The sequence below is a fragment of the Dermatophilus sp. B7861-1 genome (genome assembly GCF_058996045.1).
In genome coordinates this window covers 1,845,057-1,902,532 of the sequence record NZ_CM180082.1, presented here as the reverse complement: position 1 = coordinate 1,902,532, position 57,476 = coordinate 1,845,057, and the positions used below count along the sequence as shown (strand labels likewise).

Annotated in this window: 52 protein-coding genes and 1 riboswitch (1 of these 53 only partly in view); of the genes, 37 read left to right on the top strand and 15 right to left on the bottom strand. The window is 57.4% G+C overall.

Annotated elements, in window-relative coordinates:
* The first annotated feature begins 59 nt into the window (after positions 1-59).
* Both frr and AC2T9U_RS08390 read left to right on the top strand, forming a co-directional pair.
* Positions 60-617, top strand: a complete 558-nt coding sequence (gene frr, locus AC2T9U_RS08395) for a ribosome recycling factor (protein WP_115032416.1) — start codon at positions 60-62, stop codon at positions 615-617.
* 4 nt (positions 618-621) lie between these two features.
* On the top strand, positions 622-1,476 hold the full coding sequence (locus AC2T9U_RS08390; RefSeq protein ID WP_208303093.1) for a phosphatidate cytidylyltransferase: 855 nt from the start codon (positions 622-624) through the stop codon (positions 1,474-1,476).
* 21 nt (positions 1,477-1,497) lie between these two features.
* Here AC2T9U_RS08390 and AC2T9U_RS08385 read toward each other — a convergent pair whose 3' ends face one another.
* Positions 1,498-2,391, bottom strand: coding sequence for a hypothetical protein (locus AC2T9U_RS08385; protein ID WP_493695798.1), 894 nt, complete (start codon positions 2,389-2,391; stop codon positions 1,498-1,500).
* 198 nt (positions 2,392-2,589) lie between these two features.
* Between AC2T9U_RS08385 and rlmN the strand changes: the two genes are divergently transcribed.
* Positions 2,590-3,885, top strand: a complete 1,296-nt coding sequence (rlmN, locus tag AC2T9U_RS08380) for a 23S rRNA (adenine(2503)-C(2))-methyltransferase RlmN (protein ID WP_493695797.1) — start codon at positions 2,590-2,592, stop codon at positions 3,883-3,885.
* A 19-nt stretch (positions 3,886-3,904) separates the two neighbouring features.
* Here rlmN and AC2T9U_RS08375 read toward each other — a convergent pair whose 3' ends face one another.
* Positions 3,905-4,660: a FadR/GntR family transcriptional regulator gene (locus AC2T9U_RS08375; RefSeq protein WP_115032418.1), complete on the bottom strand. Its 756-nt coding sequence runs from the start codon at positions 4,658-4,660 to the stop codon at positions 3,905-3,907.
* 217 nt (positions 4,661-4,877) lie between these two features.
* Here AC2T9U_RS08375 and AC2T9U_RS08370 point away from each other — a divergent pair, with 217 nt between their 5' ends.
* The 4 genes from AC2T9U_RS08370 (at position 4,878) to AC2T9U_RS08355 (ending at position 9,825) form a co-directional block, all read left to right on the top strand.
* A complete protein-coding gene (locus tag AC2T9U_RS08370) occupies positions 4,878-6,542 on the top strand; it encodes an L-lactate permease (RefSeq protein ID WP_208303097.1) in 1,665 nt (554 codons plus the stop codon).
* A gap of 63 nt (positions 6,543-6,605) precedes the next feature.
* Positions 6,606-7,439, top strand: coding sequence for a (Fe-S)-binding protein (locus AC2T9U_RS08365; RefSeq protein ID WP_115029593.1), 834 nt, complete (start codon positions 6,606-6,608; stop codon positions 7,437-7,439).
* Positions 7,436-9,103, top strand: coding sequence for a lactate utilization protein B (locus AC2T9U_RS08360; protein ID WP_051277466.1), 1,668 nt, complete (start codon positions 7,436-7,438; stop codon positions 9,101-9,103). Before AC2T9U_RS08365 ends, AC2T9U_RS08360 begins: the two co-directional genes overlap by 4 nt.
* Positions 9,103-9,825, top strand: coding sequence for a LutC/YkgG family protein (locus AC2T9U_RS08355; RefSeq protein WP_243888638.1), 723 nt, complete (start codon positions 9,103-9,105; stop codon positions 9,823-9,825). Before AC2T9U_RS08360 ends, AC2T9U_RS08355 begins: the two co-directional genes overlap by 1 nt.
* A 180-nt stretch (positions 9,826-10,005) precedes the next feature.
* Here AC2T9U_RS08355 and AC2T9U_RS08350 read toward each other — a convergent pair whose 3' ends face one another.
* A complete protein-coding gene (locus AC2T9U_RS08350; RefSeq protein ID WP_181815993.1) occupies positions 10,006-10,173 on the bottom strand; it encodes a hypothetical protein in 168 nt (55 codons plus the stop codon).
* A 117-nt stretch (positions 10,174-10,290) separates the two neighbouring features.
* Here AC2T9U_RS08350 and dxr point away from each other — a divergent pair, with 117 nt between their 5' ends.
* Positions 10,291-11,484, top strand: coding sequence for a 1-deoxy-D-xylulose-5-phosphate reductoisomerase (gene dxr / locus AC2T9U_RS08345; protein WP_493695796.1), 1,194 nt, complete (start codon positions 10,291-10,293; stop codon positions 11,482-11,484).
* Between the two features lie 95 nt (positions 11,485-11,579).
* Complete coding sequence (locus tag AC2T9U_RS08340) at positions 11,580-13,007, top strand: M50 family metallopeptidase (RefSeq protein WP_493695795.1); 1,428 nt, start codon at positions 11,580-11,582, stop codon at positions 13,005-13,007.
* On the opposite strand, the gene AC2T9U_RS08335 is transcribed toward AC2T9U_RS08340, so the two are convergent.
* Entirely contained in the window at positions 12,949-13,695 is a 747-nt protein-coding gene (locus AC2T9U_RS08335) for a TetR/AcrR family transcriptional regulator (RefSeq protein ID WP_493695794.1), read from the bottom strand. The two genes, AC2T9U_RS08340 and AC2T9U_RS08335, sit on opposite strands and share 59 nt — an antisense overlap.
* 192 nt (positions 13,696-13,887) lie before the next feature.
* On the opposite strand from AC2T9U_RS08335, the gene AC2T9U_RS08330 reads away from it, so the two are divergent.
* The 6 genes from AC2T9U_RS08330 (at position 13,888) to AC2T9U_RS08305 (ending at position 21,942) form a co-directional block, all read left to right on the top strand.
* On the top strand, positions 13,888-15,960 hold the full coding sequence (locus tag AC2T9U_RS08330; RefSeq protein ID WP_493695793.1) for an MDR family MFS transporter: 2,073 nt from the start codon (positions 13,888-13,890) through the stop codon (positions 15,958-15,960).
* A 155-nt stretch (positions 15,961-16,115) separates the two neighbouring features.
* Positions 16,116-17,285 (top strand): flavodoxin-dependent (E)-4-hydroxy-3-methylbut-2-enyl-diphosphate synthase, encoded by a 1,170-nt coding sequence (gene ispG / locus AC2T9U_RS08325; protein ID WP_115032423.1) that lies wholly within the window; start codon positions 16,116-16,118, stop codon positions 17,283-17,285.
* A 120-nt stretch (positions 17,286-17,405) separates the two neighbouring features.
* Positions 17,406-18,155 (top strand): TSUP family transporter, encoded by a 750-nt coding sequence (locus AC2T9U_RS08320; protein ID WP_493696947.1) that lies wholly within the window; start codon positions 17,406-17,408, stop codon positions 18,153-18,155.
* A gap of 51 nt (positions 18,156-18,206) precedes the next feature.
* Positions 18,207-19,055, top strand: a complete 849-nt coding sequence (locus tag AC2T9U_RS08315; protein ID WP_493695792.1) for a GNAT family N-acetyltransferase — start codon at positions 18,207-18,209, stop codon at positions 19,053-19,055.
* Positions 19,056-19,200: 145 nt separating this feature from the next.
* The gene (locus tag AC2T9U_RS08310) at positions 19,201-20,988 is read left to right on the top strand and encodes a proline--tRNA ligase (protein ID WP_493695791.1); all 1,788 of its coding nucleotides are present in this window, start codon (positions 19,201-19,203) and stop codon (positions 20,986-20,988) included.
* 84 nt (positions 20,989-21,072) lie between these two features.
* Positions 21,073-21,942 (top strand): RNase H family protein, encoded by an 870-nt coding sequence (locus AC2T9U_RS08305; RefSeq protein ID WP_493695790.1) that lies wholly within the window; start codon positions 21,073-21,075, stop codon positions 21,940-21,942.
* Between the two features lie 80 nt (positions 21,943-22,022).
* Here the strand turns inward: AC2T9U_RS08305 and AC2T9U_RS08300 are convergent, their stop codons facing one another.
* The gene (locus AC2T9U_RS08300) at positions 22,023-22,868 is read right to left on the bottom strand and encodes a VOC family protein (protein ID WP_493695789.1); all 846 of its coding nucleotides are present in this window, start codon (positions 22,866-22,868) and stop codon (positions 22,023-22,025) included.
* 131 nt (positions 22,869-22,999) lie between these two features.
* On the opposite strand from AC2T9U_RS08300, the gene AC2T9U_RS08295 reads away from it, so the two are divergent.
* A complete protein-coding gene (locus AC2T9U_RS08295; RefSeq protein ID WP_493695788.1) occupies positions 23,000-23,599 on the top strand; it encodes a 1-acyl-sn-glycerol-3-phosphate acyltransferase in 600 nt (199 codons plus the stop codon).
* Between the two features lie 5 nt (positions 23,600-23,604).
* Here AC2T9U_RS08295 and argR read toward each other — a convergent pair whose 3' ends face one another.
* From argR to AC2T9U_RS08250, 9 genes are all read right to left on the bottom strand, one after another.
* Entirely contained in the window at positions 23,605-24,195 is a 591-nt protein-coding gene (gene argR, locus AC2T9U_RS08290; RefSeq protein ID WP_493695787.1) for an arginine repressor, read from the bottom strand.
* Positions 24,196-24,230: 35 nt separating this feature from the next.
* Positions 24,231-25,157: a carbamate kinase gene (arcC, locus tag AC2T9U_RS08285; RefSeq protein WP_115029609.1), complete on the bottom strand. Its 927-nt coding sequence runs from the start codon at positions 25,155-25,157 to the stop codon at positions 24,231-24,233.
* Positions 25,157-26,173, bottom strand: coding sequence for an ornithine carbamoyltransferase (gene argF, locus AC2T9U_RS08280; protein WP_493695786.1), 1,017 nt, complete (start codon positions 26,171-26,173; stop codon positions 25,157-25,159). The genes arcC and argF overlap by 1 nt, the downstream gene beginning before the upstream one ends.
* A 49-nt stretch (positions 26,174-26,222) precedes the next feature.
* On the bottom strand, positions 26,223-27,467 hold the full coding sequence (locus tag AC2T9U_RS08275) for an arginine deiminase (RefSeq protein ID WP_493695785.1): 1,245 nt from the start codon (positions 27,465-27,467) through the stop codon (positions 26,223-26,225).
* Positions 27,468-27,516: 49 nt separating this feature from the next.
* Complete coding sequence (gene arcD, locus AC2T9U_RS08270) at positions 27,517-28,968, bottom strand: arginine-ornithine antiporter (protein WP_220181580.1); 1,452 nt, start codon at positions 28,966-28,968, stop codon at positions 27,517-27,519.
* Between the two features lie 194 nt (positions 28,969-29,162).
* Complete coding sequence (locus tag AC2T9U_RS08265) at positions 29,163-29,498, bottom strand: arginine repressor (protein ID WP_493695784.1); 336 nt, start codon at positions 29,496-29,498, stop codon at positions 29,163-29,165.
* A 386-nt stretch (positions 29,499-29,884) separates the two neighbouring features.
* Positions 29,885-31,666, bottom strand: a complete 1,782-nt coding sequence (locus AC2T9U_RS08260; RefSeq protein ID WP_493695783.1) for a thioredoxin domain-containing protein — start codon at positions 31,664-31,666, stop codon at positions 29,885-29,887.
* Positions 31,667-31,787: 121 nt separating this feature from the next.
* Positions 31,788-32,285, bottom strand: coding sequence for a thiol peroxidase (gene tpx / locus AC2T9U_RS08255; RefSeq protein ID WP_208303110.1), 498 nt, complete (start codon positions 32,283-32,285; stop codon positions 31,788-31,790).
* Between the two features lie 181 nt (positions 32,286-32,466).
* Positions 32,467-33,429 carry a hypothetical protein gene (locus AC2T9U_RS08250; protein WP_493695782.1) on the bottom strand — a complete coding sequence of 321 codons (963 nt, stop codon included), beginning with the start codon at positions 33,427-33,429 and terminating at the stop codon, positions 32,467-32,469.
* 197 nt (positions 33,430-33,626) lie between these two features.
* Here AC2T9U_RS08250 and rimP point away from each other — a divergent pair, with 197 nt between their 5' ends.
* The 18 genes from rimP to rpmA all read left to right on the top strand — a co-directional run bounded on the left by rimP (position 33,627) and on the right by rpmA (position 53,860).
* The gene (gene rimP / locus AC2T9U_RS08245; protein WP_493695781.1) at positions 33,627-34,220 is read left to right on the top strand and encodes a ribosome maturation factor RimP; all 594 of its coding nucleotides are present in this window, start codon (positions 33,627-33,629) and stop codon (positions 34,218-34,220) included.
* Complete coding sequence (gene nusA / locus AC2T9U_RS08240) at positions 34,220-35,245, top strand: transcription termination factor NusA (protein ID WP_493695780.1); 1,026 nt, start codon at positions 34,220-34,222, stop codon at positions 35,243-35,245. The genes rimP and nusA overlap by 1 nt, the downstream gene beginning before the upstream one ends.
* A 189-nt stretch (positions 35,246-35,434) precedes the next feature.
* The gene (locus AC2T9U_RS08235) at positions 35,435-35,794 is read left to right on the top strand and encodes a YlxR family protein (protein ID WP_115032427.1); all 360 of its coding nucleotides are present in this window, start codon (positions 35,435-35,437) and stop codon (positions 35,792-35,794) included.
* Between the two features lie 165 nt (positions 35,795-35,959).
* Positions 35,960-38,932 carry a translation initiation factor IF-2 gene (gene infB, locus AC2T9U_RS08230; RefSeq protein WP_493695779.1) on the top strand — a complete coding sequence of 991 codons (2,973 nt, stop codon included), beginning with the start codon at positions 35,960-35,962 and terminating at the stop codon, positions 38,930-38,932.
* Positions 38,933-39,194: 262 nt separating this feature from the next.
* A complete protein-coding gene (gene rbfA, locus AC2T9U_RS08225; protein ID WP_115029620.1) occupies positions 39,195-39,629 on the top strand; it encodes a 30S ribosome-binding factor RbfA in 435 nt (144 codons plus the stop codon).
* A gap of 3 nt (positions 39,630-39,632) precedes the next feature.
* Positions 39,633-40,706, top strand: a complete 1,074-nt coding sequence (gene truB, locus AC2T9U_RS08220) for a tRNA pseudouridine(55) synthase TruB (RefSeq protein ID WP_208303115.1) — start codon at positions 39,633-39,635, stop codon at positions 40,704-40,706.
* A 50-nt stretch (positions 40,707-40,756) separates the two neighbouring features.
* Complete coding sequence (locus AC2T9U_RS08215; protein WP_493695778.1) at positions 40,757-41,281, top strand: ASCH domain-containing protein; 525 nt, start codon at positions 40,757-40,759, stop codon at positions 41,279-41,281.
* Between the two features lie 47 nt (positions 41,282-41,328).
* Positions 41,329-42,009, top strand: coding sequence for an FMN-binding negative transcriptional regulator (locus AC2T9U_RS08210; RefSeq protein ID WP_493695777.1), 681 nt, complete (start codon positions 41,329-41,331; stop codon positions 42,007-42,009).
* A gap of 24 nt (positions 42,010-42,033) precedes the next feature.
* On the top strand, positions 42,034-43,017 hold the full coding sequence (locus AC2T9U_RS08205; protein WP_115029624.1) for a bifunctional riboflavin kinase/FAD synthetase: 984 nt from the start codon (positions 42,034-42,036) through the stop codon (positions 43,015-43,017).
* Complete coding sequence (locus AC2T9U_RS08200; protein ID WP_115029625.1) at positions 43,014-43,796, top strand: nucleoside phosphorylase; 783 nt, start codon at positions 43,014-43,016, stop codon at positions 43,794-43,796. Before AC2T9U_RS08205 ends, AC2T9U_RS08200 begins: the two co-directional genes overlap by 4 nt.
* A gap of 78 nt (positions 43,797-43,874) precedes the next feature.
* Positions 43,875-45,902: a TIGR03960 family B12-binding radical SAM protein gene (locus tag AC2T9U_RS08195; RefSeq protein ID WP_493695776.1), complete on the top strand. Its 2,028-nt coding sequence runs from the start codon at positions 43,875-43,877 to the stop codon at positions 45,900-45,902.
* 148 nt (positions 45,903-46,050) lie between these two features.
* Positions 46,051-46,155, top strand: a riboswitch (TPP riboswitch).
* Between the two features lie 66 nt (positions 46,156-46,221).
* The gene (locus AC2T9U_RS08190) at positions 46,222-46,887 is read left to right on the top strand and encodes an ECF transporter S component (RefSeq protein ID WP_493695775.1); all 666 of its coding nucleotides are present in this window, start codon (positions 46,222-46,224) and stop codon (positions 46,885-46,887) included.
* 2 nt (positions 46,888-46,889) lie between these two features.
* A complete protein-coding gene (locus AC2T9U_RS08185) occupies positions 46,890-48,392 on the top strand; it encodes an ABC transporter ATP-binding protein (RefSeq protein WP_493695774.1) in 1,503 nt (500 codons plus the stop codon).
* Positions 48,393-48,505: 113 nt separating this feature from the next.
* Positions 48,506-49,150, top strand: a complete 645-nt coding sequence (locus AC2T9U_RS08180) for an energy-coupling factor transporter transmembrane component T family protein (RefSeq protein ID WP_493695773.1) — start codon at positions 48,506-48,508, stop codon at positions 49,148-49,150.
* Between the two features lie 217 nt (positions 49,151-49,367).
* Positions 49,368-50,081, top strand: coding sequence for a TIGR03936 family radical SAM-associated protein (locus AC2T9U_RS08175; RefSeq protein ID WP_258553299.1), 714 nt, complete (start codon positions 49,368-49,370; stop codon positions 50,079-50,081).
* 151 nt (positions 50,082-50,232) lie between these two features.
* A complete protein-coding gene (locus AC2T9U_RS08170; protein WP_493695772.1) occupies positions 50,233-53,130 on the top strand; it encodes an Rne/Rng family ribonuclease in 2,898 nt (965 codons plus the stop codon).
* A gap of 129 nt (positions 53,131-53,259) precedes the next feature.
* Positions 53,260-53,568, top strand: a complete 309-nt coding sequence (gene rplU, locus AC2T9U_RS08165) for a 50S ribosomal protein L21 (RefSeq protein WP_028326940.1) — start codon at positions 53,260-53,262, stop codon at positions 53,566-53,568.
* Positions 53,569-53,596: 28 nt separating this feature from the next.
* The gene (rpmA, locus tag AC2T9U_RS08160) at positions 53,597-53,860 is read left to right on the top strand and encodes a 50S ribosomal protein L27 (protein WP_028326939.1); all 264 of its coding nucleotides are present in this window, start codon (positions 53,597-53,599) and stop codon (positions 53,858-53,860) included.
* A gap of 92 nt (positions 53,861-53,952) precedes the next feature.
* On the opposite strand, the gene AC2T9U_RS08155 is transcribed toward rpmA, so the two are convergent.
* Positions 53,953-54,855, bottom strand: a complete 903-nt coding sequence (locus tag AC2T9U_RS08155) for a S41 family peptidase (protein WP_493695771.1) — start codon at positions 54,853-54,855, stop codon at positions 53,953-53,955.
* Positions 54,856-55,191: 336 nt separating this feature from the next.
* Between AC2T9U_RS08155 and obgE the strand changes: the two genes are divergently transcribed.
* From obgE to AC2T9U_RS08140, 3 genes are all read left to right on the top strand, one after another.
* A complete protein-coding gene (gene obgE / locus AC2T9U_RS08150) occupies positions 55,192-56,718 on the top strand; it encodes a GTPase ObgE (protein WP_493695770.1) in 1,527 nt (508 codons plus the stop codon).
* Positions 56,719-56,857: 139 nt separating this feature from the next.
* Complete coding sequence (locus AC2T9U_RS08145; protein WP_493695769.1) at positions 56,858-57,307, top strand: hypothetical protein; 450 nt, start codon at positions 56,858-56,860, stop codon at positions 57,305-57,307.
* Between the two features lie 138 nt (positions 57,308-57,445).
* A protein-coding gene (locus AC2T9U_RS08140; protein WP_115029633.1) for a GNAT family N-acetyltransferase crosses the window boundary here: on the top strand, positions 57,446-57,476 show its start. It continues 488 nt past the right edge of the window; only the first 31 of its 519 coding nucleotides appear in the window; the start codon lies at positions 57,446-57,448; its stop codon lies beyond the right edge, outside the window.

Genomic DNA, 57,476 nt, shown 5'->3' with positions numbered 1-57,476 from the left:
TCTCCGATATCGCCGGGGGCGAGCAGTCTAGTCAGTCGATAACGCAGAAGGGGTCGCACATGTTGGATGACACGATGCTCGAAGCCGAGGAAAAGATGGAGAAGGCTTTGGAGGTCGCCCGGGAGGAGTTCTCCAACATTCGGACTGGTCGTCTTTCCGCAGGTCTGTTCAACAAGATCATGGTCGACTACTACGGTGCTCCGACACCTTTGCAGCAGCTCGCCTCTGTGCAGATTCCAGATGCGCGCACCGTGCTTGTGACTCCCTATGACCGTAGTTCGCTAGGAGCCGTGGAGAAAGCTCTGCGTGACTCGGATCTAGGGCTTAACCCGAGCAATGATGGCGTCGTTATCCGAGGGATTATGCCTGCGCTGACTCAAGAGCGCCGCAAGGAATACATCAAGCTCGCGAACCGTAAAGGTGAAGACGCGAAGGTTTCTGTGCGTTCTGTACGTCGTCACGCTAAAGACGCCATCGACAAAGCTGTTAAAGATGGCGAGGTCGGTGAAGATGAAGGTACCCGATATGAAAAAGATCTTGAAGCGTTGACGAAAAAGTTCGTTGAGAAAGTTGACGCCCTCCTGAAAGGTAAAGAGGCAGAGCTACTCGAGGTTTGATCGGGTGAATGCACCTGTTGTGGAACCCTCATCGCCACCTGAGAAAAAGTCGAAAGGGGGCCGGAATCTTCCGGTCGCTGTCGGCGTGGGGGTGGCGTTGGGGGTTCTTGCTCTTGCTTCCTTGTTTGTGGCGCCTTGGGGATGGCTGCTGCTCTTAACTCCAGCGATCGTGTTTGCGGTGCTGGAGTTAAGAAACGGTTTTGTGGCTGGTGGTCATGAGGTGCCATTAGTTCCAGTGGTGGTGGGGGCATCCGTGATGCCGTTGGCTGCGTACCTAGGAGGTCCGGCGGCGCTGTTGGTGATTTTTGGTGTGGAAGCTGGCGCGGTAATCGTCTGGCGAACGCTGATCGGTCACCTGCGTACAGGGATACGCGATATCGGTAGCGGTGTTTTTGTGCTGGGTTATGTGCCGTTTCTTGCCTCATTTACGGCATTAATGTTGACAGCCCCTGAAGGGCATTGGCGTGTAATCGCATTTGTCCTTGTTACTGTTTGCAGCGATATTGGTGGTTTTATAGCCGGTGTGCGCTTTGGGAAAACTTCGATGTCACCATCGGTGAGCCCTCATAAATCTTGGGAAGGTTTTGCCGGTTCGGTAGTAATGTGTGCTCTTGCCGGGGCAGTGATGTTTGCATTGCCATTGGGGGCAGCCTGGTGGCAGGGCGTGCTCTTCGGGGGTTTGCTAGCTATGTGCGCCACACTGGGTGATTTGACCGAGTCGATGCTCAAGCGCGATCTAGGCATTAAAGATTTCGGAAAAGTTTTACCGGGGCACGGTGGACTAATGGATCGCATGGATTCTTTGTTGGTGTGCGCCCCGGTGGCATGGATAGTTATGGCAGCTTTGCTGCCAGCGTGAGAGGAAAAGGTGCTCCCTCACTCAGCGGTCGAGAAGCTCTGACAGTGCGGGGGGTACGCGAATGGCGATTTGCCCCCGTTCGTGTGTTGTCAGCGGAGTAAGTGTTTCCAGATGCTCACCGTGTGCCCAATAGACATGGGGACTGGTAGCTCCTGAGTCTTTGTAGCCATTGCGAGCGAAGACACTCATCGGGCCCACCGACATGAGGGAGCTGACGTTATCAACTATGCGCAGCGCGAGGTGATGAGCATTTGGTACAGCCACAAAGACACCCTTGCTGAGGTCACTTCCTGGGTGAAGAAGACGCGAAACACGGGGTAATTCGATGGCCAAGCTGGCCACTGATAAGGAATCGCCTAGAAGGCCAGTGAAGGTGAGTCCTTCGGTGGTTTCGAAGTGGCGTACTTCGATTTCTTCTCCAATATCGGCCAAAGTGTGTACAAGATTGTGGCGAGCTACTTCGACGAGTTCTTCAGGAGAACCTAGATGTGCCAGGTCGGTTGCCGGTGGAGCTATGACAGCCTCCGGCGTACTGACAGTAAGGAGCTCAACAAGCCCGGGGGCGTAAGCGCGAACGTGGGTCAGGTTGCTGAGCGAGGGAACATCTTCGATGTCGGCCAGCTGTAGTCGCAGTGATGACAGTACAGTCTTGTCGTCTGGGGTGGCATTTCCTGAGAGGGAAAGGCCAGGTGTGCGGTTGGCTGTGCCGTACAGAGGTAGCCACGCATGTTCTGCCGGCGTCGGGCGGTTGTTAGTAAGGGGACGGGGATATTTTTCGTGCTCGCCTTTAAGGACGAAAGGGGCGACTGTCGGTGTGCGTGGTTTGCGTCGTTTGGCGGATGTTCCCGCGCTAGTTGCCTTGGGGCGTGATCGCCGCATGCGTCCTGCGAGGCGGCGCCACAAGCTTTCCGTCATCGCTGTACCTTCACTTTGAGCTGTTGTGGGCGTTCACGTTTTGATCGCCCATTCTGGGGTGAACATTGTCTTCGGGGAAGGGTAATCCCCGGATGTGGAAGCAATCGTTGAGTTATCTGTGAGCTTAGGTGGTCACATGGGGTAGGTCTCGAGGGGCCGCGTTGTCGAGGATTGCGGCTTCCTGCGAGAATAGCTGTGATGAACAGTGAGAATGTGACTAGTAGTAAGCCGCTTCAAGGTCAGAGTAGCGGTGCGCAGGCGCGGCCAGGTTTGGCGCGCAGGCGCCCTGGGCCTGGGCAGATTACATTGTCGGCGCCGGGTAACCCCTTGCCGCGCACACATCTCGCTGATCTTGATATGGCAGGACGGGTGGCCCTGTTGAAGGAAGCTGGATACCCCGGTTTCCGGGCGAAGCAGCTGTCCACCCACTATTTTTCACATTTCACGACAAACCCTGAATCAATGACTGACCTTCCTCAAGGATCCCGGTCAAAGATCACAGAAGCAGCCTTTCCTTCGCTGTTGGAGAACGTGCGTGATTTGGTCGCTGACAACGGGCGCACAGTCAAGTCTGTGTGGCGGCTTCATGACGGAGCGCTCGTCGAAAGTGTGTTGATGCGTTATCCGCGCCGCGTGACTATGTGTATTTCAAGTCAGGCCGGTTGTGGAATGAATTGTCCGTTCTGCGCTACCGGACAAGAAGGTTTCACTCGGAACCTCTCGACTGCTGAGATTGTTGAGCAGGTACGGATGGGAGCAGTGCTGCTGCGATCAGGGCGTTTCGCAGGTCCAGAAGGTGGCGAATCGGGATCTGCGGGAGCAGAGGCATTCGCTAACCCCGACGATGATGAGGCCTACCCTCTGGCAGATGCTCATGAAATAGCCACAGCACCATTGCGGGTAAGCAATGTTGTTTTCATGGGGATGGGCGAGGCGCTTGTGAACTACAAACGCGCCGTGGCGGCGATTCGCAGGTTGATCGCTCCAGCTCCCGAGGGCTTTGGGATGAGTGCGCGTGGTATCACGATGAGCAGTGTGGGTCTGGTGCCCGGAATTAACAGACTTGCCGCTGAGGGGTTGCCGGTCACGCTAGCGCTGAGTCTGCATGCCCCCGACGACGATCTGCGGGATGAACTTGTCCCGATCAACAATCGGTACAAGGTCGCTGAAGCACTCGATGCTGCCCGGGCCTATTTCGATGCAACGGGCCGTCGAGTTTCGATCGAATATGCGCTCATCAGAGACATGAATGATCAAGCGTGGCGCGCCGATTTGCTGGGGGAGGAGCTTACGCGTCGAGGTAAAGGTTGGGTGCACGTCAACCCCATTCCGCTTAACGCTACTCCTGGATCAAAGTGGACAGCTTCCCGTCCCGGTGTGATGCAGCAGTTTGTTGAGCGCCTGCGGGCACATGGGGTGCCAACAACCATCCGAGACACGCGTGGAAGCGACATCGACGGCGCATGCGGACAACTCGCTGCTGCTACCAGTTGAAAGTGAAGTGACTACTCAGCTAGTTCGAGTGATAGTGCAGTTGTTCGTAAGCAAGACGAATATGACTTTCGACAGCTTCAGCTGCTTGAAGAGCGTCGCCTTTTTCAATTGCAGTGAAGATGGCTTCGTGGCCTGCACACAAGCTAGCTGAGCGAGCATGCCAGTCTTCTTCATCATCAAAACTATGCATTATTGGGCCTGTCATCGTCTCCCGAATAGCTGTAGTCAATTCAGTGACAAGCCTGTTATGGCCTGCAGCAGCCACAAGAACATGGAATTGTGTGTCCAGCTCGTTAAACCTGTCGCGCGGTGTTGAGGGGTCGGCCATTTCATCAAGAACCTCACGCATTTTCGCGAGATCTTCTTTGGAAGCCTGTGACGCCGCTAGTCTGGCGCTTCTGCGTTCTAAAGGGATACGAGCCTCTAAAACTTCTGGTACTGAGAAGTGGGAAAGATGCACGTGTAAGCGAAGGATGCGCGTAATTGCCTCGCTCGACATGGTCGTGACGAACGTCCCCCCGTCTGTTCCGACGTCGGCAGAGACCACACCTTGCGCTTCTAGCGTGCGCATTGCCTCTCGCACGCCAGCTCTGGAGACACCCAACATTGTCGCAAGCTCACGTTCTGCAGGAAGTCGGTCTCCTACCCGTAGCCGCCGAGCCACGATTTGTTCCTCAACCTGGGCGATGACCTGCTCGTAAGCCTTCTTTTTGGTGACGGGGTGCCAGGAAGGGCCAGGCGTGTCAGCAGCCCCATCCTGGGCCTTGTGTGCCATGCAAATCCTCCAGAATTTGAGCCAGCGGTGGGAATCGTTCACGATCATTCTCGCTCGATGGTGGCGTGACACACGACACTTGAGCGATTTAGTACCCACGCCATGATGCATGACCGACCGCAATGTCCTTTAATGGTCGGACCAAAGCAGTGGCGCCCATCACCCGGCCCAACTACGGGTAGCCCTCCGCGGCGCCCCCATGGACAACGGAGTTCTCATGCTTCCAGCCCTTGCGGCATTCACGCCCAATCCCAGTCCCCTCCCATCGCAGTGGCTCTCGGCGCTTGTGGCCGCCATCCCGATCATGGTGATGCTTATCACTTTGGGCGGCCTGCGGTGGAAGGCACATATCGCTGGTATTACCTCATGGGCAGTGGCCCTGGTCATCGCGGTTACAGTCTTCTCCATGCCTGTCGGCATGGCCCTGTCAACCAGTGCGCACGGCTTCATTTACGGTCAATTCCCCATCGTATGGATCCTGCTGTGTGCCATCTGGATGTACCAGGTGACCGTCATCTCCGGAAGGTTCGACGATCTGCGCCGTACCTTCTTCCTGATCAGTGATGACCCCCGCGTGCTCGGTATGCTCATCGCCTTCTGCTTCGGTGGACTTCTCGAAGCGCTCGCAGGTTTCGGTGCACCGGTAGCCATCGCCACAGTCATGCTTATCGCTATCGGGTTCTCGAAACTACGCGCAGCGGTCGTGGCTTTGCTCGCCAACACCGTTCCAGTTGCTTTCGGTGCTGTCGGGCTTCCCATTCTTACCGCCGCCCAGGTAAGCGGTGTAGGCGTCACTGAGGTCGCCATCATTACCGGTCGCGTATGCGCACTTCTCGGTCTCCTTGTTCCCTTCCTCCTCCTATTCGTCATGGACGGTAAAAAGGGTGTCACTCAATGCTGGCCGTTCGCCATCCTTATCGGTGTGATCTTCGGCGCCACAAAATGGATCGTCTCTGCTACACCGCTCTATAACCTCACAGAGATCTTCGCGGCCGTTATCACCGTTGCTGCAGCCATTGCCTTCCTGCGCTTTTGGAAGCCCCGCGGTGGCGAAGAAGCCCTTGCCCGTGTTGGGGCTCCGATGGATCCGAGCTTGGAAGAACAAGCACCTGCTCGCGTTGCTGATGACAACGAAACTCTTACCGGCGGGCGTATCTTCATGGCGCTTGTGCCATACATCCTTGTCATCGTTGTGTTCTCCATCGCAGCCATCCCGGCTGTTCACAACGCCCTAGTTGCCACCAATCTCAAGCTTGCATGGCCCGGCCTGCAGGAGCTCATGAGCGTTTCTGGAAAGCCCTCTGGCCATGCCACCTACACCATCGCTTGGCTTTCTGGCCCCGGTACCCTGCTTGCCCTGGTCGCAATCCTCGTCGGAATCATTTACAAGGTTTCGTTCAAAGAGATCTTCGCTGAGCTTTGGCGCAACGTTGTCAAGCTGCGTTTCACGATGCTCACCATCGGCGCTGTTGTTGCTCTTGCTTACGTCATGGGTGACTCCGGTCAGACATACGCTCTTGGCCTCTGGGTTGCTGGTGCAGGCGCTGTGTATCCCTTCTTGGCTCCGATCCTGGGCTGGATCGGTACCTACGTCACCGGCTCTGACACTTCAGCCAACCTGCTCTTCTCCCCGCTACAGGCCAGCGTTGGAGACCAGATCGGTTACAAAGGTCTGCTGGTCGGCACCGGTGCCGCAGGTGGCGTTGTCGGCAAGATGATTTCTCCGCAGTCTCTGGCCATCGCCGCTTCTGCGATCGGGCTAGCTGGCTCTGAATCCGTCATCCTGCGCCGAGTTATTAGCTGGAGCCTCATTCTGCTGGTGTTCATGTGCGTCGTTTCGGGCCTCATGTCCACCCCTGTCCTTGCGTGGCTGCTTCCGTAACAGTCAGCTTCCCCGTGCACCCCGGGGAATCAACCCACCCGACACGACCTGGAGAACGAGAACATGACCACAGCCGCACCCTCCTCACCGGCCGGCACCCGGCCAGGTGAGGGACTCACCGTCGCGCTGTTCGCAACCTGTGCCAACGACGCGATGTTCCCTAACACCCCCAAAGCAGTGACCACTTTGCTGGAGCGCCTGGGCGTGAAAGTGACCTTCCCGCAGAAACAAACGTGCTGCGGACAGGCCTTCACGAACTCGGGCTACTTCGACGAGACTGTTCCGCTCGTTCGTAACTTCGTTAACACCTTCAGCGACTACGACTACATCGTGGCCCCGTCTGGTTCCTGCGTAGGCTCTGTGCGCGACCAGCACACGATGCTTGCTGAACACGCTGGTGACAGCGGGTTGCGTCGCGAAGCAGCTGACATCGCCTCCCGTACATATGACATCTCTGAGTTCCTCATTGATGTCCTAGGAACGGTGGATGTTGGCGCTTACTTCCCGCACAAGGTCACCTATCACCCGACTTGTCACTCTGTCCGCATGGCCAAAGTTGGAGATCGCCCGATGCGTCTTCTCCAGGCAGTGTCCGGCATTACCGTGTTAGAACTCGAAGACGCGGACCGTTGCTGCGGATTCGGTGGCACATTCTCGATGAAGAACCCGGATGTGTCTGTTGCGATGGCCGCAGATAAGGCTCGTCACGTTGCAGATACCGGAGCGGAGTACCTCGTCGCAGGAGACAACCTCTGCCTCTTGAATATCTCCGGCGTACTCGGACGCAACAACGCCGGTATCCGTCCCGTCCACCTCGCCGAAATTCTTGCCTCAACCGAAGAGGCACAGTTCACCCCCGGGTCTTCCCGGGCCTCACGGGAAGGAGTGCGCAAATGAGCACCACGTTCATCGGTATGCCAGCACTTCCGCGCGACGCCGAGGGCCGTTTGACTCCTTCGCCGCCGCCCGGAGAGTTGATCAACTCGGATGCCTTCCCCTCAGCAGCCAAGGTACAGCTAGGCAAGCCAGTGCAGCGGGGCAACCTGCACACCGCTATGACCATGATCCGAGGCAAACGTGGTCGTGTCGTAGCAGAGCTAGACAACTGGGAACAGCTTCGTCGCGCTGGTGAATCAATTAAGAACCGCACCCTGCGGCACCTAGACCAGTACTTGGTCCAGTTAGAAGAGTCACTTACTGCAGCAGGAACAACTGTTCACTGGGCGCGTGACGCAGCCGAAGCGAACGAAATCATCGTCGGTCTCGTTAAAGATGCACTCTCCCAATACGCAGTCAGCGAGGGTGAAGGTACCGAGGCAAACAACGGTGACGTTACTTACCCTGAGGTCGTCAAGGTTAAATCCATGGCTACCCAGGAAATTGAGATGAACGAGGCCCTTGAAGACGCGGGCATCGCAGCCTGGGAGACTGACCTCGCTGAGCTCATCGTGCAGCTGGGACATGACAGGCCAAGCCACTTCCTCGTGCCAGCTATTCACCGCAACCGCAGTGAAGTGCGCGAGATCTTCCTCGACGAGATGGGTACCTATGGCCGTCCTGCTCCCGAAGGTTTGGACTCCGAACCAGCCCACCTTGCAGAGGCTTCTCGCCAACACCTGCGCGAAAAGTTCCTGCGCGCCAAGGTAGGTATCTCCGGAGCTAACTTCGCAGTTGCTGAAACTGGAACTCTGGCGGTTGTCGAATCCGAAGGTAACGGCCGTATGTGCCTAACCCTGCCGGAAACTCTCATCAGTGTTGTCGGCATTGAGAAAGTTGTCCCGACGGTTGAAGACCTTGAGGTTTTCCTTCAGCTGCTGCCGCGTTCGTCTACTGGTGAGCGAATGAACCCTTACACCACCCTATGGACGGGACCGGGCGGAGATAAGGGCGGCGAAGACGGCCCCAAAGCCATGCACGTGGTCCTTATCGACAACGGCCGCACCAACGTTCTCCAGGACAAACACGGTCGTGAGGCACTGCGCTGCATTCGCTGCACCTCCTGCCTCAATGTATGCCCTGTCTATGAAAAGGTCGGTGGTCACGCCTACGGGTCGGTGTACCCAGGACCAATCGGCTCGATCCTCACCCCGCAGTTGCGCGGAACATCTTCCAAGGTCGATCGCTCTCTACCATTTGCCTCCACCCTGTGCGGTGCGTGCTTCGACGTGTGCCCTGTGCGCATCCCGATTCCGGAGCTACTCGTCTACATGCGCAACAAGGTTGTTAGCGCCAAAAAGGCCGAAGCGAACGCCAAGTTTAAGAAGAAGCGGCTTGCCCGCCCCTTCATTGCCCACACCGAGCCTGCTCTCATGGCTTCTGCAGCCTGGATGATGTCAGACTCCCGCCGTTGGAAGACCGCTACCAACATGAGTGGTTTCGGTGGTCGCAGCCTTGGCAAGTTCACCGATCACATCGGCGCTATTCCTGGACCGCTCTCTCGCTGGACAGGAGCAAGGAACGTGCCGGTGCCTCCGGCGGAATCGTTCCGTAGCTGGTGGAACCGTGAGCACGGTGACGATGACACAGCTGGCACGAATGGCGAGCGCAAGGGAGAAAACTGATGAGCACGGATTTGCAACGCCCTGACCTCACTGCGGGTGCGCCGCACACGCCAGGAATGAGCGCTCGTGATGAGATCTTGGCGCGTATCCGCCAAGGGCTGACCGATGTACCTGCTGATGTGTCTCCGGCTGAGGACACTCCGGTGGATTGGGAATATGGGCAGGCCAACCCACAGGTAGATGACGTGGTTGATCGATTCGTTGAGCGTGTCGAGGACTACAGGGCTACGGTCGCTCGGTGCGCACTTAAAGAGATCCCCGCTGCCATTGCTGAAGCTTTGCGAATCACTGAAGCAAAAAGTGTCGTACTGCCAGAAGGCATTGATGCTTCGTGGCGAGCTGCAGTGGAGAAGTTTGGTGTACCAGTAAGCACCGATGGCCCCACTGCTGGGGCTCGAACTCGCGCTGAGTTGAACTCCACGCATGCTGTTGTCACGGCGGCTCGTGCTGCAGGTGCTGAGTCGGGAACGATCATGCTTGACCACGCTGAAGACCAGGGACGTCGTGCCCTCACCTTGCTTCCTGACATTCACGTCTGTGTAGTTACTACCGACCAAATCGTCAGCGATATTCCTGAGGCCACGGCTTTGGTTGCCCCCTCATTACGTGCGGGCAATCCAGTGACCTGGATTAGTGGCGGTAGCGCTACGAGCGACATCGAGTTGTCTCGTGTTGAAGGTGTGCACGGTCCTCGGACCCTCTACGTCATCGTGGCTGGCTAATTCTGTTCTATGCGAGCCGCTGTGAGGCATAGCTCAGCGGCTCGCGCGAGCGGAGCTCGATAACCATTCAACGTAGCTAGGCGCCCAGACTCATTGAGGTCTGGGCGCCTAGCTACGTTGAAAAGCCCTTACCGGTCGATGTGCCTTGCAATGCAAGAGACCGGGCCGGTGATTAGCTTGCTAGTTCTGTTGGGCGTGGTACTGGGCAATTTTGGCTTCACGTTCTGCTTTCAAACGGTGCAGCGGGTCGTTATCGCCAAGTTGGGCAGGGCCGAATATGCTCATTGCCACTCTGCGGATGTTCCACCAGAGGCGGTAACCGAGGGAGAGCCCGTCTTTGTTTGCCATGGGTGTCCTTTGAACGCAGGTAAAAGATAGAAAAGGGTTTCGAGTAGCCTACGCGTCGAGAAGAGGGGATGGGAGATAACCCAAGCTTGTTTGGCGTCTAGGTGTGCATGACACGATGTGTTGGTGACAACACAACGAACAGTAACTCTGCTGGGATCCACTGGGTCGATCGGTACGCAGGCAATAGATGTAGTCCTACGTAATCCAGATCGATTTCGTGTGACGGGTTTGGCTGCTGGTGGTGGGCAACTGGGGGTGCTTGCTGGGCAGGTTGCCCAGCTTGATGTCGATGTGGTTGCGGTTGCGCAGGGCTCAGTAGAAGAAGTGCATGCAGCGCTGCGAGCAGCGGGTGTGCAGCGGATGCCTGAGGTGCTGGTGGGGGGTGAGGCGGTGGCAGAGGTTGCTGGTCGGCCCGTGGATGTGGTGGTCAACGGCATTACGGGATCGATTGGTTTGCGTCCGACTCTTGCTGCGCTCCAGGCTGGAAATACCTTGGCGTTAGCCAATAAAGAGTCGCTGATTGTGGGGGGTGATCTTGTTAAAGCGGCGGCGAAGCCGGGACAGATCGTGCCAGTAGATTCAGAGCATTCGGCTCTGGCGCAGGCGTTGCGTTCTGGAAAGGGTAGTGAGGTTGCCAAGCTTGTGGTGACAGCAAGCGGTGGACCTTTCCGCGGACGGCGCCGTGCAGAGCTTGTTAATGTCACGCCGGAGGAGGCTTTGGCTCACCCAACATGGAATATGGGGCCAGTGGTAACTACTAATTCGGCCACGCTTGTCAATAAGGGCTTGGAAGTTATTGAAGCTCATCTGCTCTTCGATATTCCTTTTTCGTCTATCGAAGTGACTGTGCATCCTCAGTCAGTGGTGCATTCGATGGTTGAGTTTGTTGATGGGTCTACGATTGCTCAGGCATCGCCACCGGATATGCGGTTGCCGATTTCTTTGGGAATGGCATGGCCAGATCGTGTTCCGGCAGCGGTAGCGCCATGTGACTGGTCTAAAGCGAGTACGTGGGAGTTCTTCCCTCTGGATGAAGAAGCATTCCCTGCGGTGGCATTGGCTCGCCGTGTTGGGGAAATGGGAGGGACATACCCCGCTGTATATAACGCTGCCAATGAGGTGTGTGTTGATGCTTTCCATGATCGCCGTATTGGTTTCTTGGAGATTGTGGACACGGTGGAGCTAGTGGTGAACCGGTGGCATGAGGCGGTTCAGCGGGCAGAACAGCCAGGCAACGCTGATGATGTAGCTGGGGTGCTGGCTGCTGATGCGTGGGCGCGTGACGTGGCGGGATCAGTTATCGCTAGGTGATCGTTGCACAATCGGTACAGGGTGTGAGCTTCACGGTCGATCAGTCGTAGGAGCTTTTTCGTGCAGGAATTCGCTGGAAGAAGGAGTCGACGGCCATGATGTTTGTTTTTGGTGTGCTGTTCATGGCTTTTGCGATTGCAGTGTCGATTGCGTTGCACGAGATTGGACACCTGGCGCCGGCGAAGAAGTTCGGTGTTGCGTGCCGTGAGTACATGATTGGGTTTGGGCCAACTTTGTGGTCTCGCCAGTGGGGAGAGACCACGTATGGGGTCAAAGCCATACCACTAGGTGGGTATGTGCGGATGATCGGCATGTACCCACCTTCGCGAGCAGAGCAGGAGCGCGTTCGTGATCGTGCAGAGGGTCTGAATGTTTCTGAGCGTAGCGAGAACGCTTTGGCTGCTGATGAGCAGTCAGGTCGCACTCGTAGCGGGCGTGTGTGGCCATGGTCAGGGATGGTTGCGCAGGCTCGTGAAGCGTCGTTGGCTGAAATTCGTCCCGGTGAAGAGAACAGGGTTTTCTATAAGCTGTCGGTTCCCAAAAAGCTGACCATCATGTTCGGTGGCCCGATGATGAATCTGGTCATTGCCGGGGTGGTGATGGCAGGAGTGTTTACTACACACGGTATTGCTGAGTCAGTAGGTGCCAAGGTTGTTTCCGTGGCTCAGTGTGTGCGACCGGTGGTGGGCGCAGGAGCCCAAGATGCGACGAAGCCGTGTAGCGCGGCAGATACGCCTTCACCTGCGGCAGCAGCAGGTCTTCATCCTGGTGACCAGTTTGTATCGATTGATGGCCACCAGGTGAGAGGCACTGTGGATGTGGCTACCGCTGTGCGTCCTGCCGCTGGACGCACTGTGGATGTGGTGGTGGAGCGTGGCGGTCAGCCAGTGACGCTCAAAGTCACTCCGATCGCGGTACAGATGCCGCGAGTTGATGAGCAGGGGCGGGTGATTGTTGATGCTCACGGGGCGCCGTTGACTGAGAAAGCTGGATACATGGGTATGACAAGCACACCTGTCAGCGCATTCGTTCCGCAGCCGCTTACGGCGGTTCCCGGGTTCCTATCCGATGCAGTGGTGCAGACGGTGAGGGTAGTTGCGGTATTGCCAGCCAAGTTGTTTGGTGTGTGGCAGGCAGCTTTTTCCGGTGCTGAGCGGGATGCTAATAGCCCGATGAGTGTGGTGGGTGTTGGGCGTATTGCCGGTGAGGTAGCTGATGGTCGGGTGGCGTGGCTGTCTGATCCGGGAGCGATGTGGGCGGCGATGTGGATGCTGGTGGCGAGTTTGAACATTGCGTTGTTTGTTTTCAACATGATTCCGTTGTTGCCACTGGATGGTGGGCACATGGTGGGAGCGCTGTGGGAGGGGATCACGAAGGTGGTGGCGCGAGTGCGTCGTCGACCTGACCCTGGATATGTTGACGTTGCCAGGGCTATGCCGTTGGCGTATGCAGTGACGTTGTTGTTTATTGGGATGGGGGCGTTGCTTGTGTATGCGGATGTGGTGGCTCCGGTTCGGTTGTAGCTTCTGTGTTTTTGGTGGTGGTGTCTAGGCCACTGCGCAGTGAGTCGAAGCCGCGTTCGAAGGTGTCGATAGCGCTTTGCAGGGAAAGGTCATGGTGTGCGCGTGTTACCCAGGTGGCACGGGTGACGCCAACTGCAGTGATAGCGAGTAGGGCTGCGCGCATGTGGATTTCGACCTCGGAGCTGTCTTTTTCGCTGTGCGCCAGGCGGGGGATGAGAGCTTGGGTGAGAGCTTTTTCGGTTTCGACGACCAGGTTCATGCTGGTGGTTGCAAGTTCGGGGTATTGCGTGAGTATGCGGCGGCGTTTTGTGTGGAATTCGTCGTCGAGATGGGGAATGTCGATGAGGGGGCGTAGGGCGTTGCGGAGTGCGGTGAGGGGGGGATAGGTGACTGGCTGCTGCTGGAGAGCTGTGATTATGCGTTCAGTGATATCGGAAGAAATGCCGAGGATGGCTGCTTCTTTCGAGCGGTAGTAGTTAAAGAGAGTGCGGGGGGAGACGTCAGCTTGGGCTGCGATGGCTTCGATAGTGAGGGATTCGAGGCCGTGCTGATGAGCGAGTTCGATGGCGCTGCGGTGTATTCGCGCGCGTGTTTCGCGTTTTTTGCGTTCTCGGAGTCCTTCGGTTTCTGGGGTGATGGACCGATGGGGTGGGGTGAGGTGATGCGTGGGGTTGGTTGTGGCGTCCATATTCGTAGTATACGTAGCATTAGTGAAATTTTGCAGACGTGCACATATGCTGTAGGTGTGCGTCATGTGAGGGCCCGTTGGTGCTGACGATGTCCGTTAGTGCTGATCTCACTGTGCAATACGCCGCATCGCAGATCCTGACGCCTCATTGGAGAGGTTCGAGGAAAGGCACCCTAGTCAGAAAGTTCCCATATGTCAGCCAGTGTTACCACCCCATCATCAAGCGATTTTCGTCTTGATCCCGCAGGCAGGAGAGTCTTTGTCGGCTTGCTGCTAGGAATGCTTGTCTCGTCGATTAGTCAGACGATTGTCGGGCCTGCTATTCCGCGCATTGTCGCTGAATTGGGCGGCATGGAGCACTACAGCTGGCTTGCTACTACGGCCATGCTGGTTACTGCTGTCTCTGTGCCGATTGTTGGAAAGTTATCTGACATTTATGGGCGTCGCCGTTTCTTTCTCGCCGGTCTGGCTGTCTTCATGCTCGGTTCTGTCTTATCCGGAGTTGCGACAAATTTTTGGTTCCTTGTTTTCGCGCGAGCGGTCCAAGGTCTTGGTATGGGGGCGCTTATGCCTCTGGCTCAGACGATCGTTGGGGATATTATTCCTCCCCGGTATCGTGGTAAGTATCAAGGGATAATGGGGGCAATTTTTGGATTTACGTCCATTGCTGGCCCCCTTGCTGGTGGATATATTACCGATCATGTTGGATGGAGGTGGCTTTTCTATATTCCTCTTCCTCTTGGAGTAGTCGCTTTTTGGTTTATCGCGCGTTTCTTTGAGCCTGAACAGAAGCGTATTGAAGCGAAGATTGACTATGCTGGATTCGGGACGCTTACTGTTGGTCTTGTTGCCCTACTTGCAGCCACAAGCCTTGGCGGCACGGCTTGGCCTTGGGGTTCGGTGCAAATTATTGGGCTTTTTGTTTTCGGTGGTATATCCCTTGCGATATTTGTTGCAGTAGAGAAGAAAGCTGAAGAACCGGTTATTCCACTGCGACTTTTCAAGAGCTCTATTTTTGCTCTCTCTAATATTGCCAACTTGACTGTGTCGATGCTCATGTTCGGCATCCTCATCTATGTGCCGGTTTTTGCTCAGGGTGTCCTGGGCATGAGTGCTGGACAGTCGGGTGCCGTGCTGGTCCCAATGAGTCTCGCAATGGTGATCATTTCGGTTATTGTTGGCGGAATCGTTACTCGAACAGGTAAATACAAAGCGATCACGTTGATCGGGATTGCTCTTATGGGTGTAGGAATTTGGTTATTGACAAAGCTCACGCCAGATTCTTCACATCTCCAGCTCGCGTTTTCTACCGTTGTGTTTGGTGTCGGCTTGGGGTCGTGCATGCAAATGTTCACCCTTATCGTGCAAAACGTTGTTCAACGCCGAGACCTCGGAGTAGCAACCGCTACAACACAATTTTTCCGCAGTACAGGTGGAACGATCGGAATAGCCGTATTCGGTACGGTTCTTACCACCCACATGGGGCCAGCAATCGCAGCTCGCATGCCTGGTAATGCGGCCCACATGCCAGGCGGGCACCTCAATGCAGGATCTGTCCTCGACCCATCAACCCTGGCGAAGTTGCCTCCCGTAGTTGCTAATGCAGTCCGCTATGGAGTAGCAGACGCAATCCATGATGTGTTCACTACCGGGATTCCACTCGTCGTCCTCGCTCTCCTCGCCGCCGCATGCATCAAAGTGGTGCCGCTGCGGACTAACAACCACGCCGGCACTGAAGTTGCACGCGACATGCTCGACACCATGAGCCAAACCGCTGAAGGTGGTGTTGCCTCACCACACACTCCCACTGCTAGTGAACGCACCTATGAGCGAGTCCTCGGGCTGAAGATCGGTCTCCTTATCACTGAAGCAGAACGATCCGATCGCGAATTCCTCCGCCGTGCAGTAGAGCAAGTTGGGAGCGGAGACTTCACGCGAGGCAAGATGCTTCTTGAATCAGCAGCAATCATGTTGGTCAGTGAAGACAGTGCCGAAATCATGCGAAATGAGCCATCCGCAGTCGAACTATCGAAACTCTTATCTCGACCGAACGGGCTGCTTGGCGAAGAACTGAGCGCCGAGATCGCTCTAGCTGCTGCTCGTGTGGAAGCTCGTGTGGCGAACAAACAGACAGAGCCACCTGCTGTTCCCTGCCCTGAAGGAGCTGAAGGTGTGGATATGCGCAAGCTAAGAAAAGCTGTCGATACGGTGAATGCTGCTCTTCTCGTCGATCTATCCCGGGCAGATCTCGCCGACAAGGCATAACGAGCCTCATGACAAGCAAAGAGCGGAGCCCGCTCGAATGGGTCAGCCCCTCCAGTCTTTTCACCGCTACGGCAGAGTTGAATATGTCTGGAGGGGCTGCCGTCTAGTACGAGCAGGTGATGCCGTGGATCAACCGGTGCGCCATACTGGCGCTTATGAGCGTCAATCTCGGAATCCCATCACCTGCTCCTCGCACGCCGGAGCCATCTGTCGCGCTGCTCAACCCGCGTCGGAACTCCCGTAAAATTGAGGTTGGGACCGTGGGAGTCGGTGGCGATGCTCCCGTCAGCGTACAAACGATGACAACCACCAAAACTCATGATATCGGCGCCACTTTGCAACAAATCGCCGAACTCACCGCGGCTGGATGTGACATCGTCCGTGTTGCCTGCCCAACAGACAAAGATGCCGAGGCTCTCCCCATCATCGCGGCCAAGTCAAACATCCCGGTGATCGCAGACATCCACTTCCAACCCAAATATGTCTTCGCCGCGATTAAAGCTGGTTGCGGCGCAGTGCGCGTCAACCCAGGCAACATCAAGAAGTTCGATGACAAAGTAAAAGAGATCGCCCAGGCAGCGAAGGAACACGGTACCTCCATCCGCATTGGCGTCAACGCTGGATCTCTCGATAAACGCCTCTACGCTAAGTACGGTGCACCAACCGCTGAGGCGCTCGTCGAGTCAGCCGTTATGGAAGCAGCGCTCTTTGAGGAGCATGACTTTCATGATTTCAAAATCTCTGTGAAGCACCACGACGTCATCACTATGATCCGCGCCTATGAAATGCTTGCCGAACGCGGTAACTGGCCACTGCACCTTGGCGTCACCGAAGCAGGCCCAGCCTTCCAAGGCACCATCAAATCTTCGGTCGCTTTTGGGCACCTTCTAGCCCAAGGCATCGGCGACACCATCCGCGTCTCCCTATCTGCTCCACCGGTCGAAGAAGTCAAAGTTGGTACCCAGATTCTGCAAAGCCTGGGACTGAAACCCCGCAAACTCGAAATTGTTTCCTGCCCCTCTTGTGGCCGTGCCCAAGTAAATGTCTACGAGTTGGCCAACTCAGTCAGCGACGCTCTTGAAGGAATGACCGTGCCACTGCGGGTCGCCGTCATGGGATGTGTCGTTAATGGTCCCGGCGAGGCACGCGAAGCCGACCTTGGAGTGGCATCTGGCAACGGCAAAGGCCAAATCTTTGTGCGGGGACAAGTGATCCGTACTGTGCCCGAAGATCAAATCGTGGAAACTCTCGTCGAAGAAGCAAACCGGATAGCCGCGGAGATGGGCGAAGGAGTCGAGGGGACCCCAGTTGTATCTGTTTCCTAACTTGTAGCAGAACACAGGCGTTTACCAGTGGTGATGGAGCGTCGGCGATAGCATCAGCGCGTGCTTGCCGACGCTCTCTGCCTTTTCAACGACCTTGGCTCTCTGGGAGCTGCGCCGCTCATGCTGCTACTGGTCGCATCCTTTGCTGCCGGGTGGGTAGATGCTGTCGTTGGCGGCGGTGGACTCATTCAATTGCCGATGTTGTCGATCCTGCTCCCGCACGCAGCAACTGCACAGATCCTCGCGACGAACAAAATTGCTTCGGTGTTCGGCACACTCGCCAGCGCCACGACATACATACGCCGCATTGGCCTCGACCGCAGCACCGGTGCCTGGCTCGCACCCACAGCTCTCATAGGATCCGCCGCTGGCGCGGCAGTAGCCGCAGCCATTCCCCGCAGCGCATTTGATCCCATCATCGTGGTCGCACTCACCGTTGTTGGGGCGTACACAGTGATGCGCCCTCATGTCGGAACAAGCGATCCTGCACCGCGCGGAGACACTGGTCACATCGTCACTCTCGCTTGCATCGGCATTGCAGTTGGTTTCTACGACGGAGCGCTCGGCCCAGGGACGGGATCTTTCTTCGTTATCGCTCTTGTTTCCTTCGCCGGACAAAGCTTTCTAGGAGCCAGTGCTCACGCGAAGATCGCTAACGTAGCCACAAACATTGCTGCACTTGTTGTTTTTGTTCCTCAAGGCGCCGTTATGTGGTCTCTGGGCCTAGTCATGGCTGCGGCCAATACGGCTGGTGGATACGTCGGTGCTCGAACAGCTGTGGCTCGAGGTTCGGGCTTCGTGCGGGTTGTGTTCCTTGTTGTTATTGCCGTCTTGTCTGTCACTCTTGTCATGAAAATTATTCACGGCTAGCAGTAACTTTTCGGTCGCGAAAAACGCTCTCCGCCATGGATAATGACGCCTATGTTATGGACCTCGCGCACTGTTCGAAGCCTTGGGCGCGGTGACATCGACGAGGCCCTGGCACTGCTAGCAAAACATCCTGTTGAGAATGTTTATCTCGCTGCTCGGCTACAAGAACTCGACCTTTCCCGTGGCGAAGGACACGCTCTGGTGTATGCGCCAAAGGGGCGAATCGAAGCAGTCTGCTGGATGTCAGCCAACATCGTTCCGAGCGCAGGATCCATCGAGGGTGCAGTGGCCTTCGGTGGGCGCTTGCGTAGACATCAACAGCGCTTTTCCTCCATCTTTGGTCCTGCAGATGTCGTCACAGCTTTATGGTCGCAAATCCAGGCTTTTTGGAGACCACCGATTGAAGAGCGACTTCATCAGCGTCTGATGGCAGTTGGTCCCGAAAAAGCTCTTACTGTCACTCCGGATAAACATGTGAGAGTCGCTCACCCTGACGAACTCGACATCATCGTTCCTGCTGCTGAGGCTATGTTCATTGAAGAGATTGGATATGCCCCTTACAGCGATTACGCGGGAAGTCTTTCTTACCGAAGCGCTAATCTGGCCCTCATTAGACGCGGCCACACCCTTGCCGCAATCGAAGATAGTCAGGTCATTTTTAAAGCGGAGTTCGGTTCGGTGGCTTTAGGGGCATGTCAGCTTCAAGGTGTCTGGGTAACGCCTACCCGGCGTGGCCAGGGGGTAGCTGTCCCGGCGCTCGCGGCGTGTGTTGAGTATGCCCGTGCTCATGTCGCACCTGTTGTGACGTTGTACGTCAATGACTACAACGTGCCAGCTGTTGCTGCGTATCGACGTGTGGGATTCGAGGAAGTGGGCGAATTCGCCACCGTTTTGCTGTGACTCTTGGGGTGAGAGAGCATGGAGCCCTCCTGCGCAGCTCCTGGTGGACTGTAGCTGTGCGCTGCTCTGGGCTGGCGAGCACTTAAGCTAGTTGTCAACCACAGTTGTCTTCTTTGCCAGTGAGGCCCACGTGAGCGTTACGCGCATGTCAAATCTTTTCCTGCGGACTCTCCGCGATGACCCATCTGACGCCGAGTTGCCAGGGCATCGCAAACTCGTCCGTGCTGGGTACGTTCGTCGCTCTGCGCCAGGTGTGTACTCGTGGATGCCACTGGGGCTACGGGTGCTTCGCAAAGTTGAGCAGATCGTACGCACTGAAATGAATGCGATTGGTGGGCAGGAGCTGCTGTTTCCTGCTTTGTTGCCACGTGAGCCTTATGAGGCAACGAATCGGTGGAGTGAATACGGGGAAAATCTTTTCCGAGTGAAAGATCGCAAGGGAGCCGATATGCTCCTAGGCCCTACTCATGAGGAAATGTTCACCCTGGCCGTTAAGGACATGTACAACTCGTACAAGGATCTTCCTGCCACTCTCTACCAATTCCAGAACAAGTACCGTGATGAAGCGCGTCCGCGCGGTGGTTTGTTGCGTGGACGTGAGTTCTTCATGAAGGACTCTTACTCGTTTGATATTGACGACGCTGGTCTCGAAGCCGCATATCAGCGCCATCGTGAGGCGTACATTCGCATCTTCAAGGCGCTGGGACTTGAATTCGTCGTCGTGAAGGCCACTTCTGGGGCGATGGGTGGCTCTGCAAGTGAAGAGTTCCTCGCAGTTTCTGAGAATGGCGAAGACACGTTCGTGACGTGTGACGAGAGCGGTTACGCAGCCAACGTAGAGGCCGTCGAGGTGCCTCGCGCCGCTGCAGTTGCTGCTGATGTTGTGGCCGCCACTGGGCCCGCGCAGCAGATTGACACTCCGGATGCCCCAACTATTGAGTCTCTTGTTGATGTTTTGGATCAGGTTGTTCCTGAGCATCATGGGCGTGCGTGGAGTACTGCTGACACGTTGAAGAACGTTGTCGTCATGCTTGCGTACCCCGACGGCACTCGTCGCCCGCTTGTTATTGGTCTGCCTGGTGACCGCCAAGTCGATGCTAAGCGTCTTGAAGCGCAGGTTGTTCCAGCTGAGGTGGAGGCATTCACCGACGCGGATTTCGCTACGTGGCCTGCCTTGGTTAAGGGGTACATCGGTCCGGCTGCTTTGGGACCCAACTCGGGCTTGGATCCCGAGGACCCTCAGTACATCCGTTACTGCGTAGACCCTTCTGTTGCGCAGGGCAGCGCCTGGGCAACAGGTGCCAATGTGGCTGGTGCGCATGTGATCGACCTTGTGCTTGGTCGTGATTTCGACGTGGATGGTGTCATCCAGGCTGGTGAAATCCGTGATGGTGACCCCAGCCCCGATGGCGCTGGTTTACTGCGCGCTGCTCGGGGTATTGAGATGGGGCATGTCTTCCAGCTCGGTCGCAAATATGCTGAGGCTCTTGGCCTTAAAGTTCTCGACGAGAACGGCAAGCTTGTGACTGTGACGATGGGGTCCTACGGGATCGGAGTTTCCCGAGCAGTAGCTGCTTTGGCTGAGGCAAACGTTGATGACGCGGGGCTGGTATGGCCACGCAATGTTTCCCCCATGGATGTGCATGTTGTTGCCACGGGTAAGGGTGAAACGATTTTCCAGACCGCGCAGAAAGTGGTTGATGACCTCTCTGCTGCTGGCATCGATGTCTTGTATGACGACCGGCCTAAGGTGAGCCCTGGCGTTAAGTTCAAAGATGCTGAGCTGATTGGTGTGCCCACGATTGTGGTGCTTGGTAAGGGGCTTTCAGCAGATGTTCCTGTCGCTGAGATTAAAGATCGCCGCACGGGTGAGCGACGAGAGGTGCCGCTTGCTGAATTGGTTCAGCAGGTGAAGTCTGAGATCAGCGGTTGATGTTGAGCACCTGGCGGTATGGCGCTCGCACTTTGTGCTGTGCCGCCAGGTGAGGCACATCTTTGGATAAGAAGGAACAAACACGTGACAGATCGACTTATCGCAGCCGCTGACGGTTCTGCGCTTGGAAATCCAGGCCCAGCAGGTTGGGGCTGGTACATCGATGACAATCGGTGGGCTGCGGGTGGATGGCCGCATGGCACGAACAACATGGGTGAGCTCATGGCTGTTCTCGATTTGTTGCGTGCGACGCGTGAAGCGGGGCCGTTGACGATTTACTGCGATTCGCAGTACGTCATCAACTCGATCACGAAATGGATGCCGGGATGGAAGCGCAAAGGATGGAAGAAAGGCAACGGCCAACCAGTTCTCAACCTTGATTTGATGCAGGGGATTGACGCTGAGCTCAACGGCGGTATCCAGCGGGATGTCGAGTTTAAATGGGTGAAAGGTCATGCCGGGCATGAGTTGAACGAGGCTGCGGACCGCTTGGCCAATGGCGCTGCAGTTGCTTATTCGAAAGGCACTGAGCCGGATCCTGGACCCGGTTTGGATGGGCCCTCAATGGGTGTCGAGCCTGCTTTCGCTGCTTCTGGTCAAGGAACGCTATTTGGTGATGTAGAGCAGGATGAAATTGATGTGGTGGTCGATCTAGAACGGGCGCTCTTGGAAGATGACGTGCGGGCTAGTAGCCGCATGCTGGAGCGTTTGTTACATCCACAGTGGGTGAGGGTGGAGTCTTCGGGGGCTGTGCTTACCAGAGCTGAAGCTGTGCCTGGGTTGGCTCCTGCAGGGACTGATCTGGAGCTGTTGGCGGCTGAGCGTGTGTCTTTGGATGTTGTTCTGTTGCGGTGGCGGGGGTGCACCGATGGTGGTACTTCGCTGCATTCTTCATTGTGGCAACGGGTGGAGGGTCGGTGGCGGCAACGTTTTTCTCAAAGCACCTGGGAGTAGTGAGCTACCTGGTGGGTGAGTCACTACTCCCAGTTTTATAGCTGTGTGCTGTTCAGAATGAGCATTCTGTATGTGGATGTTTAATTTTTGGGCGGGACAGAGCAGATCTGGAAAGCGGCCCCTTGAGGGTCGGTGACTGTGGCTACGCGCCCGAAGGGTGAGTTGATGGGGCCATCGAGTAGGGTGCCGCCTTGTTCGGTGATAGCTGTGATGGTTGCGTCGGTGTCGGTGACGCCGACGTACATGCGCCAGTAGGAAGACATGGGGGTGGTGAGCCATGGGGCTTCGCACATGCCTGCGCTGGGGCCTGCTGGGGTGTGGTTAATTACGTAGCGTATGGAGGGTTTTTTGGGGGGAGTGGGAGTGTATGTGGGCATGTTGTTGTTGCCTGTAGCGCTTGTCATCCAGTGTGGGGTCCAGCCCAGGGCGGTTGAGTAAAAGTTCAGGGCTGTGTCGAATTCGTTGGTGACGAGTTCGAACCAGACAGGCACATTGGGTGCCGCGGTTGCTTCGATTCCATTGAAGTTACCTGGTTCCCATAGTCCGATGGTGGCGCCTGTTGGGTCGTTGATAAGCCCCATGGAGCCGAGTTCGCCTACTGGCATGGCGGGGAAGACGATGGTGGCGCCTGCCTGTTCTGCACGGCTAAGGGTGGCTTCGATGTCGGTGGTGGCGAGGTAGATACCCCATGCGGTGGGGGAGTGAGGTTCGGTCAGGGGGCCTTCTGGACCGATAAGAGTGGACATGGCTCCGCCGATAGCTGCGTTGTTGGAGCGGATCATGCGGTATTGACCAAAGTCGTCACCGGTGTTGCTGAATTTCCATCCAAAGATGGCGTGGTAGAAGGCAGTGGCTGCGTCGATGTCGTGGGTTCCTAGGTCCATCCAGATGGGGCTGCCGTCGGTGTGTGCGATGGGCGCACTCATTTCAGATTCCCTTCGTTGTGCCTTGCTCGCGGAGTGTGATGGGTATTTGTTTCTTCCACGGTGGCATTTGAGGGTGTGGTTGCGGTGGAGGAGCGAGGTTGGGCGTGGTGTGTTTCGCCTAGGGTGTCGTCATGTTTTTACGTGTTCGTGTGTTGTTCGGCCGGGCGATTCTTGCGGTGGCGAGGGTTCGCTTGGTTGATGAGGATCCGGGGAAGCATCGTCCGTTTGTGATTGTGGCTCCGCACACCAGCTATATGGATCCGGTTTTGCTGTTGGGGTTTACCTGGGCGACGGGATATAACGTTCGGGCGATTGTGGAGAAAAAGTTTTTTGTGGGGCCGTTTGATTGGTTGTTTCGCAAGTTGGGGGGGATCCCGATCGACCGGAAACGGCCTATCGGGGTAGTCGAGGAGATCACGGCGATGTTGGCTGACCCGAACGTGTGCGTGGTGATTGCTCCGGAAGGAACGCGCTCTGCGACGGAGTTTTGGAAGAGTGGGTTTTACCGGATTGCGCGTTCTGCTGGTGTTCCGGTGACGTGTGGTTTTGTGGATATGCGGCGTCGAGTAGGTGGTTTGGGCCCAACGTTTGAACTGACGGGGGATGTGGCTGCGGATATGGATCGGATTCGTAGTTTTTATGAGGGGATGACGGGGTGGAGGGCAGGTAAGGAGTCGCGGGTGAAGTTGCGTAATGAGGTCGAGGGCGATTTGCGGTTGTGTGAGGGGTAAAGAGTTTAGTGGTTTATGCGTCCGTTGTTGGGAGCTTCGGCGGATGAGAGGTGAACGAATTGGTGTGCGATGCGGGCGGCTGATTCTTCGTCGATGGCGGGGATGAGGATGGTGTCGTCTCCGGCGACTGTGCCTAGGACGCCTGGGAGCATTGCGTCGTCGATGGCTGAGGCGAGTAGTTGTGCGGCGCCGGGTGGTGTTTGCAGGACGACGTCGGTGTGGGCGTAGGCGATGGAGACAACGAGGTCTGCTGTGAGTTTGCAGAGTCGTTGGGTGAATCGTGAGGTGAGGCCACTTCCGTCTTCGAGTCGCATTTGTCCGGGTGCGCCTGCTTCGGGGATGACGTAGACCTGGGCTCCTCCGGCGGCGCGCATTTTGGTGGCGCGCATTTCTTTGAGGTCGCGCGAGAGGGTGGCTTGGGTGACGATGACGCCGTGGGCTTCGAGGGATTTGCTGAGTTCTCGTTGTGAGTGGATATGGGTGGCGCTGATGATACGGGCGATGAGTCGGTGGCGTGCCGCTTTGGTTCGGGCGGCCATGTCCATCTGGTAGCGCCTTTCTTTGGTGGTGTGTAGGGGGGTGGTAGGGCAGGTCACGTGTGGTGTGCGTAACCTGCCCTACCTTTGGATGTTTAGTTGTTGGGGTATTCGCCGGTGGGGGTGATGATGGTTCCGGCGGTGCCGGCCATGATCGCTACGGCGTCTTCGAGGCGTCCGATGGCGGCCATTTTTCCGGTGTTTTCGACGAACGTGGTGACTGCGTCGACTTTGGGGCCCATAGAGCCGGCAGGCATGTTGAGGCTGCGTAGATCTTGGGGAGTGCAGCGGTGGATTTCTTTTTGGTGTGGGGTGTTGAAGTCGGTCATGACGGCGGGGACGTCAGTGAGGACGAGGAATGCGTCGGCGTTGACATGTTCGGCGAGCATGCGTCCGGTGGCGTCTTTATCGATGACTGCTTCGATTCCGGTGAGTTTGCTGTTCTCGTCACGGATGACGGGGATGCCGCCTCCACCTGCGCATACCACGGTGGTTCCGGCGTCGATAAGGGCGCGGATGGTGTCGATTTCGATGCACCGGGTGGGCTGGGGGGAGGGGACGACGCGGCGGTAGCCGTTGCCGTCGGGTTTGACGGTCCACCCATAGGTGGTGGCGAGTTTTTCGGCTTCTTCTTGGGTGTACATTTCGCCGACGAATTTGGTTGGGTTGTTGAAGGCAGGGTCGTTGGCGCAGACTTCGGTCTGGGTGATGAGTGCGGAGATTTTGTGGTTTGGTAGTTCGTTTTGGAGTGCTTGGAGGATCCAGTACCCGATCATTCCTTGGGTTTCTGCGCCGAGGGTGTCGAAGGGGTAGGGGTCGTTGAGGCGCTCGTCGTGGATGGATTCGAGGGCGAGGACACCGATTTGGGGGCCGTTGCCGTGGGTGAGGACGAGTTCGTGTTCAGCTGCGAGGGTGGCTAGTACGGCTGCGGCGTGTTTGACGTTTTCGATTTGGGGTTTGGCGTCGGGGGATTGCCCTCGTCGCATGAGGGCGTTGCCTCCGAGGGCGGCGACGATGCGCATTAGAGTCCCTCTCCTTCTCCGAGTGTGGCAACCATGACTGCCTTGATGGTGTGCATGCGGTTTTCTGCTTGGTCGAAGACGACGGAGGCGTCTGATTCGAAGACGTCGTGGGTGACTTCGAGAGACTCCATGCCGGTCTTTTGGTAGATGTCTTCGCCGACGGTGGTGTTGCGGTCGTGGAAGGCGGGGAGGCAGTGGAGGAATTTGACGTTGGGGTTACCTGTGGCGGCCATGAGTTCTTTGTTGACTTGGTAGGGCTTGAGCTGGGCGATGCGTGAGTCCCAAACCTCTTTGGGTTCACCCATGGAGACCCATACGTCGGTGTAGATGAAGTCGCATCCTTCGACGCCCTTGGTGGGGTTGTCGGTGATGGTGACGGTGGCTCCGGTTTCTTTGGCGAGGCGTTCTGCTTCTTCGCGGACGGAGTCTTCGGTGGCGAGTTCTTTGGGGCCAACCATGCGGACGTCCATGCCCATGAGGGCACCGGCGATGAGGAGGGAGTTGGCGACGTTGTTGCGGGTGTCACCGACGTAGGCGAAGGTGATGTCTTTGTAGTCTTTGCCACAGTGTTCGTGCATGGTGAGCTGGTCGGCGAGCATCTGGGTGGGATGCCATTCGTCGGTGAGGCCGTTCCAGACGGGGACTCCAGAGAGTTCTGCGAGTTGTTCGACGTGTTCTTGTTTTTTGCCGCGGAATTCGATGCCGTCGTAGTAGCGGCCAAGAACGCGTGCGGTGTCGGCGACGGATTCTTTGTGGCCCATTTGGGACCCGCTGGGGTCGAGGTAGGTGACGTTTGCGCCTTGGTCGTGGGCGGCTACTTCGAAGGAGCAACGGGTGCGGGTGGAGGTTTTTTCGAAGATGAGGGCGATGTTTTTGTTGGCGAGGTAGTGCTGTTCGCGGTTTTCTTTTTTGGCTGCTTTGAGTTCGGCGGCGAGGGTGAGCAGGGAGAGCCATTCGTCGCGGCTGAAGTCGAGTTCTTTGAGGAAGTGGCGTCCGTGGAGGGCGTGCTTTGCCATGGGGGGTCCTTTCGGTGGTTTTGGGGGTGTGTGTAGTGGTGAGTTGTGGTTAGTAGTTGATGGGGTCGCGGTCGATGGGGCAGGTCATGCAGTGGCCGCCGCCGCGTCCGCGTCCGAGTTCGTAGCCGGGGATTTCAAGGACTTCGATGCCGGCTTTGCGGAGGTTGTCGTTGATGGAGTGGTTGCGGTCGTAGGCCACGACGACGCCGTCGTCGAGGGCGACGACGTTATTTCCGTCGTCCCACTGTTCGCGTTCGGAGCCGAGGCGGCCTGCGGAGGAGGAGACGGGGTGGAGCTTTGTGCCGAGGGCGTCGCTGACGACGTCGATCCAGTTGCCTTCGTCGTGGGTGACTTCGATGCCTCCTCGTGCTGTGTCACTGGGGCGCAGGGAGAAGGCGGTGAGTTGTTCGACGACGGGTTCGTAGACGTTGACTACTTCGCGGGAGCAGAAGGTGAAGATGGTGTCTAGATGCATGGTGGCGCGGTCGCGGGGCATGCGTGCTGCGATGACGCGTTCGGCGCCGCCGCCCTCGAAGAGACCTTTCGCCAGGCGGGAGACTGCTTGATAGGTGGAGCGTTCGCCCATGCCTACTAGGACGATGCCGTTTCCGATGGGCATGATGTCTCCTCCTTCGATGAAGGAGTGTCCTTGGTCGCCTTCGGATGCGTCGAACCAGATGGGGAAGTCGTAATTGAATTCGGGGTGGAATTGGTAGATGGCTTTGACGAGGGTGCTTTCCCAACTTCGGGCGCCCCAGAACATGGAGTTGATGGAGACGCCTTGGTAGATCCAGGCGGAGTTGTCGCGGGTGAAGATTGAGTTGGGTAGGGGAGCGATGAGTAGTTCGGGCTCGTTGGTGTTGACGTGGTATGGCTTGATGCCGCTGCCGAAGAGGTCTTGGGGGACTTCATCGGAGACCAGGCCGCCGACGAGGTAGTCGGCGAGTTCGCTGGCAGGTAGTTCGTCCATCCAGGCTCGCAGGTCTTCGGAGACTCCGTAGCCCATGGTGCGGTGGGTGACGCGTCGGTCGAGGATCCAAGCGCGGTGTTTGGGTGTGTTGAGAACGTCGGCGAGTAGTTCGGTGAAGTTCAGGACTTTGATGTCTCGTTCTTCCATGAGTGAGACGAATTGTGCGTGGTGTTTTTGTGCTTGGGAGACGTTGAGGACGTCGTCGAAGAGTAGGCCGTGACAGTTGGTGGGGGTGAGGTGTTCATGGGCGCGTCCGGGTGGGCAGACCATGACTCTGCGCAGTTTTCCAGCTTCTGACCAGACGCCTTTGGTGGTTGCGGCCATGACGTTTCCTTTCGTGCGTGTCACGGGTGTGGCTGGTGTGGGCGGGGGTTTAGAGCGATAGGTGGCCGGTGCTTAGGCCCCAGATCGCGTATATGGAGGTGAAGAGGAAGAAGAGGAAGACGATGGTGTCGATCTTGTCGAACACTTTGAGGCCGGATTTTTTACGTGCGACGACGTAGAACGGGGTGCCGATGAGGTAGAAGAGGCCTACATAGAGCAGGTAGGTCAGGCCGGCTGCGTAGAGGAGCCAGAAGGCGTAGATAGTTCCTAGGAAGCCGACCAGGATGGCTGCGGTGGAGCGGCTTTCTTTGGCGCGGAAAGCTTCGAGTAGTTGGAAGGCTGCGGAGAAGAGGTAGGGCAGGAGGATGAGTGCTGAGGCTAGGACAACCAGTTGGGTGTAGGTGGATGAGTTGAACAGGGTCCAGATGAGCATGAGCTGGACGCAGATGCTGGTGAGCCACATGGCGCCGGCGGGGGTGCCGTTGTTGTTTGCTTTGCCGAACCAGGCGGGGAAGGTGTTGTCCAGGGCGGGGGCGCGGAGGATTTCGGCGCACATGAGGGACCAGGACAGGAGTGCACCGATGAGGGAAATAGCTAGTCCGAAGGCGATGATTTTGGCGCCCCAGGGGCCGACTGCTGCGGTGAGTACTCCGCCCAGGGATGGGTTGGCGAGGTTGGCTAGTTCGGCGCGGGGGACGATGCCGTAGCTGAGGATGTTGACGAATAGCAGTAGTGCTAAGACGGAGACGAAGCCGATGATGGTGGCTTTGCCGACGTCAGCGCGGGTGCGTGCGCGTTCGGAGAAGATTGATGCGCCTTCGACGCCGATGAAGACCCATACGGTGACGAGCATCATGCTTTTGACCTGGTCGAGGGTGGAGCCGAGGTTGGTGTCGGCGGTTCCCCAGAAGTCTGCGGAGAAGATGCCTGCGTCGAATGAGATGACTGCGATGATGATGAAGACGAGCAGGGGCAGGATTTTCGCGATGGTTACGACGAGGTTGATGAAGGCCGCTTCGCGCATTCCTCGTAGGAGGAGGAAGTGGTAGACCCAGACGAGGATGGAGGCTACTGCGATGGCTTGGGGGGTGTTGCCGTCGCCGAATCCGGGGAAGAAGACACCCAAAGCTGACATGAGTAGGACCATGTAGCCGACGTTGCCCATCCAGGCGGAGAGCCAGTATCCCCAGGCGGATGAGAAGCCGGTGTAGTTACCGAATCCGGCTTTTGCGTATCCGTAGACGCCTGCGTCGATCTCTGGGCGGGAGATGGCTAGGCGTTGGAAGACCATTGCGAGCATGAGCATGCCGAAGCCGGTGATGATCCAGCCGATGATGAGGGGGCCGGGGGCGGCGGCGCTGGCCATTTGGGAGGGGAGGGAGAAGATTCCGCCGCCGATCATCGAGCCGATGACGAGTGCAGTCAGGGCGGTGACGGAGATTGTGCCCGGTTTAATACTGGTGGGTTCTGTGTTGTTGGTGTCGTCTGTTTGTGTGGACACGGGGACCACTCCTTCGTGGGGTCCGAAGTGGGGTGACTTCGTAAACATAGTGGGTTTTTTGTGGATTTGAATAGGTAATTAGGGGGTAAATCTATTACCGATCCCCTGTATACATATGAAAATATACATGCGTATAGATGTGGTTTTCAGTTGTTTTGTGCCCTCCTGTGGCTCAGTGGATCACTGGCGGGTATTTATATTCCTGTTGTTTCAGGGGCGTTCACCCTGATTTTGGGGCCTAGTAGGTCGCTGAGTGGTTCGATGAGTTGTTGGGCTGTGGAGGGGTCGTTGCAGATGAGGAGGACGGAGTCGTTTCCGGCGATAGTGCCAAGAGTCCCAGGGAAGTTGGCGCGATCGACGGCGCGCGCTACGTAGCTAGCCCCTCCGGCAACGGTACGGATGAGGATGCGGTGGTTAATAACCTGGAACGAGGACCAGAGTCCTTGTTTCCGTAATGGTTCGGTGGGGTCAATGCCGTGGCGGGTCCAGCGTGTACCTGGGCTTGGGAGACTGGTCGTGTCATCGTCCATGGTCTGAGTGCTCCGGTTGTGTTGCTTTATGGATGCGTGGAAAGCGTGGTCAGGCTAGTCCTCTTGACTGGGTATCTCTCGAGGTGGTGAGGGGGGGGAGACGGCAAAGAGCGGTGTAAATGTGATTTTCGACATTTTATTGTCAACAGTCTTGGTTTTCCCTCATTTAGGGGAGTATTTTGTTTATCTTACGGGGGGATTTAGCTGCGTTTTATTCGGTTAATTCATCATATGGATGAATAGTTTTAAACTCTTCTCTGGTGTGGTGGGGGATGAGGGGTGTGCGGTTTAGATACACCAAGGTTTATTGGTAGTGAAATGTGTGCGTGGCGGTAACCAATGCGCTGTTGGTTACCGCCACGCACACATTGTGTGAGGGGTGGTGACTAGGCGTTGCTGTGATCTCGGTAGATTTCTTCGGCTACGGCGAGGTAGTGGCCAGCGAATCTGGGTTGGGTTTCAGCGAGGTTGAGTCCTGCTGCGACTGCCGCAATTCCGGCTTCTCGGTAGGTGGATTCGTTGAATTGCGTTCCGTACGTAACTAAAGCTCCGGCCAGTGCTGACTGTCCGCAAGGTTCGGCGTTGTCACCGCTGGTTTGGGGGGTGATGACGAGTTGGGGACAGTGGTCAGGAATATCAACAAAACCTCCGTGTCCGTCGCTGTAGTGGGCGAGCGCTTCGTCGAGCAGGCGGCGTGCGGCGTCGGCCCATCGCTGTTCTTGTGTTGCTGAATACAGATGCAGCAGTCCGGCGGCGAGGTTGCCCAGGTCGTCGCTGGTGGCCGGTGCGTCGCTACGGTTGCCGTCGAGGCTTACTCGTACGGGATGGTCTAGTCCTTCGATGTGTGTGGTGAGTATGGCTTCTGCGGCGCGTTCGGCGGCGGTGATGAGGTCGGGACGTTGCAGGGCGCGTGCTGCGTCGACTAGTCCAGTGATGGCTAGGCCGTTCCAGGAAGCAATGACTTTGTCGTCGCGGGCGGGTTGTGGGCGTAGCCGGCGGGCTTGAAGGAGACGTTGCCGGGTTTGTTCCCACCAGGTGGTGTCGTCAGGGTCGTTGTGGAGTTGGAGGGTGGAGGTGCCGTTTTCAAAAGTGCCTTTTTCAGTGACGGAAAGGAGTTCCGCGGCGCGGTGACCATCGTCATCGAGTACGGCGTTAAGGGCGGCTGGTGTCCAGATATACGTGAATCCTTCGAAGGTGCCTCCTCCGGGCAAGGTGGTGTCGGCATCGAGGGAGGAAACGAAAGCGCCTTGGGCGTTGCGTAGCTCATTGAGCATGAACTCGGCGGTGGCGGTGGTGATGCGGGTGGCAAGTGGTGAGCGTGTTTTTTCTGCTAGGCGTGCGTAGACGCTCAGGAGTTGGGCGTTGTCGTACAGCATTTTTTCGAAGTGAGGTACGGCCCAGTCTTCGTCAACGGAGTAGCGGGAGAACCCTCCGGCGAGTTGGTCAAATATGCCGCCGCGCGCCATGGCTTCGGTGGTGACTTCGATGGCGTGGAGGGCACGGGGTGTGCCGGTACGGTCGTGATGGCGTAGTAGCCAGTCGAGGATCATCGATGGTGGGAATTTTGGTGCTCCTGCAAAGCCGCCTTTTTCCCAGTCAATTTCGTCTGCGATGGCTTCTTCGGCGGCGGCGAGTTGTTCGTGGAGGGTAGGTGCGTCGATGCCCGAAGTGGTGGGGGTGGAGCCTTGGTATTCGCGCAGGGCGGTGGTGATGCGTGAGGCACTGGCGTTAACTTCTTCACGGCTGCCCGCCCAAGCTTCAGCGAGTTGGGTGAGCAGGGTGAGGAATTGTTGTTTGGGGAAGTAAGTTCCGGCGTAGAACGGTTCGCCGTCGGCAGTCATGACAACGGTCATGGGCCAGCCTCCACGGCCGGTGAGTGCTTGGGTTGCTGTCATGTAGACAGAGTCGACGCCGGGGAGCTCTTCGCGGTCGACTTTGATGTTGATGAAGGCAGTGTTCATTACCCCTGCGATTTGGGGGTCTTCGAACGATTCGTGGGCCATGACGTGGCACCAGTGGCAGGAGGCATATCCAACGGATAGCAGGACGGGCAGGTCGCGTTTGCGCGCTTCTTCGAATGCTTCAGGACACCATGGCCACCAGTCAACGGGGTTGTCGGCGTGCTGGCGTAGATATGGGGAAAGGGCGTCGGTGAGGCGGTTTGGCATGCCTACACGGTAGGTGAGGTGGCGCGTCGGGCGCGATGCTGGGTCGGGTGGATGTGTCAGTGGGGGTGGGGGTAAGCATGTGTGTGCTCCCCCCACCCCCACTGGATGTTGGTGTTTTAGGTCAGGCGAGAGCTTTAAGGGTTGCTTCGTAGTTTGGCTCTTGCCCGATTTCGGGGACCTGTTCGGTGTGGATGATGGTGCCGTCGGTGTCGATGACCACGATGGCCCGGGAGAGTAGTCCTGCGAGGGGGCCGTCAGTGAGGGTGACTCCGTAGTCCTGGCCAAAGGTGGAGCGGAAGGCTGAGGCGGAGGTGACGTTGTCGATGCCTTCAGCGCCGCAGAAGCGTTTCAAGGCGAAGGGCAGGTCCATGGAGATGGCTAGGACTGTGGTGTTGTCGAGTGAGGCGGCTTTTTCGTTGAACTGGCGTACCGATGCGGCGCAGACGTCGGTGTCGATGCTGGGGAAGATGTTCAGGACGATGCGACGACCTTTGAATGTGTCGAGGTTAATGTCAGACAGGTCGGCTGCGGTGAGGGTGAATGCTGGGGCTTGGGTGCCGTTGGTGGGTAGGGAACCAATGGAGTTGATGGGGCTACCGCCGAGGGTGATCTGTGCCATAGGCACGTTTCTAACAGACCCGGATGTGATGCGACAGATTGTTCTGCTGTGTGTTTGCTGGAGGTTGCGGTGACATGTCTGGTAGGTCAGGGCGAGAGTTGTGAGTAGAGCGTTGTTATTCGGGGCTGCTCGTGTCGTTGCTTGCTTGTATTCGTGTGTTGTTGTGGGTCAGGGGGCGTTTTTAGGCGATTCCGGGTAGGGGGCGGGCTTGTGAGCCCCATTCGGTGGCGTGAGTTTCGATGGCAGTGGCGCGTCGTCGGGTGGCGTTATAGCAGGTGGTACTAGTTTTGGCTGCGGTGGGGAGGGCGGCTATGAGTGTGTCTGTGAGGGTGTGTAGTGCAGTGGTGGCGGTGTGGCTGAGTTGTGTTGGCGTGGTGGGTTGGCTGTGGGGGTATCCCAAGGGGGGTGCTTGGGTGGGAGCGATATTGGCGGCGTGGGTGAGGTCATGGATGAGTTGGTTGATGGTGGTGAGCGTGGCGTTTGCGGTGGTTCGGGTTTTGTCGCTGGTGCGGGCTGCGACGATTTCGAGGGTGTAGCGGGTGGCGTGTGCGTGTTGATAGATCGTCTGTGCAGTGTTGGTGGGCAGGTGGGTGAACCCGTCTGTGGGGTGGGTGGTTTCGGGTTTGTTGTGTAGGAGGCGAGCGAAGGTGCCGCGGGCGGTGTGGATGGACCCGATGAGGAGGAGGTCCGGTGGGGTGGCGGTTGACCAGGTGGTGGTGTTGTTAGGGGTGTCGTTAAGGCCGTTGAGTTGGGCTTGGGCTGCGGTGGCGCGGTCTTGGGGGGTGGGGTTAGTGGAGGGTTGGGGTGGTGGTGGGGGTGTCTGGGGTGTGGCGTGCAGGCTGGTGAGTCTGGCGCGTAGCGCGTGGAGCTGTTTTTCGTGGAGAGTGACTAGGGGGGTGGCTCCGGCGGTTATGCAGGCGTGGTATGCGGTGGTGACGTGTTGTAGTTCGGTGGTGAGTAGTTCGGTGGTGGGGTGTCTTTCGTGGGGGAGGAAAGGTAGGTCCCCAGCATCGGCTTCCCAGCGCAGGCCGCAGCTGCTGAGGGCGAACGTTCCGGTAAGTGTGAGTGCGGCTGTTGCTGTGGTGCGGAGGAAGTTTCGGCGGGTGAGAGCGGTGTTGTGCGGGTGGGTTGCTTGGTCAGACACGTGCACGATCATGGCATCTAGATAGGTCGCGTCCCTGATGCCCGGTACAGTGGTCCGGGCGTTGGCGTTGTTGTGCTGGCTGAAGTTGGAGCGTTGGCTTGGTTGTAAGGCTGGGTTTTCGCGTTTTTTAGCGGTTACTGCGGCGTTTTTTCTGACCACAATAGGATCACCACAATCGGATAGGCGTGGGGTGCGTAATGACTGACACCGATCGGATCGCTACATTGACTGAGCTTGCTAGCCGGTGTGCGCAACCGCATGGCTTGACCGTTGAGGCGGTGACATTGACACCTGCTGGTCGCCGTCGTGTGTTGGCTGTGGTGGTTGACACGGATATCAGTGGTCTTAAGGCTGATGACGCCACTTCGCGGGTGGAAAGCGTGGATATGGACGCGGTGGCGGAGGTGACGCGGGATTTCGCGGCTGCGTTGGATGAGGTCAATGTTATGGGTGAGATGCCCTATACGTTGGAGGTTACTTCTCCGGGGATTGGGCGACGGCTGGAGCGTTTTGATCAGTTTCGTCGCAATGTGGGGCGTAAATTGCGGGTGAGTTTTGCTGCTGCGGGGGTGGAGGTTCCTGATGGTCTTTCTGTTGATGCCGCTGGCGTGGTCGAGGTGACTGGTCGGCTGTTGAGTGTCACTCGGGAGGCGTTGGAAATCGCTCCTGACCCGATTCGTTCGAGCCCGGGTGCCAAGCCCAAGCCGGTTGCCGATGTGCTCGTGCCGCTTGCATCCATTACCCACGCGAATGTCGAGGTCGACTTCGCGAGCCATGAGGAGGACAACTGATGGACATCGATCTTGCTGCTCTGCGTTTGTTGGAGCGGGAGAGGGACGTCTCGATGGACGTCCTTATTCCTGCCATTGAGCAGGCGCTGTTGTTGGCGTATCACCGTACGGATGGTTCGTATCGGAATGCGCGGATTGAGCTGAATCGCAAGTCGGGTCACGTGGTGGTGTGGGCGCGTGAAGAGGCTCCGATTTTGGAAGATGGCAGCCGTGGTGAACCGGGGCCGGAGTTTGATGACACGCCGGATGATTTTGGTCGGGTTGCGGCCTCAACGGCTCGTCAGGTCATCATGCAGCGTTTGCGTGACATTGAGGATGATGCGGTTCTGGGTGATTTCCGTGGTCGTGAGGGCGACATCATTACGGGGGTTGTTCAGCAGAGTCAGGGCCGAAATGTTCTGGTGGATTTCGGGACGGTTGAAGGAATGCTTCCTGCAGCTGAGCAGGTTCCGGGTGAACGTTATCGGCATGGTGATCGGATCAAGTGTTATGTGGTGAGCGTTAAGCGCGGCCCTAAAGGTGCGCAGATTGGCTTGTCGCGGACACACCCGAACTTGGTGCGGAAATTGTTTGCGTTGGAGGTGCCAGAGATTGGTGACGGCACGGTGCAAATTGCAGCGTTGGCGCGTGAGGCGGGGCATCGCACCAAAATGGCTGTGTGGTCTAAGTCGCGTGATGTAAACGCTAAGGGCGCATGTATTGGCCCGATGGGTGCGCGTGTGCGTGCGGTGATGAATGAGTTGGGCGGAGAAAAGATCGACATTGTCGATTTCTCAGAGGATCCGGCTGAGTTTGTTGCTGCTGCTCTTTCGCCTTCTCGGGTGACGTCGGTCGAGATCGTAGATCCGCGTGCGCATGCTGCTCGTGTGTTAGTGCCGGATTATCAATTGTCTTTGGCTATTGGTAAAGAAGGACAGAATGCCCGTTTGGCGGCCAAGCTCACTGGGTGGCGAATTGATATTCGTCCGGATACTGCTCCGGAGACGCCGCAGAGTATGTCTGTGGCTACCCCGGACGGGGAGTAAAAGTGGCTGTGGCTTATACCCGTGTGGGCATGAGCCACAGCCTGCGCATGTGTCAAAGAGGGGACAGCGCGTTAAGATGTACAGGTTGATGCCGAGTTGTTCATGGCCAACTAATTGGTTTTTCCCTTCACCTGGGGCTCCGATGTCTCTGGTTTCCTGGTGGAGGCGCAGCAACTGGGCGGTGCGTACATGGGCGTCCTGAAAAAGGAACTGCAACGGCTGGATAGTCCATCCGTTGAGGGTCCGGTACGTACCTGTGTGGGGTGTCGACAGCGCGACGCACGTGCGCAGCTGCTTCGTCTTGTTCTTGACGAGACGGAAGGCACCACGCGTGTTCGACCAGATGTTGCAGGCCAGCTGCCCGGCCGTGGTGCGTGGTTGCATGCTACACCGCGGTGTTGGGAGTTGGCTGTTCGGCGACGTGCAGTAGGTAGAGCTTTACGTGCCGGGTCCGCGGTGGATACCGCGCTGGTAGAAGCTTTTCTGGCTGTTCAAGCCGATCACGTGGTTTCTGCTGTGGAAGCCACGGGAACACACAAGATCCAGTGATGGATCACCGAAATGACCGAAAGCGGGTTCGACGCTGATGAGCATCCGATGAGTACTCAGCGATGAGCAGCACCCACTAACGCGGTCCGAGAACATGTCGTCTCGGGCGGACCTTTCGAAGGCCGCCTCCTCGACTCGGGGCTCGGACCACAGATTGAGGAGAGAATGGCCAAGGTTCGGGTCTACGAGCTTGCAAAAGAGCTTGGAGTCGAGAGTAAGACACTGCTTAACCATCTGAAGGAACAGGGCGAGTTTGTTCGCTCAGCCTCGTCGACGATCGAGGCACCTGTAGTACGGAAAATCAAAGACACCTTCCCAGGTGCAAAGGAGAAGTTGAGCGAAGGCGCTGCTGACGCTCCGGCTAAGCCCGCTGCACCTGCCCCGAAGCCAGCTGCGCCCAAGCCTGCGCCGAAGCCTGGTGCACACATGCCTAAGCCTGCCGCGCCGAAGCCTGCCGCGCCTGGGCCTAAGCCTGCTGCGCCGAAGCCTGCCGCGCCTGAGTCGGCGCCTGCGCCTGCGGAGGCACCCGAAGCTGCGCCAGCGCCAGCGCCAGCGCCTGCGCCTGCTCCGAAGCCTGCACCGGAGAAGCCGCAGTTTGCTTCTGCTGCGGATGCAGCTCCCAAGCCTGGTGGTGCTCCTAAGCCTGGTGGTGCTCCCAAGCCTGGAGCAGGCCCCAAGCCTGGAGGTGCTCCCAAGCCTGGAGCACGCTCGGGTGCGCCTAAGCCCGGCGGTCCACGGCCTGGTGGGCCTCGTCCTGGGAACAACCCCTTCTCATCTAGCCAGGGTATGCCTCGACCCGGCGGTAGCCGCGGTGGTCAAGGCGGCCAAGGTGGGCCTCGTCCTGGGAACAACCCCTTCTCATCTAGCCAGGGTATGCCTCGACCCGGCGGTAGCCGCGGTGGTCAAGGCGGCCAAGGTGGGCAAGGGCAGGGCGGACGTCCCGGTCCTCGTCCAGGCGGTAACCGTGGTGCACAAGGCGCACCTCAAGGCCGCGGTGGTCAGGGCGGCCAAGGTGGGGCACGTCCAGCACCCCGTCCTGGGGCACCTCGTCCTAACCCGGGAATGATGCCGCAGTCTGCAGCGGTGCCCCGTCCAGGAGAACGCCCCACGCGCGGTGGTGGCGGTCGTAGCGGTGGCGGCGGTGGCTTCCGCGGTCGCCCTGGCGGTGGCGGTGGTGGAGGCGGTGGCTTCCGCGGACGTGGTGGCACCCAGGGTGCGTTCGGGCGTGGCGGTAAGCCAGCACGCGGGCGTAAGAGCAAGCGCGCGAAGCGCCAAGAGTTTGAGCAGATGCAGGCCCCCTCTATCGGTGGTGTGCACGTTCCTCGCGGTAGCGGTGACACGGTCATCCGTGTGCGCCGTGGTGCTTCTCTGAGCGACTTCGCTGACAAAATCAATGCAGATCCCGCGGCATTGGTGACTGTGTTGTTCCACCTCGGTGAGATGGCTACAGCTACACAGTCGCTGGATGAGGAAACATTCCAGCTGCTTGGTGCCGAGCTGGGCTACGACATTCAGGTCGTTTCGCCTGAGGATGAAGAGCGTGAGCTCTTCGAAAGCTTCGGTATCGACCTTGAGAACGAAGCTGAAGCCGAAGATGACGAGCTCCTAGAGCCGCGGCCTCCGGTGGTCACAGTTATGGGTCACGTTGACCACGGTAAGACGCGCCTGCTGGATGCTATTCGTAATGCTCATGTGATCGAGGGCGAGGCCGGTGGCATCACCCAGCACATCGGTGCATACCAGGTGACGACCGATCTCGAGGGCGAAGAACGCAAGATTACATTCATTGACACCCCCGGTCACCAGGCCTTCACGGCTATGCGTGCTCGTGGTGCCAAGGTCACCGACATTGCGATCTTGGTCGTGGCTGCAAACGACGGCGTTATGCCGCAGACGGTTGAGGCGTTGAACCACGCCAAGGCTGCTGGTGTGCCGATCGTGGTTGCGGTGAACAAGGTCGACTTGCCGGAGTCCAACCCTGACAAGGTTCGCGCTCAGTTGGCCGAGTATGGCCTCATCACTGAGGAGTACGGCGGCGACACGATGTTCGTCAATGTTTCTGCGAAGCAGAACCAGAACATCGACGGTTTGCTCGAAGCTGTTCTGCTGACTGCGGATGCGGCTTTGGACCTGCGTGCTAACCCGGACAAGGACGCACGTGGTGTTGCGATCGAGGCCAATCTGGACCGCGGCCGTGGTGCTACTGCCACTGTCTTGGTGCAGTCTGGAACGTTGGCTGTCGGTGACTCGATTGTCACCGGATCTGCCTACGGTCGTGTGCGCGCCATGCTGGATGAGCATGGCAACAACCTGGATGTGGCTTTGCCTTCACGCCCGGTGCAGGTCTTGGGGTTGTCTAGCGTTCCACGCGCTGGCGACACCTTCGTGGTGGCTCCTGATGATCGCACTGCTCGTCAGATCGCTGAGAAGCGTGAGGCAGCAGACAGGCAGGCATCCCTGGCGAAGGCACGTAAGCGGATCAGCCTTGAGGACCTCAACGAGGCTCTCGCGGCAGGCAAGGTTGACACTCTTAACCTCATCCTGAAGGGTGACGTGTCGGGTTCGGTCGAGGCTCTTGAGGACTCGTTGCTGCAGATTGATGTCGGTGATGAAGTTGACTTGCGGATTATTGACCGCGGTGTCGGCGCCATCACGATGGACAACATCAACCTTGCTGTGGCCTCTAACGCCATCATCATCGGCTTCAACGTTCGAGCTGAAGGCCAGAACGCTGAGTATGCCGAGCGCGAAGGCGTTGACATCCACTACTACTCGGTTATCTACCAGGCAATTGAAGAGGTGGAGGCTGCTCTGAAGGGCATGCTGAAGCCGGAGTACGAAGAGCGCGAGACTGGCTCTGCTGAGATCCGTGAGATCTTCCGTAGCTCTAAGTTCGGCAACATTGCCGGTTCGTTGGTGCAGTCGGGCACGATCAAACGTGGCTCCAAAGCACGCATTACCCGCGATGGTGTGGTTGTCGTTGAGGGGCTGGAGATCAGCGGTCTGCGTCGCTTCAAGGATGATGTCACTGAGGTCCGCGAAGGATACGAGTGCGGTATCAACCTCGGCTCGCACAACGACATCCAGCTTGGCGACTTGGTTACCACCTACGAGATGGTCGAGATCCCTCGCACCTGATGAGATAGGTAAATACCTTCATAACTGGTGGCCGTGTCCTTGCGAGGGCACGGCCACTGGCCGTACGTATGGGATTTTCTAGGGTGTTGTTCTGATTTGTGCGATCGGACGCCTGGGCAGGCAGGTATCAGGATCATCTAGGATGTGTCATCTGTGTGCACCTGCGCTGTGTTGAGGTTGTTATCCGCGGTGCTTGGCAGATAGAGACGGTTAGAGCCCGTAGGGAGCGTTCTGCTGCGGGAATGCACGGAAGGTGGAAGTTATGGCGGATCCTGCACGCGCCCGTAAGGTTGCAGATCGAGTTCAGGTTCTTGTTGCTGAGGCGTTACGTGAACGAGTCAAAGATGAGCGGATCGGCATGGTCACGATCACCGATGTGCGCGTAACGGGAGATCTTCAGCAGGCTACGGTCTTTTATTCGGTTCTTGGCGATGAGGAAGAGCGGGAACGGAATGCTGAGGCGTTGGCTGAGAACAAGGGGCGCATTCGCTCCTACGTCGGTAAGGGGTTAGGCATCCGCTTGACTCCTACTTTGGAATTTGTGCTTGATGCGCTTCCTGAGGGAGCAGCGCATATCGAGGAATTGCTGGCGGAAACGCGTAAACGTGATGCTGAGCTGGCTGCGGCCCGTGGCGCTCAGTTCGCAGGAGAAAGCGACCCGTACAAGCATGAGAGCGCTGGCGAGGAGCGAGACTGAGTCGTGGCACGCGCGATCGACCCGACGGTGGGGGATGGGCTTCTCGTAGTTGATAAGCCCGCTGGATGGACTTCGCATCAGGTGGTCGGTCTGTGCCGGCGCCTTGCTGGCACTCGCAAAGTGGGTCATGCAGGCACTCTTGATCCGATGGCAACGGGTGTGCTGGTCGTTGGAGTGAATAAAGCGACGCGTATGCTCACGTACATCGTCGGAGCGGATAAGACGTACACCGCTACGGTTTGCCTCGGTGTTGGCACGATGACAGATGACGCGGAAGGGGTAGCAACTTCCGTGGCGCCAGCAGGCTCTATTGAAGCGCTGTCTGATGAAGATATTCACAAAGCTGTTGCTTCTCTCACCGGGGATATTCTTCAGGTGCCTAGCACGGTGAGCGCTATCAAAATTGATGGGAAGCGTTCGTATACGCGTGCGCGAGCTGGAGAGGAAGTTGTTCTTCAGGGCAGGCCGGTTCGGGTTTCTGCTTTCCATGTTCATCAGGTAAGTCGTGGGCAAGTAGTTCCCCCGCAGGAAGAGGCACAAGATCCTGCTGCGATTCATCGGCGTGAACGAGGCGAAGAGGTTTCTTCTCTGGTGCCGGTATCTGCTATTCCTGCTGACCCTGTTCCGGCTATTTTCCTTGATATTGAGGTGACTGTCTCCTCGGGTACGTATGTGCGTGCTTTAGCTCGTGACTTGGGGACTTTGCTGGGCGTCGGTGGTCATTTGACGGTGTTACGGCGCACTCGGGTAGGGGAAATAACGCTTGATCGCGCTTCTACCGTGGAGGAGCTTGAGCAGGCGCGAGCTGCTGGTGCTCCTCGCAATGGTGACAATCCGCAAGTGGGTACTTCTGGCTTGCCTTTGGTGTCGTTGGAAGAAGCGGCGCGTGCTTCTATCCCGGTTCGGGAGCTGGATAAAGATATGGCTGAGCAGCTTTCGCATGGGGTGCGTATTCCTGCAGAACTTCCAGGGCGGATTGGTCCGGTTGCTGCATTTGGTCCTGATGGGAAGTTAGTCGCGATTCTTGATGAGTCGTCGTCGCGTGTGATGCCTGAGGTTGTTTTCTCTGCTCCCTGATTTTCGGGGGCAGTGTTCAAGGTGTGTATGCGTTGTGGGTGAGGGGCGTAATGCAGGTCGAGGAGGGGCAGCACTTGTTGGAAGATGCTCAAGGCGAGAAGATCGAGGCCTTCTGGGAGGAGGCAAAGCTGCGGGCGATGTTGAATCCTGTGCCTGTGGTTTTTGGTCCGAACGCCGGTGATAGTTTGCGCCCTCCTGCGTGGGCTTTTGGTACCTCAGCAGAGGAGGCAGATCGGGCTGTTCAGTTGATTTTGCAGGGTAAGAAAACTGCAACGGCGGCCGCGGCGTGGGATTACGAATTGGTTGGGGCTGATTTGCCGCAGGTGGGAGCGATGGGGATTGTGCTTGATGGGGTGGGCGATCCGCGTGCGCTGGTGGTGACGACGCAGGTGCGGGTGGTTCGTTTTGATGAGGTAGATGCTGAGCATGTGCGCGCGGAAGGCGAAGGGGATGGGGCGGTGTCGTCGTGGAAGCATACGCGCCGTCGCGAACTTGTTGATCAGGCTGCTCATGGTCGAGATTTCACCGATGATATGCCAGTGGTTTTGGAGCGTTTCCGCGTTCTTTTCCCGTAAGGAATTTTGAGGACGGGTGGGCGTGTGGGGCGGCGTAGCGTGTGGCTATGTATGTTCCAGCGCATTTTCGGATGTCTGATGAGCAGGTGCATGGATATATAGCGTCTGCGCAGACTGCTGATGTGGTGACGGTGACTGATGGGGTTCCTGAGGCGACTTTTCTGCCTTTGCAGTGGGCTGATGACGGAACGCTATGGGGCAGGCTGCGCATGCATGTGGCGCGAAATAACCCGATTGTGCGTGATTACGGCCGGCGGGAGCCAGAGGAGCAGGCGTTAGTTATTGTTCGGGGCCCGGACGAGTATGTTTCGCCTGCTGGATTGCCGTCGCACGAAGATACAGGTCGGGTTGTTCCTACATGGAATTACGTTGCTGTGCATGCGTATGGGCCTTTGCTATTGCATGAGGATTCGGTGTGGTTACGTGAACATGTGACTCAGTTGAGTGGCAGGTTTGAGTCTGGTTCTTCTGAGCAGTGGCGCACGGATGATGCTCCAGGGGATTTCATCGAAAAGATGTTGCGCGCAGTGGTGGGAGTTGAGATTCCGATTGAGCGCGTGGTCGCCAAATGTAAGTTCGCGCAGAACAAGACCCCTAGTGATGTGCAGATGCTTTTGCGCCGTGCTGAATCTCGTGGAGATGAGCAGTGTGCTGCGATTTATCGTGATATTGCGTTGCCTGCGGCGCGTGCGCGCGCTCAGACGTTGCGTAGCCTGCGCAGAGGGTAGAGGGCGGGCGATACAGTAGTCGTCGTGCTGCGCTGGAACCAGGTATCTGATCTGCCCGCCGATCTCGGCCCCACTGCCGTGACGATAGGAACTTTCGACGGTGTGCATCGGGGGCATCGAGCGGTGTTGAGCGCATTGAATTCGCAGGCTGCATCGCGGGGGGTGACTTCTGTGGCGATTACATTCGCGCAGCACCCATTGGCTGTGCTTCGTCCAGAAGACGCTCCGGAGATGGTGTGCAGCACTTCTCAGCGGTTGGATCGGATGGCTGATAGTGGATTGGGTGGCGTGCTGGTTTTGGATTTTACTGCGGAGTTTGCGCAGTTGAGTCCGCGAGAGTTTGTGCAGCAGGTGATCGTGGAGGGGCTTAACGCTAAGGCGGTCATTCTGGGCCGTGACAGTAGGTTTGGGCACCGTAATGCGGGCGATGTGGAGACGATGCGTGCGCTAGGTGAGGAGTTTGGATTCGAAACGGTGGTTCTTGATGATGTGGGGGTGTGTGCTGGCTCAGAGGCTGCTGTGCAGCGGTGGTCATCGTCGATGACGCGGGATTTCCTTGCTCGTGGTGAGGTGGGGGAGGCGGCCAAGGTTTTGGGGCGTCCGCATGTTGTCTCTGGTGAGGTGGTTCACGGGGATCACCGTGGGCGTGAGCTGGGGTATCCGACAGCTAATTTGAGTACGGACAGTGAGGGGCTTGTTCCTGCTGATGGGGTGTATGCGGGGTGGTTGATTCGGCCGGGGATGCCGGTTGGTTCGGCTGAACGTATGTTGCCGACGGCTATTTCGGTGGGTACGAATCCTACGTTTGAGGGCACGCAGCGGCGCGTAGAGGCCTATGTGCTTGACCGAACAGATCTGGATTTGTACGGCGAGCGTGTGAATGTTGAGTTTGTGAAGATGTTGCGGCCTACGTTGAAGTTTGACTCGGTGGAGGAGTTGTTGGAGTGCATGGAGCAGGATGTGGCACAGACAAGGCAGATTCTTTCGTCGGTGGTGCCGTCGGTATGAGTGCACAGTTCTTTGGGGGGCAGGTCCCGCTTCTTGAATATGACGCAGATGTGCGTGACTTTGTTGGTGATGGGCATCGTGCGGCTGAGGCTGGTAATGATCCGGTTTTGCCGCGGCGGATTGTGTTGGCGTTCCTTGGGGATGTGGTCCAGAAGTTCGCGGCGGCTCAGGGATGGCAGGTGGGGTTTGAGTTTGATCTCATCGCTGGAGTCGTACCGATGTGGGTGGGGGAGTACCAGGGTGAGCAACTTGCACTGGTAAATATGCCGGTGGGGGCGGCTGCGTCGGTAACGGTTGCTGAGCGTGCAGTGATGCTTGGCGTAGATACGCTTGTGGCGGTGGGGTCATGTGGCTCGTTGGTGCCGCACGAGGCGGGGGCGTTGATTCTTCCGACGAAAGCTTTGCGCGATGAGGGCACGTCGTACCACTACCTTCCTGCTGGCCGGTGGGTAGAAACTGATGCGCAGGTGCGTGCTGCGTGTGGCGAGGCGATTGAGGGGTTGGGGTTGGAGTTTGTGGAGGCTGCGACATGGACGACAGATGGGTTTTTCCGTGAGACTCCGGGAAAGGTGGCTGCTCGTCGAGGGCAGGGCTGCGAGGTTGTCGAGATGGAGTGCTCGGCTTTGTCTGCGATGGCACAGTTCCGTGGGGTGAGGTTTGGGCAGATTCTCTATTCGGCGGATAGTTTGGCTGCGGAGGTCCACGATCAGCGAGGTTGGGGTAGTAGCTTTCGGGAGATTGCGTTGAATGCGGCTCTTGATGCGGCGCTCAAACTTTGAATTATCTCGTTTAATGCGCGGATAGTGTTGAGTGCGGCGCGATTGGGATGAAGATCACCCCACGCATACCCTGGTGGTATGCGTGGAACCTCGAGAATCGACCAACTCGAGCCGCTGCTCGGAGCGGTCAATAAACCCATCCAATACCTCGGTGGCGAGATGAACAGCCAGGTCAAGGATTGGGATTGCGGTGGTTTCGCCACCGGACCTGATGGGGAGCAGCAGGAATTGACTGCTCGTTGGGCTCTTATGTACCCAGATGCTTATGAGGTGGGGCTGCCTAATCAGGGACTGATGATCCTTTATGAAGTGCTGAATGAGCGTTCTGATGCCCTGGCTGAGCGTACGTATGCAGTGTGGCCGGATTTGGCTGAGAGTATGCGTGCTTCGGGGGTGCCGCTGTTGACGGTGGATGCGCACCGTGCGGTGTGTGAGTTCGATGTTCTTGGGATTAGTTTTTCCACGGAGTTGAACTACACGAACATGTTGGAGGCGCTGGACCTGGCTGGGATTCCGCTGCATGCGCATGAACGCGGTGTTGATGACCCGATTGTTCTTGTCGGTGGTCATGCCAGTTTTAACCCGGAGCCAATTGCGCGGTTTATTGATGCCGCGATTATTGGTGATGGTGAGGCAGCAGTATTGAAGGCTAGCGAGATCATCACTGCGTGGAAGAAGGAGGGGCGCCCTGGTGGCCGGACGGAGTTGTTGACTCGTTTGGCTGTGCATGGGGGCGTTTATGTTCCTGGTTTTTACGAGGTGACGTACCGGGCCGATGGGTGTATTGAACAGGTCTGCTTGAAGGATGAGGCTTTGGCTGCTGGCGTTCCTGAACGGGCAGTGAAGCATACGGTTACGGATTTGGATGAGTGGCCGTATCCGAAACAGCCGATCGTGCCGATTGCTGAAACGGTGCATGAGCGGATGAGTGTAGAGATTTTCCGTGGCTGTACGCGAGGGTGCCGGTTTTGTCAGGCCGGGATGATTACCCGTCCGGTGCGGGAGCGCTCGATCACTGGTATCGGTGAGATGGTGGAAAGCGGTTTGGCTGCGACGGGGTATGAGGAAGTCGGCCTTTTGTCGTTGTCGAGTGCGGATCATTCGGAGATCGCTGAGATCACGAAGGGGTTGGCGGATCGCTATGAGGGGACGAATACGTCTTTGTCGTTGCCTAGTACGCGGGTGGATGCGTTCAATATCGATCTTGCTAATGAGTTGTCTCGTAATGGACGCAGGTCTGGTTTGACGTTTGCTCCTGAGGGAGGGAGTGAGCGTTTGCGTCGTGTGATTAACAAGATGGTGAGTGAGGACGATCTTATCCAGACGGTTTCGGCGGCGTATGGCGCTGGCTGGCGTCAGGTGAAGTTGTACTTCATGTGTGGTTTGCCCACTGAGACTGATGAGGATGTGCTGCAGATTGCGAAGATGGCTTCTCGGGTGATTGAGGAGGGCCGAAAGGTCAGCGGCAGCAAAGATATTCGTTGCACTGTGTCGATTGGTGGGTTTGTGCCGAAGGCGCACACTCCTTTCCAGTGGGCGGGGCAGTTGTCGCCAGAGGAGACAGATGCTCGTTTGGTGAAGTTGCGTGATGCGATTCGGGCAGACAAGAAGTACGGAAGGTCTATCGGGTATCGCTATCACGATGGCAAGCCAGGTCAGATTGAGGGTTTGCTTTCGCGCGGTGATCGTCGTGTGGGTGAGGTCATTGAGGCGGTTTGGCGTGATGGTGGAAAGTTTGATGGTTGGAGTGAACATTTTTCACACACACGGTGGGTGACTAAGGCTGCAGAAGTGTTCGACGTGATGAACGATGAACATGGGTGGCCTATTGATTTGGCGTGGTTCACTACGCGTGAACGCACTGAAGAAGAGGTGCTTCCGTGGGATCACATCGACTCTGGTTTGGATAAGGAGTGGTTGTGGGATGACTGGCAAGACGCTCTTGAAGAGGTGGAGCAGGACGACTGTCGTTGGACGCCTTGTTTCGACTGTGGGGTGTGTCCAACGATGGGGACGGATATTGAGATTGGTCCTACAGGGGCGACGTTGTTGCCTTTGACAGTGTTGCGGGATGGAGCTGAAAAACTCACGGAGAAAGTTGGGTGAGTCATCCGTGCACTGAGTTTGCTTTAGGCGCAGTGCGTTGATTTGAAGATGCGGGGTGGCGTGAGTGAAAAGCTCGCGTCGCCCCGTCGTGGTGTAGGCAGGTAGTGCGGTGCCCAAGGCCGCGGTGAAGAGAGCGTGTGTATGCTCGTTTTTACGACAGGGGAGCGCAGGCAGCGCTGAGAGTGCGGGTGTTCCGCAGACCCTCGAACCTGATCCGGTTAGTACCGGTGTAGGGAGTCGGGATCTTCTCGTGGGCGTCTATTAAATGGCGCCTATTCCCCGTGTAGCACCGCAATCGCGGTGAGAAACGGGTGTTCTGATGGCAGTAGGAACAGAAGCGCCGCGAAGCGGCGATGAGCGGGCACGTTTTGCAGTGGCGCGTGGTGGGCCAGCAGCGTGGCGCGGGCTTGATTTCGTGACTCTGGCGATGTTGGGCGTCGCGTTCGGAGTGGCGTTCTGGGCGTGGGATGTTTTGCTCTATCCCTTTGTGAAGCTGGCTTTGGTGTTTCCGCCACTGATGTCGTTGACCTTGGGTGTGTGGCTGCTGCCGTGTGTTGTCGGAATGCTTATTGTGCGTCGGCCAGGTGCAGCAGTGTTTATCGAGTGTATTGCTGCTTTTGTGGAGATGGCGCTTGGTAATGAGTGGGGAGCGATGGTGATGGTTTCCGCCACGTTGCAGGGGCTGGGGGTTGAGGCTGCATTCGCGTTATTCCGGTGGCGTCGGGCAGGGGTAAGCGTTGCGATCCTTGGTGGTTTTCTTGCCGCGGTCGTGGAGATTGCTGGTTATGAGTGGTGGGTTTATCAGGTTGAATATGCGTGGGTGTGGCGTTTTGTGTCGTTGGGTGCTGCCGCAGTTTCGGGTGTGCTTATTGCCGGGTGCGGTGGGTGGAGCATCATGCGTGCCCTTGCCTCGACGGGGGCGTTGCGGGCGTTGCCTGCGGGGCGTGATGCTCTTCAGCAGCCAGGTTTGGATTGCAGGCACTGATCGTGTCGGGTAAAAACCTGCCTCTCGGTGCAGTGCGTTTAGAAGGTCTGACGTGGATACCGGAGGGGCAACAGACTCCGGTACTGCATGAGGTTGATCTTCAAATAGACCCTGGTGAGCGAGTCCTTCTTATTGGTCCTTCTGGTGCGGGAAAATCTACGTTGCTGCATGCGATTGCTGGTGTTCTAGGTGAGGTTGATCCTGGCGTTTTGCATGGTTCGCTGCAGCGCGGAGGCAATGTTGGTCTTCTTACTCAAGATCCTGCGGATGCACTGGTGGCAGCCACGGTTGGTCGTGATGTTGCTTTCGGCTGTGAGAACGCTGCGATGCCTCGCTCAGATATTCATGTGGCTGTTCGGGAAGCTTTGGAGTTGGTGGGATTCCCGTACCCAACGTCGCGTTCGACTTTAGCGCTTTCTGGGGGTGAGGCTCAGCGGCTTGCCCTTGCGGGGGTGATTGCTCCTCGCCCTGAGGTGCTGCTGCTGGATGAGCCGACTGCCTGTCTTGATGAGGAGTCGGCAGCTGTGGTTCGTGATGCTGTTGATCAGTCGGTGAGCGCTCGGGGGAGCACTCTAATTGTGGTTGAGCATCGTATTGAGCCGTGGCTGCCTCTTGTTGATCGAGTGTTGGTGATGGGCGCTGAGGGTTCTCTTGTGTCGGATTTTCCGGTCAGTCATGTGGACACGTGTCGTGAGATGTTGTCGAGTTTGGGGGTGTGGGTGCCGGGTGTGTCTGATCCGGCACCGCTGCCTCTTCCTGAAGGGTTGTTTGTCGCGGGGCATGTGGAGAGAAAACGGCCTGCTTTTGGTGATGTGTTGATGGTGGCGGAGCAGGTTGAGTGGCTCCGTACTCCGCCGCGTTCGTTGACGTGGACGCGGCGCGCGCCGGTGCAGGTGCTTACTTCTACTGATGCGTGTGTGCGAGCTGGAGAGGTTTTGGGGATACAAGGGCGTAGTGGGGCGGGTAAGTCGTCTTTTTTGCGGCTTTTAGCTGGTCTTGCAGCGCCTACGTCGGGTTCGGTTCGGGCCACGTCTGCTCTTTTTGGTGAGGGTTTTATGGGTTCTTCTTCGCCTGCAGAGTGGAGTTCGCGCGTGCTCGCTGCGCGTGTTTCGTGGGTGCCGCAGCGTTCTTCGCAGACGGTGGTGGCTGACACTGTCTGGGACAGTTTGGTGGCGACGGCTCGTGTTTTGGGTCTGGTGGGTGTTGAGCAGCGCGGTGAGCAAGTCGCTGAAGCGTTGTCTTTGGGGCATGTGTTGGGCCGTAATCCGCATTCTCTTTCTGGAGGGGAAAAGCGTCGTTTAGCTGTTGCTTCTGCGGTGTTGCACGGCCCTGGTTTTGTTGCTCTTGATGAGCCTACTGTTGGTCAAGATCGCGGTACGTGGGCGGCTGTTGCTGGTGTTATGAGTGTGATGTGTCAGGTGGGGGCGGGTGTCGTTGTGGCCAGTCATGATCGGTCACTGTGTGGGAGTTCGGGGTTAGTTGATAGCACGGTTGAGGTTTCCTGATGAGTGATGCTGGTTTGTCAGGGGGCCGGGGGAGATGTCGGGCCGGTTTTTTGGGGTGCCAGGCTGGGCCGCTTTCTCTTATGGGTTTTTCGTTTCTTGTTGCCGTTGGGGGGGTGAGTATTTGGTCTTTGCCCGCGGGGGGTGTGGCTTTTTTGGTTGTTGTGGTTGTCACGGTGGGGATCGCGGGGCGGGCTGCTTGTGACTGGCGTCGGATGGTTCCTCCGTTGCTTGCGGTGGCTTCGGTGACTTGGTCGAATTGGTTGCTTGCTGATGATTCGTCGTTAGCTGTGGCTGCGACGGCTGGTTTGCGAGTTGCGTATTTTGCGTGGCCGGGGGTTGTGATTGTTGGTTTGGTGGATGTCTCGCAGCTGGGGGATCACTTGGGGCAGCGGTTGCGTTTTCCTGCGCGCGCGGTGCTTTCTGCTGTGGCTGCGTTGCAGCGGTTGGATTCGTTGTCGCAGGAGTGGCAGGAGTTGAGGTGGGCGCGTCGGGTTCGGGGCGTGGCGGTTGATCGAGGTGTGTTGGGTAGGGCAGGGGAGTTGTGGCGGTTGACGATTGCGTTGTTGGTTGAGTCGTTGCGGCAGGCTGGGGTGGTTACGGTGGCGATGTCGGCTCGCGGGTATGAACGGTTGGGGGGGCCAGGGGTGCGGCGTACGTGGGTTGAGCCTGCGGTATGGAATCGATGGGATTCTGTGGTGATTTTTCTTGGTGGATTTTTGGCGGTGTTGCCGTGGTTTTTGAGTGTTTTGGGGATATGAGGCTGTTCAGGTATGGGGGGTGTTGGGGCTCACCGAGTTGAGCTAGGCGTGGGGGCAGTTAGGCTTTTGGACCATGTCTAGTAGCGATACCACTGCAGAGCAGGCGTTGTTGACCGGCGGTGAATCTGATGAGGTAAAGACGTCGGAGAAGTCGGTGTCGCAGCCTGCGAAGAAGCGACGTCAGCGGGTTCCTACTGGACCAGCGCCGGATCCTGCGGTGCAGAAACTACGTATTCGTTATGCGAAGCGGGGGCGGCTGCGGTTTACCTCTACTCGTGATTTTCAGCGTGCGCTGGAGCGGGCTTTGCGTCGTGCGGCGATCCCGGTGGCGTATTCGGCTGGATTCCATCCGCACCAGAAAATTTCGTATACGAATGCAGCTCCGACAGGTACCGCGAGTGAGGCTGAGTATGTCGAGATTTCGGTGACTCGCCGGTTGGATCCGCAGGCCGTTTGTGAAGCTTTGGATGCTGCTTTGCCGGATGGGTATGGGGTAGTTGAGGTGGTTGAGGGTGTTGGTGGCTCGTTGGCTGAGTTGATGGAGGGGTCACTGTGGCGTGTGGAGTTTGGTGAGGTTTCTCAGGAGGAGCACGCCGAGTTGGATCGGGCGGTAGCTGCGTATCTGAGTTTGGAGAAGGCTGAGATCACGCGGGTGTTGAAGAAGGGGCCACGCACTTATGACACTCGCGAGGCGGTGTTGTCGATGCACTCGGTATCGGAGTCGGCTCCGTGTGCGATACTGGAAATGGTAGTGCGGCATACCACGCCCGCCGTACGCCCCGAAGATGTTCTTGCTGCGATGCGAGCAGCCGTAGATTTGAACGTTGCGCGTCCAGTTAAGGCGACGCGCTTGGCCCAAGGCCCGCTCGAGCTCGCAGCCGCAGCGGTGGCCGATCCATTCGCTGCCGGAACTGCTTCGGCTACTCCGTGAGGTGACGCGTGACCGCGAGCCCGTGGGGTTGGAGATCAGACTTTTAGTGGATCGGATACACCGGTTCCATAGGCGCTGACGAACATTGGCGCGCGCGGTGCAGAGGTTATGGGCGTGGTCGCCGTTGGCGTGCTGCGGGAAGGAATGCCAGATGGCTTCCGATGAAAAAAACACATCACATGCGCAGTTGGATGAAGTTATGGCCGTCTCTGGTGGAGCGGCTGCAGCACCTGTGGGTGCAAGTTTTGGGTTGATTTTTCAGGCTCCCGATCCGACTGCCGTGACGACGGTGCGTCGTCGTGTGCGTTCTGAGCGGGTGGAGGTGAACGAGCCCTCGGCTGATGAAGTTGAGCAGCCGCAGCCGCGTGAGGGTAGTGATGACGGCGAGGACGAACGGGAATCTCGTGGTGCGCGGCGTAGCCGTCGCGGGCGTCGGGGTGGGCGTGGGGCTCGTCACCGCAGTGATCATGAAGGGGATGTGGAGCTGGAGGCTCCACAGGAAGATGTTGTTGATGGCGATCTGCAGGCAGATGTCGCTGAGGCTGAAGAGCGGCAGGATGGCGCTGATGAGTCTGAGCCCAGTGAGAGCCGCACCCGTCGACGTCGTCGGGGTGGGCGTGGACGGCGCCGTTCGTTGGGGGAGGATAACGAAGATGCGGTGAAGTCTGTTGACGAGGAATCTTCGTCGACAGATGAGGACACTGATGACTCTTCGAGTGATTCTTATTCGGACGGCGATGACTATGAGGGTGGTGAGGATGAGGAAGGCCGTTCTAGCCGTCGGCGTACCCGGCGTCGTCGCCGTGCAGGGTCTTCGCTAGAGGCTCAAGAGGATGTGCCTGGTGTAACGACTCGTGTGCGTGAGTCGCGTAAGAGCCGTGATGAGGCGACTGGGATTAAGGGTTCAACCCGTCTGGAGGCGAAGCGGCAGCGGCGTCGGGATGGGCGTGAGGCTGGTCGGCGCCGCACGATCATCACGGAGGCGCAGTTTTTGGCGCGTCGTGAAAGTGTCGAACGGGTTATGGCGATCCGTGAGATTGATAATCGGATTGAGATCGGTGTGCTTGAGGATGGTGTGCTAGTTGAGCACTATCTCTCTGGCGCTGATGGCAGTGCTGGTGGTAGCTCTGGCGCAAGCAGCGTGGGTAACGTCTACTTGGGTCGTGTTCAGAATGTGTTGCCGTCGATGGAGGCAGCGTTCGTTGATATCGGTAAGAACCGTAATGGTGTGCTGTATGCCGGTGAAGTGAATTGGGATGCTGCTGGTCTTGAGGGTGGTAGTCAGCGACGTATCGAGAATGCTCTTTCGCCGGGGCAGAACGTGCTGGTGCAGGTGACCAAGGACCCGATTGGTCATAAGGGTGCTCGTTTGACGAGTCAGGTTTCGTTGCCTGGACGGTTCCTTGTGTATGTGCCGGATGGCTCTATGACGGGGATTTCTCGTAAGTTGCCAGACACAGAGCGTGCGCGGTTGAAGTCGCTGTTGAAAAAGATCGTGCCTGAGAACGCTGGCGTGATCGTGCGGACTGCTGCCGAAGGCGCCAGCGAGGAGGAATTGACCGCTGATGTGAAGCGTCTTGCGCGTCAGTGGGAAACAATCCAGAAGAAAGCGGCGAGTGGTCATGGGCCGGTGCTCTTGCACGGGGAGCCGGGGCTGACTGTCCGAGTTGTTCGTGACATCTTCAACGAGGACTTCTCGAAGCTTGTTGTTTCGGGAAGTAACGCGTGGGCGACGGTGAGTGAGTATGTGGAGTCGGTTGCTCCTGATCTGCGTGATCGTGTGACCCAGTGGACTGAGAAAGCAGATCTTTTTACGACTTACCGCATTGATGAGCAGCTGGCTAAGGCGATGGACCGTAAGGTCTGGCTGCCCAGCGGCGGTTCGTTGATTATTGACCGCACTGAGGCGATGACGGTCATCGACGTGAACACGGGCAAGTTTGTTGGTGCAGGCGGAAACCTGGAAGAAACCGTCACTAAGAACAACTTGGAAGCGGCTGAGGAGATCGTTAATCAGCTGCGTTTGCGCGATATCGGCGGCATCATTGTGGTCGACTTCATCGACATGGTGTTGGAGTCCAACCGTGAGCTGGTGGTTCGTCGCCTGGTTGAGTGCCTTGGGCGTGACCGGACTAAGCACCAGGTTGCTGAGGTGACCTCGCTTGGTTTGGTGCAGATGACGCGTAAGCGAGTCGGCGCCGGGCTGATTGAGGTGTTCTCTGAGACGTGTGAGCATTGTCATGGGCGTGGAATCATCGTTCGGAATACACCTAAGTTGCCTTCAGGAGAGCCTGATGGTGAGGGGCGTAAGGCGCGTAAAGGTCGTAAAGGTAAGAATGCCGAAGCGCCTGAGCCTAAGCCGCAGGAAGTTGAACCGGTCGAAGAAGTTATTGAACCGGTCGAAGAGGTTCTAGAAGAGTCTGGTGAGGAGCGCCGCGGCGTTTCCGCTGCTGCTATGGCGAAGGTAGCGGCTGCGCTCAAGAGCGTTCCGGACCAGGTGGCAGCTGAGGGTGATGGAGCTGAGGGCGAGGCGCCTGAGCCAGTAAAGAAGCGGACTCGCCGTGCAGGTCGTCGTGCTGCAGGAGCGCCGCGCACCGCTGTGGGTGAGGCGGTGACTGCCATTGTTGCGACGGAGCCGGAGGTTGTTTCGCCTGTTGAGTCTGCCGAAGCAAAGGTCGAAGAGGCAGCAGCGCAAGTAGTGGCTTCGGAGGCGGAAGCGGTGAAACCGGAAGTTACTAAGAAGCGGACTCGCCGTGCGGGGCGTCGTGCTGCGAGCGCGCCATCGGGAGCCGCAGATAGTAGCGGTATGGGGCTGATGACTGTGCAGGAAGCTGCTGTGGTGGATGCTGCGCCGTTAACTCAGCTCGCAATGGTTGCATCTGCTGTGTCGGATGAGCCTGCTGAGGTCGAGGTATCTGTTGCTGAAGAGGCTGTTGCTTCGAAGAAGCGGACTCGCCGTGCGGGGCGTCGTGCTGCAGGAGCGCCTGCAGGGCCTCCGGCTGCTACGGGTGAAGTTGCTGCCGGTGGAGAAAGTAGCACCGCTGAGTGATCGTGTGCGTTTGGGTGACTTCCCAGCGCACGGTACAGTGATATGTCGTGCGTCCACCGTGACTCGTGCCATTCGGGCGACGGGCCGGTAGCAAGCGGCGCAGCAACCCCAGAAAGTGAGTGTGTTTACGTGTACGCGATTGTTCGCGCCGGTGGCCGCCAGGAGAAGGTGGCAGTTGGCGACAAGCTCCTGGTCGACAAGATTGATGCCGAGCCCGGTTCTAACATCGAACTCACTCCGGTGTTGCTCGTTGACGGTGACAAGGTGACTGCAGGCGCCGAAAAGCTCGGTAAAGCCACTGTTACCGCTGAGATCGTGAAAGCCGCGAAGGGCCCCAAGATCTCCATCGTTAAGTACAAGAACAAGACGGGTTACCGCAAGCGTCAGGGCCACCGTCAGCCCCTCACGCAGATCAAGATCACCGCGATCAACGCCTGATTTTTCGTCGTCGTAAGAGAGGTTTGACATGGCACACAAGAAGGGTGCATCCAGCTCCAAAAACGGTCGTGACTCGAACGCGCAGCGCCTTGGTGTGAAGCGTTTTGGTGGTCAGCTGGTCAACGCTGGTGAGATCATCGTCCGTCAGCGTGGCACGCACTTCCACCCTGGCGTGAACGTCGGCCGTGGCGGCGATGACACGCTGTTCGCCCTCTCCGCTGGTGCGGTTGAGTTCGGCACCAAGCGTGGCCGCAAGGTCGTTAGCATTGTGGAGCCCGTCGCTGCTGAGTGACGCCCCATCGAGTTTGTTATAAAAACGAGCCAGTCATGACTGACTGGCTCGTTTTTATAACGTGTGAATATTTACTGGGCACTTCTGATGCGTCACCGCTTGGAGGGGCATTTCTTTGCTGCAAGCCACTGACGTGCCGCCTCATCAGCTGATTCATTCTCGCTGTGCTCATCTGGTTGGAGGGGCTTCTCGGCTAGGTTGTTACCAAAGCGGTCGAGATAAAGATTTTTCGTGAGTGTCAATGTGGCGCCGTCGTAGAGTCGTGGCGTGACACTTCCTGAAGTGTGGCCAGCTGTTGGCGTCCCGAAAGTTCTCACGTGGGGCAGCCCACGAAGAGCTGTGACTACTGCTTCACCGCTGGCGGATGTTTGTTCTCCGTGAAGTACTGCTATGGGCGCATGTGTTCGTTTGATTCGATCACCAACAGAGATGACTGTGCCTCCGACACCTGCGCCGTCGGAGTGTGTTGTTACTTCTACGCGGGCATCTTCTCGAGTGGCGAAAATGACGGAGACTCCGTTCGGTATGAGTGCAGTTATCCCTGACAGTAGGGGGTACATGTTTTTTCCTGAGTTGTTCCGCACATCGACGATGTATCCGCATGTGCTCGGGGCGGCTTGGTCGATTCCGTCAGCGATAACTCGTGCGTAGCGTGCTTGGGACTCTGCGTCCACCATGCCGAGGGAAGGCATTGTTACTGTAGTGACGGAAGGGTGCTTGGCTGTTGCGCCCGCGGCAGGTGCGACGGTGGGGGTGTGGAACACAGGCGCAGGTAATGACTGAGCAGGGGGTGCGGGTATCAGTTGGGAGTTTTTCCCACCAGCTATTTTTGCAGCTTTGGCTAGTACTGGGTGAAGGTCATCGTATGAATTAGCTGTACTGATTGCTTCTTCTACCTCGGTGCGCATCTGTTCCCATGCTGGTCCTGATGCGTATACCCCTTCGTCGAGAATATTGAGAGCTATCTGGCCGTAACGCTGCATCGATGGCGGCATGATGTAAAGGCCAAAGATAGGGCCAAAGGTATATGTCGCAGATATGCCACCGACAGTCACACCTGTGACGACAAGAAAGCCTGTGATAAAACGAGTCAAGAATGCACGTTTGCCAGGCTCGGTGGAGTCTTTTACGGCCATAGGGCAACTCTGACTGACAACGGGATGTAACGTCATCGTTCTTCGGTATGTCGGTGGTCTCAGAAAAGTACGACTACGGTCGTATCTTTCACAGTCATGGGGGTAGCTGCGAGGTTCCTCGAAAAGAACACGGCCTGGCAGCACAGGTGTGAGCTGGATTTACCACCTATTCGCGCGCATGTGATGATGGGGATCATGCCTGCATTCGTCGATCGCTGCGTCCTTCATGTCACCGCCGGTAATGGTGGTCACGGATGCGTTTCTGTTCACCGTGAAAAGTTCAAGCCCCTCGGTGGCCCTGACGGCGGCAATGGAGGTCATGGCGGTGATGTCATTTTCCGTGTGGATCATCAGCTGACCACTTTGCTTGAATACCACCACAGCCCACATCGCAAAGCGAGTAACGGACGTCCGGGGGAAGGTGATGAGCGTAATGGTGCGCGCGGTGAGGACCTCATCCTTCCTGTTCCAGATGGCACTGTGATTTCTACCCGTGATGGACAGGTCTTGGCCGATCTTGTTGGTGAGGGGACGGAGTTCACCATCGTTGAGGGCGGACATGGCGGTCTGGGGAACAAAGCTCTTGCCTCCACGAAACGTAAGGCGCCTGGCTTTGCTCTGATGGGAGAACCCGGTGAAGAGGCGGAAGTTGTTCTCGAGCTTAAAACTCTGGCTGATGTCGCGCTGATCGGGTACCCCTCGGCCGGTAAATCTTCTTTGGTTTCTGTGATGAGCGCCGCGAAACCAAAAATTGCGGACTATCCGTTCACCACGCTCGTGCCGAATCTTGGCGTTGTCACTGCGGGGAGTGCCCGCTACACCGTCGCCGACGTTCCTGGCCTGATCCCGGGTGCGCATGAAGGCCGGGGGCTTGGATTGGAGTTCTTACGGCATGTTGAGCGATGCCATGTGCTTGTGCATGTCATTGACTGCGCAACCCTTGAAGCGGATCGCGACCCGATGAGTGACCTCGATGTTATCGAGCATGAATTAGCGGAGTATGTTCCCGAGTCCACGCTGGGTGGTCGCCCTCTTTCGGACCGCACCCGCATCGTCGTGCTCAACAAAGCTGACGTGCCGGAAGCTAAAGAACTGGCTGAATTCGTCAAACCTGACTTGGAAGCACGTGGTCTAGAGGTGCATGTCATTTCGGCGGTGGCGCGTACTGGGCTGAAAGAGCTTTCTTTCTCGCTTGCTAAACATGTTGCTCAAGCCCGTGCTCGTATTGCTTCTGAGCAAGAAGAACAACCTCGTCGTCGAATTACGATTCGGCCGAAGGCTGTGGATGAGACCGGCTTCGAAGTGCGCCGTGAAATGGAGTCTACGGGCCCGGTGTACCGCGTTATCGGAGACAAAACCACGCGGTGGGTGCGGCAGACTGACTTCGCAAATGATGAGGCTGTTGGGTTCCTCGCAGACAGGCTTGCCAAAGCTGGCGTGGAGGACGCCTTGGTTAAGGCAGGTGCAGTGGCAGGGGACACCGTTTATATCGGCCCAGAAGACAGTGCTGTGGTGTTTGATTGGCAACCGTCGATTACTGCTGGTGCTGAGTTGCTTGGTCCTCGTGGAACGGACCTGCGACTTGAGGACATGCATCGCCCCACTCGCGCTGAGAAACGCAAGGCTTATGACGAGCGCAGAGCATCGCGGGCTGCTGCACGGGCGCAGTTCGATGAGGAGCGTCGTGCTGGGTTGTGGACGGATCCTTCTCACGATGAGTGAGTGAACGATGGTGTGGTTCTCTTTCTTCGAAGAAAGAGAACCACACCATCGTTGTACACATCTTCCCTGGTCAGATGGTCAGAACGGTTTTACTTTGATCGTTCTTAAATGCACGCTGTCATGCTGTACAGGGGGAGTCATGTTGATTATCGATGTGCGTTTGCCGCAACCGGTGACTCCGCCTGTGCCTGCTGTGGTTAAAGCGGACGCTTCTGCTACATCTACAAGCACTGAGCGTTTTCCGGTGATTCATCGGGGCGAGCGCCGTGTCCGTCGTTCTAGCGCCCCCGATACGTCTCTTCTTAGTGCTGCTGATATCGAATTGATTCACGTAGTGACGGGAGAGCGGTTGTACGGTACGGGAATCGTTAATGGGGAGGATCTTCAACCGTTCAGTTTGCAACTAGTTCTTGATCGGCATGACGGTGTTCTTCCTCGGGGGGTTGAAGTGAGCGTGTCTTACCTTCATCGTCGTGGGAAAGCACTACTTCGCAGTGGCCACTTGAACCCTTACTCCGGTGCTGAGCTGACTCGAGCTGAGCGGTATCTTGCTTCGCGACACTCTGGTGGCGTGGACGTCTCCCTTTAGCGGTGGGGCCAGCTCGCGATACTGGTCCGTTTCGTCTGAACGTATTGGTGTTGGGCTGTTCTTCAGACTGAACACAGTAAGTGTGCGATGGGGAAGACCACATGTGCTTCTCGGGGCGGATGTGGATACGGTTTCCTCATGAGTCAACAGATCGTCCGCGCGCACGTGC

Bases quoted from the DNA above. Each gene is read 5' to 3' on its own strand.
- AC2T9U_RS08340 (WP_493695795.1), top strand. From the start codon at position 11,580: ATGATGTTTGTTTTTGGTGTGCTGTTCATGGCTTTTGCGATTGCAGTG.
- nusA (WP_493695780.1), top strand. From the start codon at position 34,220: ATGGACATCGATCTTGCTGCTCTGCGTTTGTTGGAGCGGGAGAGGGAC.
- frr (WP_115032416.1), top strand. From the start codon at position 60: ATGTTGGATGACACGATGCTCGAAGCCGAGGAAAAGATGGAGAAGGCT.
- arcC (WP_115029609.1), bottom strand. From the start codon at position 25,157: ATGCGCATCGTCGCCGCCCTCGGAGGCAACGCCCTCATGCGACGAGGG.
- rpmA (WP_028326939.1), top strand. From the start codon at position 53,597: ATGGCACACAAGAAGGGTGCATCCAGCTCCAAAAACGGTCGTGACTCG.
- AC2T9U_RS08235 (WP_115032427.1), top strand. From the start codon at position 35,435: ATGGGCGTCCTGAAAAAGGAACTGCAACGGCTGGATAGTCCATCCGTT.
- AC2T9U_RS08350 (WP_181815993.1), bottom strand. From the start codon at position 10,173: ATGGCAAACAAAGACGGGCTCTCCCTCGGTTACCGCCTCTGGTGGAAC.
- AC2T9U_RS08190 (WP_493695775.1), top strand. From the start codon at position 46,222: ATGGCAGTAGGAACAGAAGCGCCGCGAAGCGGCGATGAGCGGGCACGT.
- AC2T9U_RS08335 (WP_493695794.1), bottom strand. From the start codon at position 13,695: ATGGACGCCACAACCAACCCCACGCATCACCTCACCCCACCCCATCGG.
- AC2T9U_RS08200 (WP_115029625.1), top strand. From the start codon at position 43,014: ATGAGTGCACAGTTCTTTGGGGGGCAGGTCCCGCTTCTTGAATATGAC.
- AC2T9U_RS08295 (WP_493695788.1), top strand. From the start codon at position 23,000: ATGTTTTTACGTGTTCGTGTGTTGTTCGGCCGGGCGATTCTTGCGGTG.
- AC2T9U_RS08210 (WP_493695777.1), top strand. From the start codon at position 41,329: ATGTATGTTCCAGCGCATTTTCGGATGTCTGATGAGCAGGTGCATGGA.
- AC2T9U_RS08195 (WP_493695776.1), top strand. From the start codon at position 43,875: ATGCGTGGAACCTCGAGAATCGACCAACTCGAGCCGCTGCTCGGAGCG.
- argF (WP_493695786.1), bottom strand. From the start codon at position 26,173: ATGGCAAAGCACGCCCTCCACGGACGCCACTTCCTCAAAGAACTCGAC.
- AC2T9U_RS08170 (WP_493695772.1), top strand. From the start codon at position 50,233: ATGGCTTCCGATGAAAAAAACACATCACATGCGCAGTTGGATGAAGTT.
- tpx (WP_208303110.1), bottom strand. From the start codon at position 32,285: ATGGCACAGATCACCCTCGGCGGTAGCCCCATCAACTCCATTGGTTCC.
- AC2T9U_RS08310 (WP_493695791.1), top strand. From the start codon at position 19,201: ATGTCAAATCTTTTCCTGCGGACTCTCCGCGATGACCCATCTGACGCC.
- AC2T9U_RS08275 (WP_493695785.1), bottom strand. From the start codon at position 27,467: ATGGCCGCAACCACCAAAGGCGTCTGGTCAGAAGCTGGAAAACTGCGC.
- AC2T9U_RS08365 (WP_115029593.1), top strand. From the start codon at position 6,606: ATGACCACAGCCGCACCCTCCTCACCGGCCGGCACCCGGCCAGGTGAG.
- AC2T9U_RS08385 (WP_493695798.1), bottom strand. From the start codon at position 2,391: ATGACGGAAAGCTTGTGGCGCCGCCTCGCAGGACGCATGCGGCGATCA.
- obgE (WP_493695770.1), top strand. From the start codon at position 55,192: ATGCCTGCATTCGTCGATCGCTGCGTCCTTCATGTCACCGCCGGTAAT.
- AC2T9U_RS08355 (WP_243888638.1), top strand. From the start codon at position 9,103: ATGAGCACGGATTTGCAACGCCCTGACCTCACTGCGGGTGCGCCGCAC.
- ispG (WP_115032423.1), top strand. From the start codon at position 16,116: ATGAGCGTCAATCTCGGAATCCCATCACCTGCTCCTCGCACGCCGGAG.
- AC2T9U_RS08155 (WP_493695771.1), bottom strand. From the start codon at position 54,855: ATGCCGCCATCGATGCAGCGTTACGGCCAGATAGCTCTCAATATTCTC.
- rbfA (WP_115029620.1), top strand. From the start codon at position 39,195: ATGGCGGATCCTGCACGCGCCCGTAAGGTTGCAGATCGAGTTCAGGTT.
- AC2T9U_RS08315 (WP_493695792.1), top strand. From the start codon at position 18,207: ATGTTATGGACCTCGCGCACTGTTCGAAGCCTTGGGCGCGGTGACATC.
- rimP (WP_493695781.1), top strand. From the start codon at position 33,627: ATGACTGACACCGATCGGATCGCTACATTGACTGAGCTTGCTAGCCGG.
- infB (WP_493695779.1), top strand. From the start codon at position 35,960: ATGGCCAAGGTTCGGGTCTACGAGCTTGCAAAAGAGCTTGGAGTCGAG.
- AC2T9U_RS08300 (WP_493695789.1), bottom strand. From the start codon at position 22,868: ATGAGTGCGCCCATCGCACACACCGACGGCAGCCCCATCTGGATGGAC.
- AC2T9U_RS08320 (WP_493696947.1), top strand. From the start codon at position 17,406: ATGCTGCTACTGGTCGCATCCTTTGCTGCCGGGTGGGTAGATGCTGTC.
- AC2T9U_RS08145 (WP_493695769.1), top strand. From the start codon at position 56,858: ATGTTGATTATCGATGTGCGTTTGCCGCAACCGGTGACTCCGCCTGTG.
- AC2T9U_RS08375 (WP_115032418.1), bottom strand. From the start codon at position 4,660: ATGGCACACAAGGCCCAGGATGGGGCTGCTGACACGCCTGGCCCTTCC.
- AC2T9U_RS08360 (WP_051277466.1), top strand. From the start codon at position 7,436: ATGAGCACCACGTTCATCGGTATGCCAGCACTTCCGCGCGACGCCGAG.
- AC2T9U_RS08265 (WP_493695784.1), bottom strand. From the start codon at position 29,498: ATGGACGATGACACGACCAGTCTCCCAAGCCCAGGTACACGCTGGACC.
- rlmN (WP_493695797.1), top strand. From the start codon at position 2,590: ATGAACAGTGAGAATGTGACTAGTAGTAAGCCGCTTCAAGGTCAGAGT.
- AC2T9U_RS08215 (WP_493695778.1), top strand. From the start codon at position 40,757: ATGCAGGTCGAGGAGGGGCAGCACTTGTTGGAAGATGCTCAAGGCGAG.
- AC2T9U_RS08370 (WP_208303097.1), top strand. From the start codon at position 4,878: ATGCTTCCAGCCCTTGCGGCATTCACGCCCAATCCCAGTCCCCTCCCA.
- AC2T9U_RS08260 (WP_493695783.1), bottom strand. From the start codon at position 31,666: ATGCCAAACCGCCTCACCGACGCCCTTTCCCCATATCTACGCCAGCAC.
- AC2T9U_RS08330 (WP_493695793.1), top strand. From the start codon at position 13,888: ATGTCAGCCAGTGTTACCACCCCATCATCAAGCGATTTTCGTCTTGAT.